Genomic DNA, 57,671 nt, shown 5'->3' on the forward strand with positions numbered 1-57,671 from the left:
CGCAAACGCCAACCCCAACGGTGCCCCCACGATCGCCCCATAATCCGGTTGCCCTACCGCTGCAAACACCCCCGACTTAAACTGCACCGCCGTCGCCGTCGTCGCCACCAACGAAGCCGGAATATCCAACCGCGCCGTTGGCCCGAACAAAATCCCCGCCGGATTCATCAAATAAAGATTAGAATTGCCCCCCGTCACCCGCAGCAAACCATTGATCACCGACGGGTCCCCCCCCGTCACCCGCGCCAAAATATTCTGAATCCCCGGCTGCGACAGAAAATTTGCAATCTGATGCGCATCCAACCCAAACTTCAAAAAACTATGGAACAAATTCAAGCGATCGGGCGATAACTGCCCCCCCTGGATATCGAAACGCTCCCCATTGGGCAAAACCATCGTCCCCGTCCCATCCGCCGCTGGCACGATCGGCTGCGCCACCCCCCTAGACGCCAGCCCCCACAGCAGCAACACCAACACAGACAGCGATCCAACCCTGCGGCTACGGCTATTCATAAATCCAACTACACTTCTCACACGTGCGCCACGATAGCACGCGCTCGTCACAATGTCGCTACATCACACCCGCGATCGCACCGTCCCCATCCAGGGCACAATAAATAGGCGAGTTGCATTGAACACGTGAAAATACAGGAGTTGGGCGTGAACTTCCAGTCGGTGATTGCCACCTTACACCAATTTTGGGCCGAACAGGGCTGCCTGATTGTGCAACCCTACGATACTGAAAAGGGCGCAGGCACCATGAGTCCCCATACTTTCCTGCGGGCGATCGGGCCGGAACCGTGGTCCGTGGCCTATGTGGAACCCTGCCGCCGTCCCACCGATGGCCGTTATGGCGAAAACCCCAACCGTTATCAGCACTATTACCAATACCAAGTCCTGATCAAACCCTCACCACCGCAGATTCAGGATATCTACCTCAACTCCCTGCGGGTTTTGGGTATCCAGCCGGAAGAACACGACGTGCGCTTTGTCGAAGATAACTGGGAGTCGCCCACCCTGGGTGCCTGGGGCGTCGGCTGGGAAGTCTGGCTTGATGGCATGGAGGTTACCCAATTTACCTACTTCCAGCAGTGTGGCGGGATTGATTGCCGGCCTGTGGCGATCGAAATTACCTATGGTCTGGAACGGTTAGCGATGTATTTGCAATCCGTGGATGCTTTCACCAAAATCCAATGGAACGATCGCATTACCTACGGTGATGTCCATTTACAAGGTGAAATCGAGCAATGCACCTATAACTTTGAAGCCGCCGATCCGGAGCTACTGTTCACCCTATTTGGCCTGTATGAACAGGAAGCCACCCAACTGATTCAGCGGCATTTGGTCCTACCCAGCTTGGACTATATTCTCAAATGTTCCCATAGCTTCAACCTGCTCGATGCGCGGGGCGTTATCTCGGTTACCGAGCGCACCCGCTATATTGGCCGTATCCGCCACCTAGCCCGCCAGGCAGCCCAACTCTACCTGGAGCAACGGGAATCCCTCGGTTTTCCCCTCTGTGCAACGGCTCCGACTGCCCCCACCCTGGCGAAGCGGTAACAGGCCGTCTAAGCAGCATGCTGGGGTTCGCGGTTGAGGGTAGGCTGGAGCAAGGCCTGAAATTCGGTCGTGGCCCGCACAGCGGCAAAGTCGGGATCGGCCTTGACCAGGCTTTGGTAGAAGGGATTGAGTTGGATCGCCCGTTGGAGGTTGGCGATCGCGGCGGGCATATCCCCCTGCACGGCATAGCAGTAGGCCCGGTTGTAGTAGCCATTGGCATAGTCCGGACGCAGGTCCAGGGCACGATCGAGACTGGCGATCGCCTCCTGGTGGGACCCGATCTTAGCCAAGGTATAACCGCGATTATCCCAGGCGTAGTAGTAATTGGCATTCAGTTGGATGGCATGATCATAGGCCGCGATCGCCTCCTCGTAGCGGTTCAGCCGCTCCAACACATTGCCGCGATTATTCCAAGCTTCCGGATAGTCCGGCTGACGCTCGATCGCCCAATCATAGGCCACCAGCGCTTCCTCATAGCGGCGCAGTTCAAACAGGGCATGGCCTTGCCGATACCAGGGATCGGGATCAGCCGGGTTGAGTTGGCACGCCTGTTCGTAGCAGGTGAGGGCAGCTTTGTACTGGTGAAGTTGCATCAGCACATGACCCCGGTTTAACCAGGCAGGCGCATGGCTGGGCTGGTGTTGCACCACTTCGGTATAGGCAGCCAGGGCCGCTTCGTACTGCTCCAATTGCACCAGCAAGTTGGCTAGGGTGAACCGGAGATCCGCATCCTGGGGCTTGAGGGCCACCGCCCGTTCCAGGCAACCGAGGGCGTCGGGATAGCGCCGCAGTTTGGCCAGCATACTGCCCCGATTCTGCCACGCATCCCCATAGTTCGGATTGATTTCCGTCGCCCGCTCGTAGGCCGTAATCGCCGCTTGATACCGTTGCAATTGCACCAGCGCATTCCCCCGATTATGCCAAGCTTCAGCATAATTGGGCCGATATTTGATCGCCTGATCGTAGCAACGCAGGGCCGCTTCATACTGCTGCTGACTCAACAGAACGCTGCCCCAGTTGAACCAGGCTTCCGCATAGTCTGGGGCCAGCGCGGTTGCCTGCTGGTAGGCCGCGATCGCCGCATCCCAGCGCTTGAGCTTCGCCAAACTGGTGCCGCGATTGTGCCACGCTTCGGCCTCGTTGGGTTGCAGTTGGGTGATCTGGTCATAGCAGGCCAAGGCTTCGGCATAGCGACCGGCTTGGAAATGGCTGTTCCCCTGGCTCATCAGGTAGAGGCATCGGGCCTGAACGCCTTCGCCAAAGGTATCTTCTGTGGCTTCCAGGCTATCTGCCGTGGCCGCTGCGACAAAACTGGCCGCCCCAGGGGAAGCCGCGATCGCCTCGAGGGTTTCCTGGGTATGGACTTGAATTTCAGGGGAACGGGCAGGGGACAGGATGGGGTCTGCCGTGAGGGTGGGGAGGACCTTGGCTAAATCCTGGCGAATTTGGTGGTTTTCCCGGCGAATCTCCTCGACCAGCTTTTGCAACTGGCCCTCGGCCCGCGTGCGCAATTGCTCAACCTTAAATTCTGCCATTTGGGTCTGCTTGCTGAGATTATCCAGCACCCCCTGGCCATCGGCGATCGCCAACTTCAGGGTCGAAACCGCGTCTTGGCTCAGGCTGGCGATTTCCTGCTGGGCCGTCGTTGTCTTTTCCCCCAACTTGCGCAGGAGCCGCCATGCACCCCAAGCTGCCGCCGAAGGGGCCAAGGCCAACAAGACTAGCAAAGCCGTTTGTACGGGCAAGGTATGACTAAAGGCGCGATCGACCTCCGCCTGGATGCGATCGCGGAGAAAGGCACTGGCGGCGATGCGATCGTCCACCAGATCGGAGAGTTGGCGTTCATCTAACCCCCGGCTCATGGGAGGTTGCATCGGTACGGGCAGGAGGACTGGACTGCGGTCATTGCGATCGGGGTTAGCTAGCGCGTCTCCCGGTAGCTCACGATTTGGCCCGCTGTTTGGCGCAAGGGTACTAGAACTGCCCTCACTGGGATTAACCGGATCGGGATTGGCGGCCACGGGGGAAGCCGTGACCAACAGAACCGCGATCGGTACCCAGAGCCAGCTTAAGTCAAGGGCCGTTTGCCCGGGTCTGGCGATGTGTGCCTCAGTTGGGGTGCTACGGCTGCCCGTTGGCCATCGCCCGAAACCCTGTCCGAGCAACCGATGCGTGGAACGCTTCATAGGTGTTGATGTGAGAAGGATGTGAGAGAGAAGATGGCATTCCGCTTAGGCAAGAGACCCTTGCTGCCGAATGCTTGAGGAGGGTATAACAGCGACCTCCCGGTTCGTCAAGGGTAGTCTGCCAAGGGAGTTGGCACCTGGGGGCCGAGCGGGGCGTGCTGATGGCGATCGCACCATCGGGCGGTCACGCGATCACCCTTGACGACACCATCGGCCCGCATGACTAGCTTCTAGCGCCTGAATCGCCCATGATTAATAACACCTGTTGAGGAGATGCCATGCCAATGAACCCCGATGGTCTGTTTATCCCGGTTATCCTGGCGGGGGGTAAGGGCGAACGCTTTTGGCCCTTGAGCCGCAGTCACCATCCCAAACAATTTCTCAGCCTAGATGGGAGTGGCCGCAGTTTGTTGCAGAACACGGCGGAGCGGCTGCTAACGGTTAGCCAGGATTGGGAGACCCTTTGGGTGGTCACGGCAGCCCCGATCGCGGCAGGCGTGCGATCGCAATTACCCGAACTACGCACCCCCCAGGTGCTAGCAGAACCCGAAGGTCGCGATACGGCCCCAGCCGTCGCCTGGACCACTTTGGAAATCGTGCGTCAGGTCGGCGAAACGGCGATCGTCGGGTGTTTTCCAGCAGACCATTGGATCGGGGATGTGGCGGCCTTTCAACGCACCCTAGCTGCGGCGATCACGCTGGCGCAGCAGGAAGCGGCGATCGTCACCCTGGGGATTCCCGCCGTTTACCCGGCAACTGGCTACGGCTATATTGAACAGGGGGAATTTCTGGGCACCTATCAATCCCTACCGGCCTATCGGGTGCAGCGCTTCACGGAAAAACCGGATCAGGCGACCGCAACGACCTTCCTGGCCAGTCGGCAACGCCAACCCGATGGTACCGAAACCTGCCCCTACACCTGGAATAGCGGGATGTTTATCTTCCAGGCGGGCGTTATGTTGGCCGAATTCCGTCGCCATGCGCCCGACCTGTTGGCGGCACTGGAACAGGCTGGCCTGGATGCCTACCCAAATTTACCGAAGATCAGCCTCGACTATGCGGTGATGGAAAAAACCGATCGCGCCTGCATCATCCCTGCCCAGTTTGACTGGGATGATCTGGGGGATTGGAATGCGATCGCCCGGCTACCGGCCAATCCCCGCGATCGGGCAGAGAATCTTACCCTCGCGAATCATCTTAGTCTCGATGCCCATCGCAATATTGTGTTTGCCCAGGATGCCCAAGAAGTCATCGCAACTTTGGGTGTGGATGATTTGGTCGTTGTACGGGTCGATAAGGTTACCCTAGTTGTCCATCGAGAGCGCACCCAGGACATTAAAGCCTTGCTCAAACAACTCCACGATCGGCCAGAATTCAAGGAGCTACTGTAGGGCATAGCAATGGCTCGGTGAACTAGGTTCTCAATCGTCTGGCTTAGGAATTGCCCCGCCTTTCCGTGCGGTGACGATATTGACTACAATCCCACCAATTCACGACTTTCTAAACCAGTCAATTGCTGGACAATGCGCAAGCGAGTTTCCAACTTAGCCACACTAAAACGGTTACGCAGTTGTTCCAAATACGCTAGGGCATTTGCTTTCTCAGTAGTCAACTGCAAAAAGCGTTCCTGGGTCGGTTCATAGGCCGGATTGGCTTGCAAGACTTCATGGCGGCGGGCCTTGCGCTGGAAGTCGTTTTTCAGGTCACTGTCAAAGGCAACCACCACATCGGCCTGGGCCTCCAGGTTGGCCAACTGTTGCTTCACTTCGGCAATTTGGTAGTCCAGTTCATTAGCGGCTTGGGCTGCCTGGGCGATCGCATCGGGGTATTGCTCAAGACGTAGTTTCATAAAAACCTCTGGCGGTTCAATGGGAGAAATACAGCCCTTCCATACTGGGTGAGGTACAGACCAGGGACTTAAGCCCCTGGTTCACAAGACTTGACAGGACTTCATTCCGTACTTCATTAGAGAGGGAAGGGCTGTAGCAGGAATGCTAATAATCCGTGGGGTGGGGCATACCCCAAACTGAACCCTACACCGCAGCTAACTGGTGATTGGGGGGCGGGCTGGGTACTTCCACCGGATGTGGGGCTTCAACGATGCGTTTTGGCGTCTCCCCATCCCGGAATCGGGCAGCGGTTAGCCGTTCGGCTGGACGCTCCACCGGGACGACGGGCCGTTCCTCCGGATGCGGGCGGCGGGCGGTTGGGCGCAAATCCTCGGCCAGAACAGGCGTTCGCTCTAACACGTCTACCTCTAATTTAATGGCTACGAGATAATTGCCACTGGCTTCGCCCACGGCGTCACGCACCAATTGGGCTAGATCGGGATGTGCTGCCGTCATGGGATCACGCAGGGTACAACGATCCCATTCATACTTAGCCGTGGGGTCGAGGGTGAGGATGTAATGTTTTTGCATGGGTCGCACCGGAATGAAGGACTAGAGAGGGGGTAGGCCAAAATAAGAGCGGGGGAGGCATTGGGCCAGGTGGGATTTTAGATTTTGGGATTTTAGATTTTAGATTTGCTGGCTCTTGTGGGGTAGGCATCCTGCCTGCCACACATACAGGCGCGACGGCTAGCTCGCGATCAATTGGGGGGGGCCGGATCGGGATGGACCTGCCCCAATGGGGACCTTGGCCCGATCGCCCATTCCCTGGTTAGCGTTAACCGCAGCCGATCGCGTTTGGCGCTCCCAACGGGCGAGTATGCGGGCTAGATGGCCGGGGTTGAAGACTTGCACTTCATAGGGATAGGGCAATTGCCGCCCCAAACCCATTTGAAAACGACAGTCGAGTAAAGCTAGACGTTGAGCAAATTGCTGCGCCAAGGACAGGCGATCGAAGCCCACATAACAAGTCTCCGTGGCCCCCTCCCCTGCCGCTGGTGATCGGAAGGGCGTACGAACCACTAACACCCGTGGGGAAAGATATTGCCCCACCCGACCCTGCTGAAGTGAAAAGAAACGACCAATCTGCATCATGGGTACCTGCATCCAAAATGGGTAAGCCGATCACGGGACTCATCACACCGAATTGGTTGCCTCAATTCCTGAATTTAGTACAAGTATACTGTATTTATTCACGAACTGGCAAGCACTAGTAGGGTGTCATGTCTAAGAGGATGGGGTGTTTGGCGTCGAGCCTGCGAGCCCCAACACATTGACTAGCCTGGTTGGGTCGCACTGGGCTTGACCCAACCTACCCCATTAACCTTGGCAGACGACTAGCTCCCATGATCGCCAGGGTCTGCAACTCAGCTATCGGCACAACCTGCCCCCGTCTGTCCCCAATCAGTCAGGGTGAATATGTCACAATGCTTGTGGGATAGGCATCTTGCCTGTCACACCCTTTTCCTACTCCCCCTAACGAGGATGATCGCATGACCGCTGTGAGTTTACTTCGTGCCGATTCCTATGACCTCCCGGCCCTGCGGGCTGCCATTGAAGCCTTGCTGGCTCCGTTGGGAGGGATGGGGGCCTTTGTGCAACCGGGCGATCGCGTGTTGCTTAAGCCCAACCTGCTCACTGGCTCCCGGCCCACGGCTGAATGTGTCACGCGGCCCGAAGTGGTGGCCTGTGTGGCGGCATTGGTGCGCGAGGCCGGGGGCGATCCCTTCCTGGGGGATGCTCCCGCCTTTGGATCAGCGCGGGGGGTTGCGATCGCCAATGGCTATCAACCCTGGTTAGAATCGCTCAATTTGCCCGTGGTGGAGTTCCGGGGACATCGCTACGAAACCGTTAGCGAGACGTTTAATCACTTGCGCCTGTCCAAGGAAGCCATGACTGCCGATCGCGTCATCAACCTGCCCAAGGTGAAATCCCACTGTCAACTCACCTTTACCCTGGGGGTGAAGAACCTGTTTGGCTGTGTTCCCGGCAAGATGAAGGCCTGGTGGCATTTGGAAGCCGGGAAGGATGCCGCCCGGTTTGGGGAAATGTTGGTGGAAACGGCGCGGGCGATCGGGCCAGATTTAACGATCGCTGATGGCATTATCGCCCACGAGGGGAACGGCCCCAGTGGCGGTGAGCCTCGATTCCTCGGCATTCTGGGCGCATCGGCCAATGTGTTTGCCCTCGATCGTGCCTGGGTTGAGATTCTCCAGGTAAACCCAGCCCAAGTCCCCACGGTGGCAGCCGCCCAACGGTTAGGGTTGTGTCCGGATTTAACGACGGTGGACTTCCCCCACCTGCATCCGTCGGCATTGGTGGTCACGGATTGGCGACTGCCCGATCGCCTAGTGCCCATTGACTTTGGGATGCCCCGTATCCTGCGATCGTCCCTGAAGCACCTATATATCCGATTTATCCAGGAACCCTTGCATCTCTATGCAAGCCGTTGAGACAACCCTGCCCAACCCCGGCGTCGCGTTGCGATCGTCTCCCAACCGTCTACCCAATTTTTCCGCAAGGTCAGGCAGCCCAAACCCCCACCGTCGCGCGATCTCCCATAGCACGGGTAGAACAAGAGCTACCGCCAGTCCCCGATAGGTGGGGCGTCATAAACTAGATAAGCCGCTCTGCGGGCCTGGTTAAGGGCCAAGCGTGAGGCTGGGTGAGCCGCCCTTAAACCTGAACGCTTGTCTCTATAATGCTGTTAGACTTGTTGCTGCACAGTTGGCAGCGCGGGAGTAAGCAGGCATGACCACAACCACCACCCGCACGGGGATAGGTATCCGGACAGTCCAGGTTCGCCCAGAACGCTTGGTGGGTCAGATCCATGTCTATGATGGGTTGGGCAAGGGGAAATCCCAGGCAGCGCTGGGGGTGGTGCTGCGATCGATTGGTCTGGGGATTCAATCCGCCCGCGAAAGTCGGGTGCTGCTGCTGCGCTTTCTGAAGGGACCGGGGCGCACCTATGACGAAGATGCGGCGATCGAGGCCCTGCGGCGCGGGTTTCCCCATCTGATTGACCAGGTGAGTACGGGGCGGGCGGAATTTTTTGGCCCTGATGAGATTGGCCGCTTCGATCGCCTGGAAGCCCAACGGGGTTGGGATGTGGCCAAGGGGGCGATCGCCTCTGGGCTGTATTCCGTGGTGGTGTTGGATGAACTCAACCCGGTGTTGGATCTGGGGTTATTGCCGGTGGATGAGGTGGTGCAAACCCTTAAAAATAAGCCGGAACATTTGGAAATTATTGCCACGGGCCGATCGGCCCCGGCTCCCCTGCGCGAGATTGCGGACCTACATTCGGAAATGCGCCCCGTGCAATCCGTGGATGAACAGACCTGCGCCCACAGCATTGAGGGTCTGGAAATCTATACCGGCGGTGGCAAAGGGAAATCCACCAGCGCCCTGGGTAAGGCATTGCAGGCGATCGGGCGGGGCATTAGCCAGGATAAATCCCACCGGGTTTTGATCATGCAGTGGCTCAAGGGCGGGGCGGGTTATACCGAAGATGCGGCGATCGCGGCCCTGCGGCAAAGCTATCCCGATCTGGTGGATCATCAGCGCTGTGGCCGGGATGCGATCGTCTGGCGGGGCCAACAGCAGGAACTGGATTACGTCGAAGCCGAACGGGGTTGGGAAATTGCCAGAGCCGCGATCGCCTCTGGGCTATACAAAACCATTATTTTGGATGAACTGAACCCCACCGTCGATTTGGAACTTTTGCCCCAAGAGCCGATCGTCCAGACCCTCCTACGCAAACCTCGCTTTACCGAAGTGATCATTACCGGACGTTGCCTGAATCCCCCCGCCTACTTTGAATTGGCCAGTGTCCACTCGGAGGTATTCTGTCATAAGCATTATGCTAACCAGGGGGTTGAGCTAAAGCGCGGGGTTGATTTCTAATCCGGATGCCCTAGCAGATGAGCTTTTCTGCCTCCCCTTGGGTGAGTTCAGCCTGCGGTAGCGACACATAACCGGCGTATAGGCATAGCTGCCACTGCTACCGTCCCCCTCATCCCCCAACCCCACCCGTCGCCAGGGATTAACCGTTCTCTAGGCTGAATATTTATATAAATGAATTTGAACGTGAAAATTCTCAATAAAAAGTTTGGCTTATAGCCTGAATTTGACAATTCGTTCAAAATTGGCTGTTCCGGGGGTAACATTCCTAGCGTTTTTGATATAGACTGAAGTCGATGATAGGTTAAATCTTGATAGACCTAAGTCAACTCCTGAGGCGGTCGTTGCGTTGGCTGGGGTTCCCCCAAGCCCCTTCGCCTGTGTCACTGCCGATCTCAGGTAGGAGCGACTGCTAAGTGCGACGCTGGGGCAGATTTCTGCCCCTTCCTCATTCCGTTTTGATGGCAACTTTCTGACTGGCAAGATAATTGACGGGCCAGAGGCCCAGCCTACTCTTGTTCGGGGATGTCTCACTCCATGACCACTCCTCCTAAACCCCATTCCCGTATGGCCCTCAATTTAAAAGCACCCCAAGCCCCCTTTTTGATCTGGGAAGATGCCTCCAAGGTCTACAGCACCTCCATACCCGGTGAGGTACAGACCAGGGGCTTAAGCCCCTGGTTCGCAAGGCTTAACAGGACTTCACTAGAGAGGGAACGGCTGTATCCCACCCAAAGGAGTTCCTATTCCACCATGACCGCAAACCCATCCCCGCTGCAAATCCGTTGTGCCCAACCAGCGGATGTCCCAGCCTTGGCCGACCTCTACTACCAGAGCGTCCTCGCCACTGCGCCCCAAGCCTACACCCCTGCCCAAACAGCAGCTTGGGCAGCCTTTGCTACCGATTTGCCCCAATTCCAACGGTTTATTCTAGGGGTGACGACCTATGTTGCTACGAAGGCTGGCGCGATCGCCGGTTTTGCGGGCATTGGGGCCACTGGCCATGTTGCATCCCTGTATGTTCACCCCCACTTTGCGCGTCAGGGTATTGGGTCCTCACTGGTGCAGACGATTGTGCAGCACGCCCAAGACCAGCGCTTACCACGCCTCTATGCGGAGGTCAGCGAGTTCAGCCTAGGGGTATTTCAGAAATTTGGCTTTATTCACTACCAAACGGAAACCGTCGATCGCCAGGGGGTACGGTTCACCCGCTACCTAGTGGAACGCTGGCTGGCAGCCCCCCCTGTCCCATCCCAACCCGATGAGTAAGGCCGCCCACCCATGCTCCCTAGGCGCGTGATTATTCCGCGTTGTTGATGCAACCGGTCCCTAGTCCTGTAGACATCAAGGTTCACAACATGAGTCGTAACGACTGGAGTCGCGGCCAGCTAACACCAGCACTGCAAACGCTGCCTACGGCAACGTTACAGCCTTGAGGATGGGCTGCACTAGGCAATGAGGGTGGCTAAGGCTTGTCCTAGGGCCGCGATCGCCGCCTCGACCTCCGCCTCGCTCACAATCAATGGGGGCACAAACCGCACCACCTGGGGGCCTGCCGGGACGATGAGCAAACCTGCCGCGATTGCCGCCTTCGTGATCGCCGCCGCTGTTAATGCAGTCCCCTCTTGGAGGACCAAGCCATTGAGCAAGCCTCGACCCCGCACCCCGGCAAGATGGTTGGGATAGCGTTGGGCCACTTGTTCGAGACCCGATCGCAATTGCTGTCCCCGTGCCGCCACATTGGCCAGCAGGTTTTCCCGCTCCAGGGTTTGGCATACCGCGAGGGCCACCCCACAAGCAAAGGGATTACCGCCGTAGGTGCTGGCGTGTTCCCCCGGCTCAAAAATATCGCAGGTGGATTTGCACAACATCGCCCCAATCGGAATCCCGCCGCCGAGGCCCTTGGCACTGGTGAAGATATCCGGTTCAATGCCCAAGTGCTCATAGCCCCACCACTTACCCGTGCGGCCCACCCCCGTTTGCACCTCATCCAGGATTAATAGCATCCCGGTTTCATCGCAAATCTGGCGCACTAGTTGAAAATAGTCGCGATCGCCCGGACGAACCCCCCCTTCCCCCTGCACGGGTTCCAGGAGGATGGCCGCTGTGCGTTGCTGGCCCTGGTTGAGTTCGACAACCGCCCGTTGTAGGGTATCTGCATCGTTGTAGGGAATGTAGTGGAAGCCGGGGACGAGGGGGGAGAAATGCTGGTGGTACTTGGGCTGGCCGGTGGCGGTGACGGTGGCGAGGGTGCGCCCGTGGAAACTGGCCTGGGCCGTGAGGATAATCGGGTGGTCGATATTCAGCACCGTGTGGGCATATTTGCGGGCCAGTTTGATCGCCGATTCATTGGCTTCGGCTCCGGAATTGCAGAAAAAGACGCGATCGGCACAGGAATGATCAACTAACCAACGGGCCAGGGCACCCTGTTCGGGAATGTAATAGAGGTTAGAAACATGGTGGAGCTTTTGCATCTGCCGCGTCACGGCTTCCACCATCACCGGATGGGCATGGCCCAAGGTACAGGTGGCAATCCCCGCCACGAAGTCGAGATAGTCCTTACCCGCCGCATCCCAAACCCGGCAACCCTGGCCACGGATCAGGGTTAATGGGAAACGGGCATAGGTCCCCATCACGGTTTGATCAAAGGCCGCCGTTTGCTCCAGGGAGGGGGGCTGGCTCTCAACGGTGGGGGGATGGGGTAGGGTCTCGGTACTCACGATCGTCTCCTCGGTAAATTGGGCAGGATTCAGCCACCACGAACAAGTTAGGAAAAACACCTATTAGGTCACGATATCAAATTCACGATCGCATCAGGTGCGAGAAAGGTTGGCGTTTCATTACGATCCCCCCGGCGACCACAGCCGCTTAGCAGGGGTTGGAAAAGTCTAGAAACCAGCCGTTTGGGCGACTGAAGTCGCCACTACAAACGCGAAGCAACCCTTAGGACAGCCCAACGTCGAGGTTCGTAGTCGCGGTTTTAACCGCGATCTTCTTAAAACAGCCGCTTAGGAGTTGGTGCCCTCGCGGTACCGGGCCTCAGCCTCGATTTTTTCTTGCTGCTCGGCCTCCTGTTCGATGAGATCGCGATCGGTGGTGTAAATAATATCGCGATCGCGAATCACGACTTCGGTCGCAAATTGCTGGGCATACAGTTGTTTCCGTTCAAGATCTGGGCTAGGCGCTTGGAGTGGGATAGTGCGCTGCGATCGCATCCGGTTGCGGGCTTCTACCCGTTGGTTGCGCAGTTGTAGCCAAACATAGCGCACGATCGGGACCACCACAACGCCAACCCCATAACCCAAGAGAAGCCAATACATCGATCGTACCAGCCCAATAAACCCTTCCAGTTCTGCGGGATTCACTTGCAGTAACCCCCCCAGGATCAGGGCACCCCCCAGATTGACCGCCGCGAGAATGATCACCCCCGTGGCCTGACCCGGCGTGGCTTGGGTGAAGGGCCAGCGGTGTTCCCGTAGATAGTCTGGTACGCGTTGGGATTGGCTCTGCTCTGCCGTTACTTGCAGGGCGGGGAAATGATAGACCAAGCCGCCCTCTGGACTGACCTGGGGACGCCCATCAAACCGAGCCAACACGGGCAGCATATAGGTTTCGTATTCCTGATCCGATTGCGATCCCAGATCATCCAGATAAGGGGCAATCTGTTCAGCGACAACCACACCTTGATGGTTCCTAATCGTGGTGGCGATCATCTGCCAGCGGCGATCTTCCAGGTCAGCATTGGGGTTGCCATCCCCAAAGAGGAAGGAATACACGGCTTCCAGGAAATTGAGTTTGTTACCTTCGGCCTGGGGTTTAGGGCGGCGCTTGGCTAGGCGGCGATCATCATCAAAGGGTTCAAAAAATAAGGACCACTGGGAGAGCAGGTAGCTATAGCGTTGCAGTTGCCAGAGGAAAAAGAGATCCCCGCCATCCGATCGCCGCTCCCGCTCTTCTCCCTCCTGACTTTGTTGGGCAAATACGAGGATGATAATGGCCGTGAAGATAATGATGATCGAGATGACGAGGGCAATGCCAAAGGAGATGCGAATGAGGTAAAAAATGATCTGCCAGAGTTTTTGCAATCTGGCTTGCATCTGCGATCGCCGGGAGCGGTCCCGCAAGATGCTCTGGAAATTCCTCGGAAACTCGTAAACGATTTCCCCCGATTCGGCCACTTGCAGGTGTCCCCCCGCCGCCGCCGCCAAAGAGGTCAACTCCTGCCGCACGGTAGCGAGTTCCAAACCCGATTTTGCCGCCACGTCCCCGATCGTCACCCGATAGTTCAGGGCGGTGACTGCCTCCATCACTGCTGTCTGCGTTGCCATTTCCCCCTTCCCGCCGTGATCGTGCGCGTGTCATCGATGCTCAAAGAACTATTCTGATCCTAGCGAGTCAGACCGCGATCGGGGGTGGACGGGGCTGGAGTGTTGAAAGCCATCCCCCCCTTGTTGCTGATTTGTTGCTGATTTGTTGCTGATTATTGATAGCTCTTTACAATTAACTAAGCGATGTGTAGCAATATGTGGCAACAGGTCTAATTTTGTGAACGGGTGGACGTTTTTCGATGGCATCACCGAAGATTAATCATAGTTCCCCGTTTGGAGGGTCGGAATTATGATGCTGACGTCACCGAAAGTGATTTATCACAACCTCAATTTACTGGAGCGGGTTGATGCTGCGACCAGTGCGGTCTACCGGGAATTGGCGCAGGAAGCCATTACCGATCCCGACATTAGCCTCAACTGGCGGCAAGCCATCTCCGATCGCCTCAACCGTGCCAATGTGCTGCTGGGTATTCAAGCCACGGACGGCACCGACAGTTACTAAGGCTGCCCAGCTAGGGGACGGGACGCCGCGTTCGGCGTTGGGTGGTTTACGTTACCATTGAGTAACTCTGCTTTCGTTGCTCAAGCACCCGTGATGAAACAACCGATTCAGGCTGCTCAGTCCCCCTACTATGGCGATGCCTACTATCGCACACCGCCCCCGGATTTGCCGTCCCTATTGCTCAAGGAACGGATTGTTTACCTAGGCCTGCCCCTAGTCTCGTCGGATGACTTTAAGCGGCAGTTGGGGGTCGATGTCACCAAGCTGATCATTGCGCAGCTCCTCTATTTGCAATTTGACGATCCCGATAAGCCGATCTATTTCTACATCAACTCGACCGGTACCTCCTGGTATACGGGGGACGCGATCGGCCAGGACACGGAAGCCTTTGCTATCTGCGACACGATTAACTATGTAAAGCCGCCCGTCCATACGATTTGCATCGGTCAGGCAATGGGGACAGCGGCCATGATCCTGTCGGCAGGGACCCCTGGGTACCGGGCCAGCTTACCCCACGCCACGATCGTCCTCAACCAACCCCGTGTGGGGATGGGGCGCAGTCAGGCCAGTGATATTCAGATTCGGGCGCGGGAAGTGCTGGCCAATAAGACGGCCATGCTGGATATCCTGTCGAAGAATACGGGGCAACCAGCGGAAAAAATTGCCAAGGATACCGATCGCATGTTTTACCTAACGCCCCAACAGGCGAAGGAATATGGCTTAATCGATCGCGTCCTAGAAAGCAGCAAAGACCTGCCCAAGCCGATCCCGGCAGGTATCTCCTAGCGATCGTTGCCATTATTGCTGTCTCTGGTTTTCCCTCTGCACCACGCCATCACGCTAAACGACCTATGCCTGTCGATGAAATCCTGCGCGTTCCCTACAACATCCCCGGTAGTCCCTACTGGCAGTGGATTAGTATTTATACCCGACTGAGCCAGGAACGGATTATTTTCCTGAACCAACCCCTAACCACGGGGCTGGCCAATTCCCTCGTCTCGGCCATGCTCTATCTGGACTCCCAGGACCAAACCAAGCCGATCTACCTGTATATCAACTCCTTTGGTGATCCGGTAGCGGCGGGCCTGGCCAATGAGTCGGCGGGGATGATCTCGGTGACGGCGGGGTTGGCGATTTACGACACGATGCAGTATGTCAAGTCGGAATTGGTGACTGTGTGTCTGGGGCAGGCGATCGGGATGGCGGCGGTGTTGCTGGCAGCGGGGACGAAGGGAAAGCGGGCCAGTTTACCCCACGCCATGATCGCCCTCGCCCACCCCCAGGTGGGGACCCAGGGGCAAGCCACCGATATTCAAATCAATGCCCAGGAGGTGTTGGCCAAAAGGGCCACCGTGCTGGAAATCCTCTCCCGCACAACAGGACAACCGACCGACAAGCTGATCAAAGACATGGATCGTTTCTTCTACCTGACGCCAACCCAAGCGTTAGAGTATGGGCTGATCGATCGGGTCCTGGAACCGACTGCGACCCCTGCGGCCAGCACAGCCTAAGTCTCAGCCACCGCTTGTGGGGTAGGCAGCCTGCCTGTCAGATGGGATTTTAGATTTTGGGATTTTAGATTTTAGATTGGCAGGATATTGTGGGGTAGGCATCCTGCCTGCCCTCGAACATCGATCTCCGGCTCGATCAGCCATCAATCTCCGGCTCGATAATTAATCAATCTCCTAGGAGTATTCCCATGCCTATTGGTGTTCCCAGCGTTCCCTACCGCCTTCCCGGTAGTGCCTACGAACAATGGATTAATATTTACGAGCGTCTCTTTCGGGAGCGCATTATTTTCCTCTCGGAGGAAGTCGATGACGGCATTGCCAACGCGATCGTGGCCTATCTGCTCTATCTCGACTCGGACGATCAAAGCAAGCCGATCTACCTGTATATCAACTCCCCCGGTGGGTCAGTCACGGCGGGGATGGCAATCTACGACACCATGCGCCACATTAAGTCGGAAGTGGTGACCATTTGCGTTGGACTGGCAGCTTCAATGGGGTCCTTCCTGTTAGCGGGGGGGACCAAGGGTAAGCGCTTGGCCCTGCCCCACTCGCGGATTATGATTCACCAGCCGTCGGGCGGCACGCGGGGACAGGCGACAGATATCGAAATTGAGGCCAGGGAAATCCTGCGCATTCGCCACCAGTTGAACCAAATTTATGCCGAAAATACGGGACAGCCATTGGAAAAGATCGAGCGGGATATGGATCGGGATTTCTTCATGTCGGCGGAGGAAGCCAGGGACTACGGGCTGATCGATCGCGTCATTGAAGATCGGGCAATGGCGAATTAGGGGGTATGGGCCTCCTCATGGGGCAATGGAGCTACCCTTGGCTATGCCGAGCAACCCCTCGAACGCCCCTTGGGGGATTGACGCTTCGGCATTTTGCCCCCATAGTTGAGAGCATCGCCCAGGGTGTCAAAACACACGGGAAGGGTGTTGGGCCAGTGCTACGCTGAACTGGCAGTCGCCCTTCAACACTGGGCAAATGACGGACTTTTGCCTGAATTTCCGTACATTGCCCCCGATGGATGGTCATGAATCTTGCTGATTGCTATCGCTTATTAGGGTTACGATCGGACGCGTCGGCGGCTGACGTGAAGGCATCCTATCGGCGGCTAGCGCGGCAATACCATCCCGATATCAACCCGGACGATTGTCAAGCCCATGATACGTTTCTCCGGATTACAGAAGCCTACAAGGCTTTGATAACGGCACTTCCGGCAACCAAGGGTGAGGCAACGCCCCGACAGTATCGCGTGACTCCACCCGCGACGGCCCCCGTGGGAACGGCCAGACCGCTGAGTGAGATCGAGCAGCAACTTAAGCAATCTGCCTATCAACAACTTCAGGAGTTGCTCAAACAACAGCGTTTTCCCCGGGCGATCGCGCTGGTGGAGGGGTTGGCGCAGCGGTTGTCCCAGGATCTGGAAGTCCGCCAATGGCAGGCGATCGTCTATCAACGCTGGGGGCATTATTTAATTAAGGAGCACCAGTTCAGTAAGGCCAGGGTCTATCTGCAAAAAGCACTCCGGGTTGATCCCCATAACCGCTCGTTGGCGATCGCAGTGCAGCGGGATCTGCATAAGCTGGAGCAGGTCTTTCACTAGGGTTGAGGGTGGGGGCGCGATCGGCGTTATGGTGAACCCCGAAGCCACGAAGGGCAGGAAGGGGCAGGAAGTTCTTGGTATCTTGGTTTCTTGGTGTTATTTTCTCGATTTCCCGTGGCTAAGTCTTTTTTCCAAGATAAAGTGATTGCGATTACGGGGGCATCGGGCACCCTGGGGCAAGCATTGATCAGGGCGTTATCCCAGGCTGGGGCAACCGTGATTGCCCTGACGACCCATGCGGAGGCGACGTTTCCCCCTGGGACGAGGGTGATGCCGTGGCAGGTGGGTCAAGAGCAGGAACTACGATCGCAGCTACACGGGGTCGATATTTTAGTGATTAATCATGGTGTGAATGTCTACGGCGATCGTACCCCCACCGCCATTCACCAATCCTATGAGGTCAACACGTTTTCTGTGCTGCGATTAGCGACTTTATTTTTAGAATTGGTGACAGAGGATGCTGAGGCCGCCGATCGTGCGTCCAAGGAACTGTGGATCAATACTTCGGAGGCGGAAGTCAGTCCGGCATTTAGTCCCCTTTATGAACTGTCAAAACGGGCCATTGGGGATTTAATCACGTTGCAACGTCTCGATTCACCCTGTGTGATTCGTAAACTGGTGCTGGGTCCCTTTAAGAGTCAACTCAATCCCTATGGGGTGATGTCGGCAGATTGGGTCGCACGGACAATTGTCACCTTAGCCCAATGGCAAGTGCGTAACATTATTGTGACGATTAACCCCTTTACCTATTTGGCTTTTCCCCTCAAAGAACTGAGCCAATCGCTTTATTTTAGGTGCTTTTCTCGGCGATCGATCTCCTGAAAATAACCCCCTGCAAGGCACCTTGATTAATCTGGGATCGGGCAGTTCAACTGCCCCAACACTACAAACGCCAAGCAACCCTTAGGATAGTCAAACGTCGAGATTCGTAGTTGCGGTTTTAACCGCGATCCCCTTTTTAAAACAGCCTCTAAGGGGTAATTAAGATCTTGTAGGTATCAGGGGTTGGATTACAGGCGCGTTCGACGGCTTGGGCAAGGTCCCGCAGGGGATAGCGATCGCTAATGAGGGCGTTGATATCCAGCCGTTGGTTAAAAACCAGATCGGCGGCAAGGGCCTGAAGGCGATAGGAGGAACTGTAACTACCCATGAGATCAATTTCGCGCCGGTAAAGAATATTCGGATTCAGGGGAATTTCGACCTCATCCGGGAATTCAGCAAAGAACAAAATTTTGCCCCCCTTACGGGTACAGTCGAGGGCTTGGAAAAAGGCCCGATCGCTGGGAACAGCTAGGAGGGTGGTATCTACCCCTAGGTCATCAGTAAGGGCTTGGATTTTCTGGGGTAGTTGGGGATCACGGGCATCAAAGGCGGCCTCTGCCCCAACTTGCAGGGCCTTATCGATACGGCTGGGTAGCAAATCCGTGGCGATCGCCCGCGCTCCGAAGTAGCGCACGAGCATGATAAACATCAGGCCGATCGGGCCAGCACCAGTTACCAAGATAGTTTGGCCAGGAGCCACCTGGGCTTTTTTCACGGCTTTCAGGCAGCAGTTGGTCGGTTCCACAAAACTCGCCTGCTCAAAACTCACCGTATCCGGAATCCGGATCAGGCCACCGTGGCGCACAATATGCCCCGGTACTTTGACATATTCCGCAAAGCCGCCACCACTGGGAATAAAGCCTGCCGTTGTGGTGATCGTTTTATACACCTCACACATGGAAAAGTTATCGTTGAGGCAATAGCGACAGTGCATACAGGGAATGTGGTGTAGCACCACCACGCGATCGCCCACCTGCCAATCGGTGACGGCTTTTCCCACCGCCGCGATCGTCCCAGCAGTTTCGTGCCCAAAAATCCGGGGCGGTTCGTAGAGGGGATAGCAAATTTTTTTAATATCGGACTGGCATAACCCCACGACCCGTACTTGCACCAATACCTCGTCGGTATCAATATCTGGCATGGGGACATCCTCATAGCTGAGTTGATTCACGCCCCGAAAAACCTGCGCTTTCATAAACTGATGCCACCCTACCAATAGGAATCGCAAACGAAAGTAGTCCACTCCTCAGGTTACCTGAGTGCAGGCTTATTTTAACGACAACTAATGGGGAAGTGGGTCCGGGGGCGCTCTGTGAGCGGGACAGCCGAGACAGCTATCCCACAAGATCTCGTCAGCTTGGTGCTTTGCGAGCGGGACAGCCGAGACGGCTATCCCACAAGGTTGGAGAGTGTGAAGAGTGACGCTGGCTAAGCGGGTGCCTCCCCAGAACTGTCCGCTGCTTTGAACAAGACCGGTGCCCGTTGCAATCGCTGGTAGGTACGGTATTGGTAGTAGAGATCTCGGTTTGAGAAAAAGAACAGGGAAACCGCTTCCCAGAGAAACACCCACCCCCCAATAAACAAGCCCTCATCCAATACGGCGGTCAGAAGATGTTGCTCGGCGGGTTCTGATAACAGTCTGGCCACTACTAGGGTCACCAGCCCCGCCAGGACATAGCGGAGAGTGCGCGTATTAATCACCTTAAGTTCTCGGCGCAGTAGGTAAAGCTTAAAGTTAATCCCATTCTGGAGACCCGTGCGCACGGATGGCTCCATTGCCTCATTGCGCCGCTCCGGCGGTAGGGTAAAACAGATCTCGATCGGGTACTTAAAGGGAATTTCCGCCGAGCTTTCCTCCAGGTAAAGTTTTAAATCAGCGTCCAAGTCTCGACGCTTAAAGGGGGCAGGGTCCCATTCACTGAAGATATCGGTATATTGATCCAATGCAACTTCAATCATATACGCTTGATTGGCTGGATCAATGGAATACATTTCCTTAAAGGCTCGTTTTTTCCGTTTCATAAAACTACTTTATTGACTATTTTTTGACTATTTACAGTTTTTTATCTGGAAAAGAAACAGACAATTACTTAATTCTATTGTTTATTGAATGCTAGTTTGGTAAATATCAAGATTCTCAATGTTAATAGTAACGACTTTAGTCGTTTCAGACTCAAGTTCGCACTAGAAACATTGCCTAAGTATAGGGCACCTCGGATAACCATCCCGCGTGGCCAAGTGACATTATCCTGTTGGTTGGGGCAGTTGAACTACCCCCATCCCAGATTTATCGAAGTACCCTTCAGCAATCGAGGTTCCCTTAAGCTTAAGCTGGTCAGCATTGATGTAGGGTCTGCGCCGGGAAATTACCCGTTAGGCAAAGACTTCCTCACAAAGCTTTAGAGATTAAAAGATTTTGCCCGATCGTTGAGCGGCATTTTTATACTGGGGCTAGGCTGACTGGGGCTGGGCTGCCATGATTTACCCACCATGCGCCTTTCTCGGAGGGCGGGTAACCCGTTAGGACCCTGGCACGTTAGCCCCTACCTGTACTGTCTGTGCTTGGGAAATTGTTCCGTCATGGTGACCACCACTGCTCCCTACAAATTTGATCCTGCCTACGATATCCTGCGGGCCGAACACCAACCCCTAGATGCCATCTTTCGTCCGCGATCGGTCGCGGTGATTGGGGCCACGGAACGCGCGGGCAGTGTGGGCCGCACTCTCCTGTGGAACCTGGTGAGCAATCCCTTCGGGGGGACTGTTTTTCCCGTTAACCCCCAGCGGCGCAGCGTCCTGGGCATCAAAGCCTATCCCAGCATTGCCGCCGTCCCCGAAACCGTGGATTTGGCCGTCATTGTCACCCCGGCGTCCACGGTTCCCGGTGTGATCCAGGAATGCCTGGAGGTCGGGGTCAGGGGTGCGATCATTATCTCAGCGGGGTTCAAGGAAATTGGGGTGGCGGGGATTGAACTGGAACACCAGATCCTCGACCTTGCGAAGGGCAAAATGCGAATCATTGGCCCCAACTGTTTGGGGGTGATGAATCCCCTGACGGGACTGAACGCGACCTTTGCCAGTGCGATGGCGAACCCCGGTAGTGTCGGGTTTATTAGCCAGAGTGGGGCGCTGTGTACGTCGGTGTTGGACTGGAGTTTCCGGGAAAATGTGGGCTTTAGTGCCTTTGTCTCGATCGGCTCCATGCTCGACGTAGACTGGAGCGACCTGATCTACTACCTGGGGGACGATCCCCACACAAGTAGCATTGTGATTTATATGGAGTCGATCGGCAATGCCCGTTCTTTCCTCTCCGCCGCCCGTGAAGTTGCCCTCACCAAGCCGATTATCGTCATCAAGGCAGGACGAACCGCTGCTGCTGCTGCGGCGGCGGCTTCCCACACCGGCGCGCTGACCGGCAGTGATGAGGTGTTGGATGCGGCCTTCCGGCGCTGTGGGGTCCTGCGGGTGAACACGATTAATGACCTGTTCAATATGGCCGAAGTGCTGGCGAAACAACCTCGCCCTCAGGGGAAGCGCCTGACGATTCTCACCAATGCGGGCGGCCCCGGCGTCCTGGCGACGGATCACCTGATTAGCGGGGGGGGAGAACTCGCGCCCTTGTCTGAATCGCTAGTGGAACAATTGAATGCCTTTCTGCCGCCCCACTGGAGCCACCAAAACCCGATCGATATTTTGGGGGATGCCGATGCCGATCGCTATGCCCAAGCGATCGCCGTCGCCTTGGCCAATCCGGAGAGCGATGCCCTGTTGGCGATCCTCACGCCCCAGGCCATGACCGACCCCACCCAAACCGCCCAACGGCTAGTCGAAAGTTTGCAAGCCTCAACACTGCCCGTTAAACCGATTCTGGCCAGTTGGATGGGGGGGGATGATGTGGCGGCAGGGGAGGCCATCCTCAACCGGGCCAATATTTTCACCTTCCCCTATCCCGATACGGCGGCCCAGGTGTTTAACTACATGTGGCAATATGCCTACAGCCTGCGCAGTTTGTATGAGACGCCCGTCCTACCCCAAATTGCTGACCCCGAAGCCACCGAGACCGCCCAACAAGTGGTGCAGGCCATTCTGGAGCGGGTGCGGGCCAGTGGGCGGATTTTGCTGACAGAACTGGAGTCGAAGCAGGTCCTCAGTGCCTATGGCATTCCCACCGTGCCCACCTATTTAGCCACCAGTGCCGAGGCTGCGGTGGAACGGGCGGAGCAGTTGGGCTATCCGGTGGTGTTGAAGCTGAATTCCGAGGTGGTCACCCACAAGACCGATGTCGGCGGGGTGCAACTTAACCTGACCAGTGCCGAGGCGGTGCGCCAAGCCTACACCACGATCGCCCAAAATTTGGAACGAATGGGAGCGGCTGAGGCTTTCCAAGGGGTGACGGTGCAACCTATGGTTAGCCTGACGGGCTATGAACTGATCGTGGGCAGTAGCCTTGATCCCCAGTTTGGCCCCGTGCTGTTGTTTGGGACTGGTGGACAGTTAGTAGAGGTGTTCCGCGATCGTGCCTTGGCCCTACCGCCCCTCACCACAACCTTGGCACGACGAATGATGGAGCAAACCCTGATCTATCGCGCTTTGCAGGGGGTGCGGGGACGTAATGCGGTAGACTTGGCGGGTCTGGAGCAATTATTGGTGTGCTTTAGCCACTTGGTGAGTGAACAACCGTGGATTAAGGAGATTGACATTAACCCGCTGCTGGCGGCTCCGTTGCCGGATGAGAACCAGCCTGGGGAACGCCAAGACACGGAAGCACATGGGCATACGGGGTCAGGATCGTCGGAGCAGCGTCCGGCGGGGTTGTTGGCATTAGATGCGCGGATTGTGATCCATGCCCCAGATACAGCGGCACACCAGTTACCGAAACCCGCGATTCGGCCCTATCCCAGTCAATATATTGGCCACTGGCAGTTGAAACAAGGACTTGCGGTGACGATTCGTCCCATTCGCCCGGAAGATGAGCCACTCATGGTTAATTTCCACAAGACACTCTCCGAAGAAAGTGTCTATTTGCGCTATGCCCACCTGATCAAACTGAGTCAACGCGTCTCCCACGATCGCCTGACCCGGATTTGTTTTATTGACTACGATCGGGCGATTGTTCTGGTGGCTGACCATAAAGATCCGGAATCCGGCGAGCATAAAATTCTAGCCGTGGGTCGGTTGAGTAAGCTGATCGGGACCCGTGACGCCGAGTTCGCCATGCTGGTGAGTGATCCCTATCAGCGCCAGGGGTTAGGGACAGAACTCTTGCGACGGCTGTTGCAAATTGCTAAAGATGAAAACCGCAGTGCCGTATTGGCAGACATTTTGCCGGATAACTATGCCATGCAACGGGTCTGTACGAAGCTAGGCTTTAAGCTCCATCGTCGTCTGGATGAACCCATGTTGCGGGCAGAACGAATTATGGAGTAGGCGTCTGGTCGTTATGCCAAGATCAGGGTTTGGGCTTGAGGTAAACCAGCGCCTGTCGCCAGATAATAACCTCTTGACCATACTGATCCTTGAGGCACAGACATTGGGCGTCCTGCCAAAAAACATGACCAACGAGCAGATCATCAGTGACCAGCTTAACCTCGACCTCTTTCTTCTCTTTCACAAACGCTTGCAATTGGCGAATGCTCGGCAAGTTCGTATCAAATTCAGTCATAATGCCTTTTAGGAATATGATGACAACCGTATACGTTCAGCTTACAGGGAACTTGTGCTTGAATTTAGCAAATACCACGGACTTGGCAACGACTTTATCCTAATTGATAATCGCGCCACCCCTGACCCCTGCCTCACCCCAGAGCAGGCTTCCTTTCTGTGCGATCGCCATTTTGGGGTAGGTGCCGATGGCGTGATCTTTGCCCTGCCCGGTCAGGATGGCACCGACTATAGTATGCGCATCTTTAATGCCGATGGCTCGGAGCCAGAGATGTGCGGCAATGGTATCCGCTGTTTGGCTAAGTTTATTGCCACCCTGGAGGGGACGACCTCGCCCCGCGCCTACCGGATTCATACCCTGGCGGGGGTGATGACGCCCAAACTGGAGGCGGATGGTCAGGTGACGGTGGATATGGGGGAGCCGCGCCTGTTGGCGGGGGAAATTCCCACGACGCTGGTGGCGCCCGATCAACGGGTGATGAATCAATCGCTGAGCGTGGCCGATCGCGCTTGGGAAGTCACCTGCGTGAGTATGGGCAACCCCCACTGCATTACCTTTGTGCCTGATGTGGCGGCGATCGCTCTGGACAGCATCGGCCCGCAATTTGAGCACCACCCGGTTTTCCCCCAACGGATTAATACGGAGTTTATTGAAGTGGTCCGGCCCGATTACCTGAAAATGCGGGTCTGGGAGCGGGGGGCTGGGATCACGTTAGCCTGTGGAACCGGAGCCTGTGCCGCGTTGGTGGCGGGGGTGATCACCGATCGCTGCGATCGGCGGGCCACGGTGGAGCTACCGGGGGGACCGTTGTTGATTGAATGGTCCAGTGCCGATCAACGGGTGTATATGACGGGACCGGCAGAGGCGGTTTTCACGGGGCAGCTATGACCACGCCAACGGAGACTACCCCACGCCCCGATCGCTACCGTGCCCTAATCGCCCAGATTGTAACGCTCACCCTCAAGGGCCAGATCCGCTCGAAGGAGCAGGTCTACCAGATGCTCAATGAAGGGGTGGCGATCGGGACGGGGGAACTCTTTGAACGCTGCCTGGAAGCTGAGGTGAGCCAAACCCAGCAGCTTGCCGAGATGGAAACCGACGAACTGAAGCAGGCCAAGGCCACCCGCCAACTTCGCGCCTTGAAAACCATCCAGGGCGAGTGGGAGCGCTGGCAGGCCCAGAATCGGGTGCAGGCCGTGCTGATCAGCGCAATGGCGAGCATCCAATCCGCCCCAGGAGACGATCGCCCCCGAACGTTGCTCCAGGTGATCGACCCCAACGAGGCCCAACCCCTGACGACGGAGCAAGTGCGCCAGTTAGCAAAGCAGTTGCAAACAGTCCCGGAGGGGGAGGTGCAGGCCCTAGGCACGGCGATCGCGCAGGGATTGGCGGACTGGGAAACCTTGGAACCCCATCTGGTCAGTTGGCTGTACGAACAAAGTCGCAATCCATTAGGATTCGGCGGCGTTTCAGAACAGCGGGGACCCTGGGCACTGTGGGCTAAACATACCCAACAACCCTTACTGCGATCGCTGTTGACAACGCTGGCGAACGATCGCCCCTTAGCGGATTTCCTGGCGGCGGCAGCGGATCTCACCGCAGCGGATTGGCTGGCCCTGACGATTACCTTGCAATGGTTGCAACGGGGGTTAGTGCGTTGGTTTGATCGTCAACCCTACGATCCCAAGCTGGGAAAGCAGTTCTCGATCGCAACCTTTTTAACCTTTGCCGTCCTGTGGGGGCAGTTGGCCAATACAGTGGAACAGGCGGCGATTGTGTCAGCCGAGTTGCAGCAAACCCTGGCGAATAGCTGTTTCCAGGTTATGCTCCAGACCCTACGGGCCTTTGCCCAACAGCCCTATTTCCCCCTTTATGGCGGCATCTTTGCCCTCTTCTCCACCGCCCGCTTGCGGGATACCCTTGATTACCTGGATGTTCCCCTGCGGCAGGCAGCCGGTACCCAGGAGAAGGCGCGGATTTTGACCTTGCTAGGGGATTCGCAACGGGTGTTGGGTAACACCGAAGTGGCCCTAGCCTTTCACGAAGAAGCCCTGAAGATTGCCCGCTCGGCGGACGATCGCGCCTGTGAGATTGCCAATCTCAATCACTTAAGTCGCACCTATGCCGCACAGTCGGACTATGGGGCCGCGATCGACCAGAGTCAGCGGGCGTTGCTCTTGGCCCGTCAGGTGGGCGATCGCCCAGGGGAGGCGAATGCGCTGGCTAATCTGGGCTACAGCCAGGTGTTGGCGGCTCAGCAGGAAAATGCCGACCCAGAAACCTACGAAACCGCCGTGCGTTACCTGGAGCAAGGGGTACAGTTAGCAGCACGGCAGGGCGATATGCCCAGTTTGGCCCTGTGCCACCATAGCCTGGGGATTGCCTACCTGGTGTTGCAAAAGCCTGAAGCCGCGATCGCCCAATTGGAACAGGGGTTGCAAACTGCCCGTTATGCCGGGGATCTCCATCTGCAAGCCTTGAATTTTGCCTACTTGGCAGAGGCGCACTATAGTTTGCAACAGTTGGAGCAGGCAATCGCCCTAGGATGTTTGGGCCTTTACCTCCTAGAGCAGATGGCAGCGGTGACATGGCGACGGGTAGCGGGATTACTCACCATTATTCAAGGCCAAGTGGGGGTAGAGGCATTCTGGCAACAGGTGGCCCAGGTGCGATCGGCGATCGTGCCCGTGATTGGCGTGGATGGCTATGACTATTTGCCCCAAGTGTTGACCGAGTATCAGCGATCGCTGTAATAACTTAGAATCCTAAGGAATTTAAAGGGTGGGTTATATTGTGATACCGGCACTCCCCCTTTCTGTCACCCTAGTTTCTGTCGTCCTAGGTATTGACGTATGGATAATTCCCCCAAACCCTCTGCGGATGATGTCCCCCTAGCGGATATGCCCAAACGCGCTGAAACTGAGCCGCTGTGGGCAAGCATTAAAACCCGTTCGCTAGTGCGATTTCTATTATTTTTTGCCGCAGGCTGGGCGGGGGTCACGCTTCTGCAATATTTCCAAACCATTATTTTTACCTTTACGATCGCCGCCATCTTGGCCTTTCTCCTGAACTATCCCGTGCAATACCTCAAGCAGTTTATTGGGCGGGGGTTTGCCCTGGGAGTTGTGATTATAACCAGTTTGTTGGTGATTCTCAGTCTGGCATCGGCTTTGCTCATCACGGTTGTCAACCAGGTGCAGCGGTTGATCGAAAGTATCCAATTCGCCGTCAGTGCGGATCAGAACCTCCTGGGTACAGTGGAAGGGTGGCTAGGGCGGCTTAATATCCAGATTGATCTGCAAACGATTGGCCGAATTGTGGAGAATGCCCTCAATTTTTCGATTAACTTTGTCTCTGGCTCATTGGCCGCCCTGCCCAATACCTTTTTCACGGTCATTATCATTCTGGTCGTAACCTTCTTTATGCTCATTGATGGGGAAAGCCTGTGGCATTTTGGCCTGCGCCTCGTTCCTGATGACAACCGCGATCGCTTTGCCCTAGCCATGAAGACCAGCTTCCTGGGATTTTTCCAAGGCCAATTATTATTGTGTCTATTCCTGAGCCTATCTACCCTCGTCCTATTTTCGATCTTAAAAATTCCCTTTGCCCTGCCCTTAGCCATTATTGTCGGAATTCTCGATACCATTCCTGGCATTGGGGCAACGTTAGGGGTTATCGTGATCAGCCTGATTTCCCTGGTTCAGGGGGGCTGGTTGAACGCGCTCACAGTCGTCGCAGTGAGTGTAGCGCTCCAGCAAATTCAGGATAACCTCATCGCACCACGGGTCATGCAGCATACCGTGAACCTCAACCCCGTCGTGGTTTTCTTTGCCCTGATGGTGGGCGCTCGCATTGCCGGTCTGCTCGGTATTTTCCTGTCGGTTCCGATCGCGGGCACGATCGTCAGCTTATTGGCGATCGAAGCGATGCAGGCTCGCAAAGATTAATCCTTGGCCCCACCCTACGGTGGCAGCCGCTTGCCAAAGTTTTTCCAATCAACAAGGGGTAGATCTATGCCATCCTGTTTCCACGGAAACCACAGCCTGGATAAATCTACCCCAACGGGTGTTAAGAATACCTTTTCCCGAAAAAAGCCAGATAGCTAATTTCCCTAGGCAGAGCGGGAAACTTGCGTGTACGGCATCAGGCACGTTAGGAAGGGTGCCGAATGCCTAATCCTCTTCTTCCCAACTTTCAACCGACAGCAGATCGCTGACGGGATCTTGCATGGTGAAGTCAAACTCCTCCAATTCTTTCTTCCAAAACGACCAGTCATTGCCATAGAGGAAGGCAATCTTCCAGATGCTGTCACTGGGTTTGAGGACCTGCGAGTCTACCAGAGATTTAACTTTCCGTTGCAGCTTGACCATCGGGTGAGCAACCAGGTGGGTCATACCTTTCTTATCCATCCAATAAATTGTACAAATTTCAACAGATTGGCTTCGCGTCGGACGCGATATCGCGACTTGGAAGTGCCGATACCACCGAGAAGCTGATTTCCGTCGGTAAGTATAGCACCTTTTTTCTAAATCACCGCTACTGATGAAATTTTAGAATGTTTTCCCAGAGCGGGAAGTTCGGATAACCGAAACTGTGTGGTCTGGCCTTCACACTTAACCAACCGACACACTCGCTTAAGCATATCACTAACATTTTAAGAACGGGCAGCGGGAAACTACGGGTTTTGTCTAGTCAGGCTTGGGGGACGATCGCGTCGATTCCCCTACCCCCCCCGTAGCGGGTTGAGTTCCTTCCCCACCGTGACATTGAGATACGCCCCAATCAGGAGGGTCAGGGAACTGAGGTTGAGCCACAGGAGCAGGACAATCCCTGCCCCCAGCGCCCCGTAGGTGACGCTGAAGTTGCCAAAGGTAGACACATACAGACGAAAAAAATGGGAGATAATCGCCCACAGGAGGGCCGCAATCAGCGCCCCAGGCAGGATTGGGTTGCCCCGCAGCCAGCGACTTGGCCCAAAGCGATAGATCAGGCTGAAGGCAAAGGCAAGGATCGCCAAGGAGGAAACCCAGCGTACCCAATGCCACAGGCGGAGGATTCCCATGCCCGGTATTTCCAGGTAACTGAGGACAAGACGGAGGATAAAATCGCTAACAAACATGAGGAAGGAGGCTAGGAGGACTAGGCCCAAGGTGGCGATCGTCAGTCCCAGGGCAATGAGCTTGGCTTTCCAGAAGGGGCGTCGCTGCGCTAGGGGGGTTTCACAGATTTGATCCATTGCATTCATGGCCACATTTAATGCTCCCGATGCCACCCATATCCCCGCAAAAATACTGAGGGCCACCACAGTGCGTCCCTGAGGCACCTGGATCTGGTTAATAAAGGTTTCAAAGAGGCTGGCCACTTCCTCCGGGGCCAGGTGGAGGAACTGACGGGCCAGGGAGTCAACCTGGGCCTGGGGAATGTCGAGCATCCCGATCGTCGCAAGGATAGCAACTAACATGGGGAACAGGGCCAGCAGGTTGTTGTAGGCCATTTCTGCCGAGAGGCCCATTAACCGCCGTTGACCAATGCCTCGGATAACCCGTTGGAGGGTTTTGAGATTTAAATGCTGGAAAAAGCGGAAAAAACGAGTGGAAAACATGGCCTTGAGGTGACTGGGAGGGATCGACGATCGTGCAAGCGTGAGGGCACGTTTCTGGCGATCATACCCTGGGGCTGTTGGGCCAGATTCTAGGGGCAAGCGGGGGGGTGGGGTAACGTACTAAAGGCTACAAATTCCGAGTTTTGGGCTTGGTACTGTATAGCTAACAACAATCTCTTCCCGTGTGTGAGGACCCCATTTCTATGTTTAGTTCTATGTTGAGTGCGTCCGTGCCCTGGCGCATTGGGTTAGCGCTGCCGGTAACCCTGCTGGGGGTGTGTCTGGTCAGTGGCCGCTCGAGCGCCACGCCAGTGGCAACGGTTGAAGGTGTTGCCCCACTGACGGCCCCGGCTGATCTAGCCCCAGTGGTAACCCGTGACGCGGCGGCATTGCCCCCCGTCCCTGCGGCTTCCTCAGAATCGGGTCAGACATTGCAAGCGATCGAGTCCGTTGCCAACCTGGAAACGGCGGCGACGAGCCTGAGCGAACAACTCATGCCCCCCGGTATGAGCCAGGTCACTTCGGTCACGCAGCTATCGGACGTACAGCCCACGGATTGGGCCTTCCAAGCCCTCCAATCCCTGGTGGAAAAGTATGGCTGTATTGTGGGCTATCCGGACAGCACCTTCCGGGGCCAACGGGCCATGACCCGCTACGAGTTTGCGGCGGGGTTGAATGCCTGTCTCGATCGCGTCAATGAATTGATCGCAGCAGCCACGGCAGACATGGCGACGAAGGAAGATGTGGCGACCCTGCAACGCTTGATGGAGGAATTTGCGGCGGAACTGGCCATGATTCGGGGCCGGGTGGAAAACCTGGAGGGCCGAGTCGCCGTGTTGGAAGGCACTCAATTCTCCACGACGACCAAGCTCCAGGGCTTAACCTTTTTCAACGTCACCGGAGCCACAGCGGGGGATGATGTCCGGGTGGAAGCGGGAAGTTTGGCAGGTCCCCGCGAAATTCGTCCAGCGGCCCGCTATAGCGACACGAATCGTCCAGTTGTCCTGCGGGTGACGGATGATCCGGAAATCACCTTCAGCAATTTAACTTGGCTCTCCTTCGTGACTTCGTTCACGGGCAAGGATCTGTTGGTTACCCAGTTGGCGGCAGGAAATGGCGACTCGCCGGCGAACTATTTCACCTCGGCGGGGCTGTATAACACCTACGGGGTTCCGTTTACCGACCAGACAGCGGGGCCGGAGATCTTTGGTAGCCGCAATGACGTGATCCTACGGGAGTTTTTCTATGAGTTCCCGGTGAGTGATAACTTCCGTTTGGTGGTGGGGCCACGGGTCAACTGGTATCGCTACTTTGATGGCAATGCCTTCACCTTCTTCCTCAATGGCGGCAGTTTTAACTCGATCGGCAGCACCTTGACCAATACCCTCGATCGCGGGTCCGGGGTGGTCGGCCTCTGGAAAATGAGCGATCAATTCGCCTTCCACTTTGGTTATCTGGGTGAGAATACGGAATTCCTGCCTTCAGCGTTTGGCTTCAACACCTCATCCAATCCCCGCACCGGGTTGTTCAGCGGCACTAACACACTGACGGCGGAACTGACCTATTCACCGAGCAAGAATGCCAATATTCGGTTGTTATATAACCGTTCGACCAGTGATCCCAATGTGCCGATCCAGGATGAGAATGGCAATATCACGGGGTTTGGGATTGGCGGCGCGACGGGCGAACCGATCTATGGGGTTGCCGATGATGGCTTTGGCGGGTCGATTAAACCAGCCTATGGGAATACCTTTGGGATTAGTGCCGACTGGTTGATTACGCCGCGCTTTGGGGTCTTTGGCCGCTATGGCTATGGTAATGTGCAAATCCGCCCGAAGGATGACGATCGCGATGGTGGCGACATCAATTCCCAAGCCTTCCAGGTAGGACTGGCCTTCCCGGATCTGGGCAAGCAGGGTGCCCTGGCAACGCTTTCGTTTGCCATGCCCTTTGATGTCTTGGAGGGACGGAAATTCCTGGCGGCAGGTGGGGGCAATGGCGGTACCCAGTATGATCTGGAGGCGGCTTACTATTTACCGCTCAGCGGCAATATTGCGATCGTGCCTTCCCTTTATTGGATTTTTAATCCCAACAACTTTGACAACAACCCCACCATTTTTGTGGGGAATTTGCGCACCCAATTTAGCTTCTAGGGCCTTATCAAGGGCACCTCAAACCATACCTCCTGCCCGGCGCTCCCAGCCAGGTTATCCCGCTGGTTGAGGCAGGTCAACTGCCCCTATCCCAGATTCATTGAAGTGCCCTTAAAAGACTGTGGGGTGTCAGTATCTGGCCTGCTCTTGAAACAGCCGGGGCAGTCATCCCAAACATCAATACGCTGTGGCGATCGTCTGTGCGTTCATGCAATCGGGCGATCGCCTTCACGTTAATATGAAGTCCTATAGTGTTTAACATCTCAGTCTATATATCTAGCTCTATATGATGCTCAATATACAGATCAGCATGGGTACTCCTGGGCGAATGTGGTTCGTGTTGTCCGCAACGGTATTGGCAATGTTAGGGGCTAGCGATCGCGCGATCGCAGTTCCCGTGGCAACTCCCCTTGAGACGGTCACACCCCTGACAGCCCCAACTAAGCCAACACTAACCCCACCAGCGCCTCTGCTGGGTCCGACCGCTTTGCCCCCATCCGAGTCTGGGCTGGTGCTGCCGGCGAACGCATCAGTGGCGAACTTAGAACCAGCCGCTACCCGTTTGGATGAGGTGATTGTGCCGAGTATGAACCAGGTGACCTCGGTGACCCAGCTATCGGATGTACAGCCCAGGGATTGGGCCTTCCAAGCCCTCCAATCCCTGGTCGAAAAGTATGGCTGTGTGGTGGGCTATCCCGATGGGACTTTCCGGGGCCAACGGGCGATGACCCGCTATGAGTTGGCGGCGGGGTTGAAGGCCTGTCTCGATCAAGTTAATGAAGCGATCGCGGCAGCCACCGCCGACATGGCGACGCAGGAAGATGTGGCAACCCTGCAACGCTTGATGGAGGAATTCGCGGCGGAACTGGCAATGGTCCGGGGCCGAATAGACAACCTGGAGGGCCGGGTTGCCCAACTCGCCGGTCGTCAATTCTCTGCTACGACGAAACTGCAAGGACTGGCCTTTTTCAACGTAACGGGAGCAACCGCCGGGGCGGATGTTCGGGTGGAAGCCCAGAGCCTAGCCACCCCCCTCAATCTGCGCCGTGCCGCCCGCAACAGCGAGACCCAGCGTCCAGTGGTGCTGAAGGTGACAGATAATCCTGAAATTACCTTGAGTAATGTGACTTGGCTATCTTGGGTGACCTCGTTTTCCGGTAAAGATTTGCTGGTTACCCAGCTAGTTGCGGGGAATGGAAATTCACCGGCCAATTACTTTACGTCGGCAGGGCTTTACAACACCTTTGGCGTCCCGTTTACGGATCAGACTTCTAGCCCAGAAATTGGGAGTAATAATATTATCCTGCGGGAGTTTTTCTATGAGTTCCCGGTGAGCGACAACGTTCGCCTCGTCGTGGGTCCTAGGGTGAACTGGTATCGCTACTTTGATAACAATGTGTTTACGGTTTTCCTAACCGGGGCGGGGACGTTTAACTCGCTGGGCAGTACCCTCACCAATACTCTCGATCGCGGTTCTGGTGTGATCGGTCTTTGGCGTATGAATGACCACTTGGCCTTCCGCTTTGGTTATTTGGGCGAGAACACGGAGTTTTTGCCCGCCGAATTTGGCTTCAACACGTCCGCAAATCCTCGCAAGGGCTGGTTGAGTGGCACCAATACGTTAACTGCCGAACTGACCTACTCTCCCAGTAAAAATGCCAATATTCGCCTGTTATATAACCGCTCGACCAGTGATCCCAATACTCCCATCTTGGATGAAAACGGTAATCTCACTGGGATTGGGATTGGCGGCGCGACGGGTGAACCCATCTATGGGGTGGCTGATGACGGTTTTGGCGGCTCGATCAAACCCGCCTATGGGAATACCTTTGGCGTTAGCGTTGACTGGCGGATCACCCCGCGATTTGGGGGCTTTGGCCGCTACGGCTACGGCAATGTGCAAATCCGCCCGCAGGATCGCGATCGCGATGGGGGTGAGATCAATTCCCAAGCCTTCCAGATTGGCCTTGCGTTTCCCGATTTGGGTAAGCGGGGTGCTTTAGGGACGCTTTCGTTGGTCATGCCCTTTGATGTGTTGGAAGGTCGCCAGTTCTTGGCCGCTGGTGGCGGGAATGGGGGGACACAGTACGATCTCGAAATGACCTATTATCTGCCGCTGAACGCGAATATTGCGATCGTGCCCGCCCTTTATTGGATCTTCAATCCCAATAACTTTGACAATAACCCAACTATTTTTGTGGGTAACCTGAGAACTCAATTTAATTTCTAGGAGCCAAAATGCAACGCTATTGGCAGGTATTGCAGCTATTTTGGGGTACGGCGATCGCAGCGGAAATGGAATATCGCCTGAACTTTATCATCTCGGCCCTGAGTAGTATGGGAAATTTAGCAGGTAGTCTGTTTGGGTTGTTTCTGTTTTACCGCACGGGCTATACCTTCCGCACTTGGTCTTGGGAGGAAGCCCTCTTAGTTTTGGGCGTTTTCACGCTATTACAGGGACTTTCTAGCACGTTCCTGGTGCCAAATTTAAACCGGATTGTGACCCAGGTACAGGAGGGTACCCTGGATTTTGTACTGCTGAAACCGATCAGTAGTCAATTTTGGTTATCCACCCGCGCTATTTCCCCGTGGGGCTTACCGGATGTGTTGGCAGGGATTGCCGTCATTGCCTATGCGGGTAACCATCTGGGGATTGGGCTGCGGGCCTATCTTTTCAGTCTTTTCCCCCTCCTGTGCGGGGTGCTGAGCCTTTATAGTCTCTGGTTTATGTTGGGGGCGACCAGTATTTGGTTTGTCAAGATTTATAACGTAACAGAGGTCCTACGGGGATTGCTCGATGCGGGCCGATTCCCGATCGTGGCCTATCCGGCAGCCTACCGGTTCTTTTTTACGTTCGTGATTCCGGTGGTCTTTTTGACCACAATCCCAGCCGAGGCCATGCTCGATCGCGTTTCTGGAGGCTGGTTACTGGCAACGGCTGGATTAGCGATCGCCCTCTTGTATTTCTCCCATCAGTTTTGGCAATTTGCATTGCGATTTTATACCAGTGCCTCTAGCTAATAAAATCTTCCAGCACCGTTGTCAGGACTATTTAACGCCTAGCCCAGCGGTCAGGCTGCTATTGGTACAAACAAGTTACTTTATCGATGCTTCCCAGGATGTCTATATGGACATTGGGGACATTGAGGACTGTCGCGATCGCACCACTAGCAAAAGGGGTCATCACTAAAGGGATAGGGACGATCGGGCCATTGCCCTGGCCAACGGAGTAAAACCACCTCTTCCCTGACCTGTTCCTTGGTTACAGTCGCAGCACGGGTACGGAAAAGGTCAATGCCCAGCACCTCATAGCCGAGTCCTTCTGCTAGTTCTGCGAGGAGTTGACCCGTCCGAATCATGACCCGTAAATAGGAGCGTTGATCACCGACCACATAGGCCAGTTGGGCACCGGCCCGTAAGACAGGGCGCAAATCGGCTAAATGTTTCGCCATCCCCCCAAAGTATAGTTTTACCGCCCGGTGGTAGGAGCGCTCAAACCCACTTGTTTTACCCAATTCAATCCGTCGAGCTTCAATTTCCTGGGCGATTGTTTGGATACCGGGATGCCGACTGACCCAGCGATCGTCGGTGTCTAATTTATACACATTGCGGCTATTAGAGCGAATCAAACGTTCCTTGAAGGTGCGCAAATCCGCCTTGGTTTTAATAAAGCCTAATAAGACCGATTCGAGGCGGGTTGTGCGGGTGTAATCCTTCTCGTTCGGATACGGGGGAGAAGTAATGACGGCATCGATCGCTTGGGGCGGGAGGATCGCTTGGATTTGGCGGGCATCTGCCGCATGAATCTGGCTGGGAACCGCCTTTAGCCCTTGCAATTGTCTTAAGTCCTGGGCGATCGTGCTGACTTCCTGGAGCCAAGCTTCAATCACGGGCGCATCTTCTTTTAATTTCCCTACCCCCACCTCTGGCCCAAAGCGCAGATTACTGATCGTGGTGACCAGCGCTTTTGCCAGGGCGAGCTTGAGATGGCGGGTATTTCCCGGAGGCGGATGCTGTGCGATCGCATCTAGAAGGATCAGGGTTTTATGAAGGGGCAGGGGGCTGATTGAATTCTTCAGGAGCAGTTCTTCGCAGGCAGGGGATAAGCAGCGTAGGGTGGCAGATTCTGCCATGAGAGCGGTGGCGGTGAGCGCAGTGTCTTGGGCGATCGCCAGCAAGGCATCGGGTTCCGGTGTCCAATCCAGTTTCACAGATCCGGCAAAGCAGGCCATTGGATTGGCCTCAATGCCCACGCTGGGAATCCCCAGTTTTTGGCACTCAACCACCGTTGTTCCCGTACCACAAAAGGGGTCAAGAACTTGTTGATTGGCACGAATGGCAAATCTGTTCAAATAGGTTTGCACCAGATGGGGAGGGAACGACAGCACAAACCGATACCAATCATGCACCATCCGGTCTTCTAAGCGCAGTTGATTAATCTCAGGCCGACCATAGTCCCCAGTTTGCGTTGAATCGAGTTCGAGTCTGTCAAGTGCATTAGACGGCACGATCGTGATTCCCTTGTTCCTAAACCAATCATCCTAAACCGATCACTAGTCGTGATTATGTCAGGATCGCCGTTATATATCCCCATCCTCCGATCACATTCCACCCCCCTGTTGCCCAAGAATTCTGTAGGGGCGGGTCGCACCAGCCTCTTATTGGCCAACCCATTGACCTCATTGACTCACATTCCACCCCCCTGTTGCCCAAGGATTCTGTAGGGGCGGGTCGCACCCACCTCTTATTGGCCAACCCATTGTCTGTATCGACCCGCCTCCATCGGGAGCAAGCCATCAACCGCATCGGCCCGCCCGCATCGGGAGCAAGCCATCATCTTCATCGACCCGCCCGCGTAACCCCATCCAGCCTGCGGCTATAATAGTACAAAGAAGCTATTCCGCCAACCCGATCGCGGTCCGCTCAAAAATGACCGACAGATTATTCGCTGGCATCGGGACCGTTTGGCGCAGGGAAAACTGGTGGGTCGCGGCCATCGCCGTCACCGCGTCAAGATCGCGGACCCCCCAATCCCGGTTTCTGGCGCGGAGATTGGCATCAAACTCGGCATTACTAGGGGCCGTGTGGCGTCCCCCCTGCATGAAAGGACCGTACAGGTAAAGAATGCCACCTACCGGCAGGATGCGTGCTGCGCCGGCAAGTAGACCCAAACAGGCGGACCACGGGGCAATGTGAATCATGTTGATATTCACGATCGCCCGAATGGGCTGCTGTTGTAGATCCAACCCTTGTAACGCATCAGGTAGCGGCGACTGCTCTACTGGCCAGCACGCCGCCTCGGCATCCAGGGCGATCGGGGGATACAAATTGGCCGCTGGGTAATGCTCTCGCCAGGCGGCAATACTGGCACGAGCCAAAGGACTGGGATCAGAAGGGAGCCACCCACGCGGGGCTAGACGGGGTGCAAAAAACATGGCATGTTCCCCCGTCCCACTCGACACCTCTAACACCGTACCGCTGGGAGGTAGAACGTCCTGGGGAACCGCTAGAATGGGGTCCCGGTTGCGTTGGGTGGCGGGTGCATGTTGGCGCAGATTGGCTACGTCAGATACGTTGGTCATGGGTGTTTGGCGTCAAACTATCTCATGCAAAGATCTATGAATCGACCGGTTCTCCGAGGGAGATGCTACGCGAACGCAGGGTTGTGGCACGATCGACCGCGACCCAGTGCCCCCTAGCCTGGTCCAGTGAGGTCCAGTTCAGTCCAGTTAAATTGATCATAGTGGGTGCTAGCCTTGTGACTGCTTCGATTGCTGCCAATTCTCTCCTGCCCTCTCTTCTCACGCCGAACGTGATTGCCACGAATGAGGCTGTTCTCTATGATGCCCAGGCTCAACATTGGCTCTATTTCTCACGCCCTGTGGCGGTTTTGGTCGCAACCCATTTGGCTGAGGTGAGCTCCGTTTTAGAAGCGGTCCAACAGGCCGTCGATCGCCAGGGCTACTATGCGGTTGGGTGGCTCAGTTATGAAGCAGCCCCCGCCTTTGATCCCAGTTTTGTTGTACAGCCGGACGTGGATTTTCCCCGCGCCTGGTTTGGCGTTTACTCAGCTCCTCAAACGATTCACTTACCCGCGATGCCCACCGCTCCGGTGATGCCTCCAGCCTGGTCAGCTACGATCACCCCGGCGGCTTACCAGCACGCCTTTGCCCGAATTAAGCACCATATTGCCCAGGGCGATACCTATCAGGTTAACTTTTCCCTGCGGCTGCGATCGCGCTTTACTGCCGATCCTTGGGCCTATTTCCAGCAGTTAATCCAGGCCCAGAACTGTCGCTATGGTGCCTTTCTCAATCTGGATGATTGGGCAATTTGTTGTGCTTCACCCGAACTCTTTTTTCAGCTTCACGATCGCACCCTTACCTGCCGTCCTATGAAAGGCACGGCTGGCCGGGGATTAAGTGATCACGACGATCACCAGGCGGCGGCAGCCCTCCGGGCCTCGGTCAAAAACCAGGCCGAAAATGTCATGATTGTCGATATGATTCGCAACGATCTGGGGCGGATTGCGCGACTGGGCACGGTCCACGTGACAGACCTGTTCGCGATCGAGCAATATCCCACCCTTTGGCAAATGACCTCAACGGTCCAGGCGTTAACCGATGCTAGTTGGGTGGAGGTTGTGCGATCGCTGTTTCCCTGTGCCTCCATTACCGGTGCGCCCAAAATCCGAACAATGCAGATTATTGCCGACTTAGAAGCCTCACCCCGCCGGATTTATACCGGCACGATCGGGATGGTCGCCCCCCAGCACTTTGCCCAGTTTAATGTGGCGATCCGGACAGTCTTAATCAATAAGGAGCAGCAACAGGCTGAGTACGGTACAGGTGGGGGTATTGTGTGGGATTCTGAGGTCACCAGCGAGTGGCAAGAATGTAGTACTAAAACGCAAGTATTGCAGCCCCCTTATCCACCGTTCGAGCTGTTAGAATCTTTGCGTTGGGACCCGGCAACTGGCTATTTCCTGCTGGATTTGCACCTGCAACGGCTCCAGCAATCAGCCCGTTATTTTGATTTTCCCCTCAATCTAGATCAAGTGCGCGCGTCGCTCAATGCCTTAACGCGATCGCTGCCCCCAACTCCCCACAAGATTCGCCTGCGGGTGGCGCGATCGGGCGTGATATCGGAAGAAGCAACGGTTTTATCTACACCAGCCAGCGATCGTCCTCTACAGGTCGGCTTTGCCCCGATGCCGATCGACCCCCAGAACGTTTTTTTGTATCACAAAACCACCCAGCGCACGGTTTATGAAAGCGCCCAACGGGCCTGCCCCCAGTGGGATGATGTCCTCCTGTGGAATCAGCGGGGAGAAGTCACGGAATCCTGCCGAGCGAACCTGGTGGTTGGATTAGGGGACCAGTGGTATACTCCTCCCGTCCAGTCGGGACTGCTGCCCGGAACCTTGCGGACCTGGTTGTTGCAGCAGGGCAAGGTACGGGAACGCACCCTATCCCGCGATGACCTAGCCCACTGTAGCCAGATTTACCTGGTGAATTCTGTGCGGGGGATGCAACTGGCCCAACTGATGCCGATCGCCGCACCGATCGCCCCCCCCAACGATCGCGCCTAGCCCCTGGGTGAAGCAGGCGTTAGCGGGCTACCACTAAACCGCGATCGGGCTGAGTAATTGGATATTGCTGAAGGCAAAGGTGATTGAGGTGGGGTCTTGCCCCGGCTCTTGGGTATGGACCACCTGGCGGGTCATGAGATAGTAGCCATCGACGGGTTCGTAGGTATCTTCAAAGCTAGCCAAACGCAAGACTTTTTGGGTTTCAGGATGGCTAAAGACAGCGTCATAGCGGGTGGCCGCATACCCCTGGGGGGTTTGCAGGCTTGCGTGATGGTTGATCGTAAAGGCCATCTGGCCCATCACCCGGTGAACCAAAACAATTTGGCGATCACGCACCCGATAGTGGGACCCCATTGCCTCACCCTGGACGAGAATTTCAACGGTGCCGTCGGCCTCGGTTTGCCCAAAGCTGAAGGTATTTTTGCCGTGGGCTTGCTCAAAGGACGATCGCCGCCGATGGGTGACCAAATCCCGTAGGCGGGCCTCCAGGTTAGCCTTAATATCCTCAGCGGTAATACCACTGACTGCGATCGTGAAATCAGGATTGACCTGGACTTGTCCGTGATGGGTCGTATCCCCCTGGGTGAGGGTCACATCCGCCCGGAAGCCAGGAAAGTCCGTGTCCCAGGTATATCGATTTTCGTAGGCGGCCCGGAATACTTCCCGCGCAGTCTGGGGAGTCGTCATACTGTCTCCTTACAATCCATCTACCTCCTAGTCTAGTCGCTGAGCGGTTAGGGCAGAGCAAGTTTTGAGGATGGATTTCTTTGCAAGACGATTAATATAGGGGCGGTTTCGCGGAGTTCAGTGATGGATACTTTGACGATTGAGAGGCTGTTTTAAAAGGGGGATCGCGGTTAAAACCGCGACTACGAACCTCGACGTTTGGCTGTCCTAAGTGTTACTTTGCGTTTATTTTGGCGACTGAAGTCGCCAAAACGACTGGTTTCTGGACCTTTTAAACACCCTCTAAGAGTATCACTACACACCGAGCCACTGGCAAGAATTAATTTTTCAAATACTACGCAGATAGTCGATTCTAATGATCGATGCAGTAGCTGTATATCTTAGTTAATTAAAAGGGTTGTTTGCTGATATTTGCAAGCTTTCTAGTCTAGCCCAATCGCGGTTGGTTCACCCAGAGCGACTACAATGCAGATATGCCTAAAGTTAAGTTGCGTGTTCGGTTATTCCTGTCCCACATGGCGGTCATGGTTGTGGGGTTAAGTACCCTACTCATGATTGGTAAGCTCTATACGCCCAAACTACTGATTTGGGAATTAGTGCGGTTGGAAGGGTTGGGATTTAACTTCAGCGTCGTTCGGCCCCGGTTGGTTGAGATTTTTCAAACGGCCTGGAGTCGCGGAGCCTTGTGGTCAGTCATTGTCGGCGGCGGGACGGCTGGCCTCATGAGCTACCTCGCGGCCCGCTGGATTGGCAAGCCCCTGCAACAGATGGAGGAAATTACCCGCAAGGTTGCCAAGGGCGAACTGGCAGCACGGGTACCCGCCTACCAAATTCCGGAACTAAACCGCTTAGCCGTTAGCTTTAACCGTATGGCCACCACCCTGGAAGGGGTAGAGCAGCGCCGCCGGGATTTGGTGAGCGATCTCACCCATGAACTGCGTACCCCACTCACGGTCCTGGAGGGGTATTTGGAAGGATTAGCGGATGGCACGATCACGCCCAGTCCTGAAATCTACCTCCGGCTGGCCAATGAGACTACCCGTCTGCGACGGCTCGTCAACGATTTGCAAGAACTCTCTAAGGCTGAAGCGGGTTACCTACCGATCCACACCCAGCCTTTTTCGCTTGCCCACCTGTTGACCAAGGTGACGGCTAAGTTCGCCGATCAGATCCCGGATGGGGGTCCCAGCTTGCAACTGAAGTGTTTTCCCGACCTGCCCCTCATTCTGGCCGATCCGGAACGGGTTGAGCAGATCCTCATTAACCTGCTGGGCAATGCCCTACGCTATACCGCCACGGGCAGCATTACCGTCCAAGCCTGGGTGGAGATGGGGCCGACGCGTCTGGCCTGGATTGCGGTGACTGATACGGGGCAGGGGATTGCCCCTGAGGATCTGCCCCATGTGTTTGAGCGCTTCTGGCGGGCCGATCGTTCCCGGAATCGGGACTCCGGCGGCACGGGCATTGGGTTAGCCATTTCCAAACGCCTGGTGGAATTACAGGGGGGGACGATCGTCGTCGAAAGCCAATTGGGGCAGGGCAGCACCTTTCGGTTTTCCTTGCCCCTCGCCTAGCACCGAGGCTGGCCAAAACCCGCTAGACTCAAGACAGTCTAGAGATCAGCATCCCTGACTGGCTACGGTCCTGGGGAACTTAGCCCCCGCAGTGGGGTTCCACCCGCCCCGCCCTAGCCAGGGTCGTTATCCGCCTCTAGACACGCTGATTACGAATGATTGTGGAGGTATTTCATGCCAGCGGTACTTGATCGGATTCCTGATGTTGTCTTTAAAACCCGCGTCCGCGACGAATCCGTTGAAGGTCCCAATCCCTTTCGGTGGCAGGACCGTACCACCCAGGAAATTTTTGGTGGTAAGCGCATTGTTCTCTTTGCCCTGCCCGGTGCCTTCACCCCCACCTGTTCTTCCACCCATCTGCCCGGTTACGATCGCAAATATGATGAAATCAAAGCCCTTGGGATTGATGAGGTCATTTGCCTGTCAGTAAATGACGCCTTTGTCATGTTCCAATGGGCCAAAAATTTAGACATCAAGAATGTCTTTATGCTGCCCGATGGGAATGGCGAATTCACCCGCAAGTTAGGGATGCTAGTGGACAAGGAGAACCTAGGCTTTGGTCCCCGCTCTTGGCGCTATTCAATGGTTGTTAACGATTGCCAGATCGAGAAGGTTTTCATGGAACCGGGCTTTAGTGATAACTGTCCCGAAGATCCCTTTGAAGTCTCCGACGTGGATACCATGTTGAACTACCTGAAGTCAGTTAAATCCTAGCCCTTTGTTCCCAGGTTGTCAGGATTTTCTCTGGACCCTCCGTGTCTCCGTGGTTTCCTGTTCGCCACAGAGGCACGGCGGATACGGAGGTGATCGCCAGCTAATAAAGGTGAGGGCCGCCCAAGATATACCTTTAGAGATACCCTACCCTCGATCCCGATTGCAAAGCGATTTCAGTCAAGCTACCTACCGTTAACCATCCCCCTCGCCATGCTCAGTTTTCAAGAGTTTTTTGCTGCCTGTACCGGTACCTGGAAAACCGAACGAATTTATCACTTTACTCAACAAGGGGGAAGTGAACGGTCCTATACGGAGTTTCGCGTGACGGCCCTCAATTTAGCTGCAAAACAAACCCTCTTGGCGGTGAACGACCCCATTCAATCCCGGTTGACGGCGAGTATGGAACAGATAGCAACCCATTGCCCTGGGTTCGCGATCGCCTTTGAGACCACATCGGAAACCGGGGAAGAAGTCTCTATGAGTCTCCAAGCCCTGTTTATCCCGGCGATCTATGTTCAGCCCCAGCCCCTAGAGGCGGCTTTACCGCCATTACCCCTCACTGCCCAGATTCCCAAGATGGGGGGGGATGAATGGCTACAAGGGTTTTATCTACGCGATCAGGGCTATTCTGAAACGGGTGCCATTACGGGACGCTTCACCTACCAACCCACACGCCAGACCTTGGAGATGACGACCTACTACCGGCGATCGGTGGCGGTGGATCAAATGCGCTTCATCGATAGCCAGACCCGCCTCCGGACGATCGTCACCTACGAGCGACCCAGCGAGCCAGAGCGGCCACCCACGCTCATCACTTTGGTGGGGTTTGGCCTCGAAAATCGCCAGGTGAGTGCCTAGGATCATGCGACGACGGGACTTCCTTCTCGCCGCGACGGGGGTGATGTTGCAACAGGGCCTCAGTGGCTGTCAGGGCGGTGCCAATACCCCATTGACCGTCCAGGCATTGAAAGGGTCACTGCCAGCCCAATTGCCCGATCGCTTTCAGCGCTATGCGGCGCAACTGGTGGAGCAACGTCCCCATTTGCAATTGACGCCGGTCTCCCAATTGGCTACCTTGTTTAACCAACTCCAGCAATGGCAACGTCAGGCCCAATCCCAGACCTCCCAGCCGCCCCCTTCACCCGCTTGGCTGCGATTCGGACCCCGACGGCCTACCGGCCATCCCGCCGATCTGGTTACTCTAGGAGATTACTGGCTTACGCCCGCGATTCGGCAAGGGTTAATCCAACCCCTCCAACCCCAGCATTGGTCCCACTGGTCCCAGGTGCCTGAACCGTGGCAAGCCCTGGTGCGCCGCGATCGTCAGGGGATGCTCACGCCCAACGGCGAAGTCTGGGCTGCCCCCTACCGTTGGGGTACCACCCTGATCGCTTACCGCGAGGCCGCCTTTCAACGCCTAGGCTGGGAGCCAACGGACTGGGCAGACCTTTGGCGATCGGAACTCCGGCAGCGAATTTCGCTCCTGGATCAACCCCGCGAAGTCATTGGTCTGGCGCTGAAGCACCTGGGCTATTCCTACAATGAGGGGGATTTGGAGCGCATCCCCGACCTGCGATCGACCCTGCGCACTTTGAACCAGCAGGTCAAATTCTATAGCTCGGACACCTACCTCCAACCCTTGTTGTTGGGGGATACCTGGCTGGCGGTGGGTTGGTCCAACGAAATTTTGCCCCTATTGGACTACAATCGGGGCATTCGGGTGGTGATACCCCGATCGGGCACAGCGATTTGGAACGATCTCTGGGTCCGTCCGTCCCGACCCCCAGGGCAGGCTGTAGACTCCGCCCTCACCGATGCCTGGATCAATTTCTGCTGGGAAGCCGATATTGCTGCCCAACTGGCCCTGATTACCCGTGCCGCCTCCCCGATCGTTGCTACCCCCGATCGCAGCCATCTGCCCAATAAGTTACAACAGCGATCGTTGCAATTGCCCCCCCCGGACCTGCTCCAACGCTGTGAATTCCTCCACCCCCTAGGGGCCACTGCGATTGACCAATATCGCCAACACTGGTTAGATATGCGCCAAGGCACGATTAGCTAGGCAAGCGGCTGGCCCGTCCCCCCAGGTTAGGAGTGGGTCAGTCCTAAAGTTTAGGGGTGCGGAGAGGCGCTAACATCCTCCCGCAAGCGCCGGATGACCGGGGAAATCATCCGTTTCTCCTTGGGGGACACGGCGCGAACGGGCTGAGCTAGCCGCAGCCCTAATCTTCAGCTTGACAGACCACACGGCGTCTTACTGGCTACGCTATTGGGGCCTAGAGACGGGGTACTGTAATTGCCAGCAATATCGGGAAAGTCTGAAGCTAGGAAGACCCATGGCGCAAATACTGGACGGATTACGAATCAACGCCGAGCGGCTGGCCCAGTCGGTAGAACAGTTAGCCGCGATCGGGCAATTGCCCGGAGGGGGCGTGCGCCGGATCGCCTATACCCCCGAAGACTTGCAGGCCCGTGCCCAGGTGCAAGCCTGGATGGCAGCAGCCGGGATGGACGTGCGCACCGATGCCGCAGGCAACTTGATCGGCACCTATCCCGGCACCAACCCTGACTTACCCCTACTGATGACCGGCTCCCATATCGATACGGTCCCCACCGGAGGGCGCTACGATGGGGCCTTTGGGGTTCTGGCGGCCCTGGAGGCCGTCCGCACTTTGGCCGAACAGCCGCTCCGCCTACGGCATTCCCTGGCCGTGGTTGTCTTCACCGATGAAGAGGGCAGCATGATTGGCAGTAAGGCGATCGCGGGTAGTGTGGTTCCCGACCCCGCGTATTATCGGCGATCGGATGGCGAAGATATTCGCACCTGTCTCCAGCGGATCGGTGGCAACTGGGACGAGATCGCACAAGCCTATTTGCCCCCCGGTCGGATAGCCGCGTTTGTCGAACTGCACGTGGAGCAGGGACCCGTCCTGGAAAGTCAAGGTCAGCAGATTGGCATTGTTGAGGGGATTGTGGGCCAACGGCGCTATCAAATCCAGATCACGGGGCGAGCTAACCATGCGGGGACCACCCCAATGGATTTACGGCAGGATGCCCTGGTTGCTGCCGCCCAGGTCGTGCTGGCGGTCCAGGCGATCGGCCAGACGCCGGGGCAACAGGTGGCTACGGTGGGGATGCTCCATGTTTTTCCGAATGCCGCCAATGTCATTCCCGGACAGGTGGACCTGAGTGTGGATCTGCGGGATCTGGCCAATGCCCACCTGGATCAGTTAGTGGCCCAACTGGAGCAACAGTTAACAACGATCGCAGTCCAAACCCAAACCCAGATCCACCTCACCCCTTGTCTGAAAAACGATCCGGCCCTGGCTCACCCAGCGATTCAGCGGGCGATCGCCCAAAGCTGCGAGGCATTAACCCTCAGCTATACCTATTTACCCAGCCGTGCCAGCCATGATGCCCAGGAAATTGCCCGGATTGCCCCGATGGGGATGATTTTTGTACCCAGTGTGGCAGGGCTGAGCCATGCAGAGGCCGAATACACCACCCCAGAGCAATGTACAGCGGGGGCCAATGTCCTCCTCCAAACCTTGCTGCGGCTCGATCAGCTAACAATCAACGATCGTGAAGTTTGTCGTAACGACTTCAGTCGTCCGACGGTTCGGTAAGGGATAGGCAATTGGCTCAAGCGTCTGGTGTAAGGGAGATGACTATCCCTCAAAAGCTGGAAAAACATTGTCTGCCCAGCAGTCTGAGTCCGGCTATACAACACCTGCAAGTGTTTATTTGCATACTGTATACTTAGGATTTACTGAAATAAATGGTACTTCCATGAATTGGCGGTTGCGGCAGTTTAACTACCCCCAACCGAGGAGACTACGTTCTTTGTGAGGGCAAAATTTGTATGTTTCGCGGTGCCCTAACGCTAACTTGTTAAATTCAGTACAGCCCTTCCATGCTTGGTGAGGTACAGGCAAGGGGCTTAAGCCCCTTGTTCACAAGGCTTGACAGTACTTCATTAGGGAGGGAAGGGCTGTATGCTAATACCCCCTGTCAAGATCGATGATCAAGGTACTACCCATATTGATAGCAGCCAACATTCAACTGCAAGCGCTAGTAAACACGGCAAAAATTATCAAAAATAAAATATGTACAACTTAAAAGTTGTCATTATTGGTGCGGGCATTGGTGGGCTGACAACTGGCATTGCCCTCCGGCGGCTGGGCTATCAGGTCGATGTCTACGATAAGGCCAGCGCACTCCGGCCAGCAGGGGCTGGCATTTCCCTGTGGTCAAATGGGGTGAAAGTCCTGAATTACCTTGGCTTAGGTGAGGCGATCGCCCGGATAGGGGGGCAGATGGAGCGGATGGAATACCGTTCCCATCAGGATGAATGTTTGAGCGCGATCGACCTGGCTCCCCTATTTCTCCAGGTTGGCCAACGTCCCTATCCCGTATCGCGCACGGAACTCCAGCACCTCCTCCTAGAGGCTTTTGGCGTTGAGGCGGTGCATCTGCAATCGCAATGCATTGCTGTTGAGCAAGATGAGGCGGGGGTAACAGCGATCTTGGCCGGGGGCGATCGGGTGACTGCCGATGTGCTCATTGCCGCTGATGGGATTCATTCGGTTTTACGCGACTATGTGGTGGGCAAGCCAGTTACCCCGCGTTATGCCGGTTATGTGAATTGGAATGGGTTGGTTGCTGGTAGCCCTGCGCTGGGAGATGCCCATACCTGGGTCTTGTACGTGGGCGAGGGCAAACGCGCCGCCATGATGCCCGTGGGCGGCGATCGCTTCTACTACTTTTTTGGCGCACCGATGCCGCAGGGCACGACCCGAGAGCCGTCCCAACGGCAAGCCGAACTCGCCCAGGTGTTCGCCGGGTGGCCTGATCCGGTCCACAAGCTGATCGAGCGTCTTGATCCCTGGCAAACCAATCGCCTAGAGATTCACGATCTTGATCCCCTACCCCAGTGGGTGCGAGGTCGGGTGGCCCTGTTAGGGGATGCGGCCCACGCCTCTACACCAACCTTAGGCCAGGGCGGTTGTCAGGCAATGGAAGATGCGATAATCCTGTCTCATTACCTAGTCACCACCAACCTGGGGGTGGCGGATGCCCTCCAGCGCTATCAAGCAGACCGCCAGGAACGCACGGCAGCCCTGGTCCTCAAGGCCCGCAAACGGGCTGATGTTATCTATGGCAAAGATCCGGCAGTTACCCGCCAATGGTACGACGCCCTACGGCAAGAACCGGCCAGCGAAGTCATCCAGGCCCTGGCCCGTGTTATTCTTGCAGGTCCCTTTCACTAACCCCCCGTCCCTTGTCTGCATCTCTCGCTCAACAACCGTTAGCAACAGGTATTTAAAATCGGCCTATGTTAGTTACCAAACAACCTGTATTCCGTCGCTTTTGGTATCCCGTGATTCCGGTTGCGGCGCTGCAAGGGGGACCACAATCATTTGTCCTACTCGGACAGCCACTGGTGATATGGTTGGATGCGGCAGGGCATCCCTGTGCGGTTGAGGATCGCTGTTGCCACCGTTCCGCCAAACTCTCCCTGGGAAAGGTGGATGGGGGAAAGATTACCTGTCCCTATCATGGTTGGCAGTTTAACGGTCAGGGAACCTGTGTGAAGGTCCCCCAGAAGGGGTGTACGATCGCGCCCAGTTATCGCGTGCGGGCCTATGCTTGTACCGAACGCTATGGCTATGCCTGGGTTTGTTTAGCAGATGAGCCATTGGTGGGGATTCCTGACATTGAAGAGACGCAAGACCCAGCCTATCGCAGCATCCATGAGTTTTATGAAACCTGGCAGTGCGCTGGCCTGCGGGTAATGGAAAATGAGTTTGATTTGGCCCATCCGGCCTTTGTTCACCAGGGAACCTTTGGGACTGAAGAACACACAACCCCCGATTGTCTGACGTTTACGGAAACCGAATGGGGGTTACATGTACATGGGGTTTTAGGCGTCGTTAATCCCGCACTCCAACAGCAGAATTTGCAAATGGATACGGGGGAAACGGTACGTACTTTGGATATGACCTGGTTCATGCCATTTACGGTCAAACTGCGAATTGCCTACCCCAATGGTCGGGTACATATTGTGGTGAATACGATGACCCCGATCGCGGATGATATGTCCCAAATGGTGCAGTTTTGTGTTCGCAACGATACGGAAGCCGATACCCCCGCCGCCGATGTCATCGCCTTCGATCGCGCTGTTACCCTGGAGGACAAGCGAATTCTGGAAAGTACGGATTTCGATGTCCCCCTGAGTCCTAACCGGGAGCAACATATTTTCACCGATAAACCAGGCTTGTTGATGCGTAAGAAATTTGCGACCCTGCTCAAAGCCCACGGGGAAGTGGAACAAACCCGGGAAAGGGAATGCCCGGGTTCCGATCGCCCTCAGCCAGCGGATTGGTCCGTCAAACAAGCCAGTTAATCCATGCTTCCTATGACAGCCCTATGACAGCAATCACTTCTACCCCAACATCTGGCCCTCAGGCATATCGAGCATCCTTATTAGATTTTATTGACGATCCTTTCTACACACCTGAAGCGGATTGTGTGCGTTTTTTCCCAGATGGATTGTTGGTTACTGATCAGGGGCGGGTTCTGGCCATCGGTCCCTATGAGGAACTGGGCGATCGCTATTCGGCGATCCCGGTGACGGCCTATCCAGGGATGTTAATCCTGCCGGGGTTTATTGATATTCATATCCATTACCCCCAAACGGAGATGATCGCCGCTTTTGGTGCACAATTGCTGGAGTGGCTAGCCACCTATACCTTCCCCACGGAACGCCAGTTCAAAGATCGGGCTTATGCCGAAAAAGTCGCTGATTTTTTCCTTGATGAATTGCTTCGCAATGGGACCACTACTGCCCTGGTTTTTGCTACGGTTCATCCAGAGTCGGTGGATGCCTTCTTTGCGGCGGCTGAGCGGCGGCGGCTATGTATGATCGCTGGGAAGGTGATGATGGATCGCAATGCCCCTGATTTTTTGTTAGATACGCCGGAATCGTCCTATCAAGAAACCAAGGCCCTCATTGAAAAATGGCATAAAAAAGGCCGGTTGCGCTACGCCGTGACCCCTCGGTTTGCGGGAACTTCCAGCGAGGCCCAGTTGCAGATGGCGGGGCGACTCTTGCAGGAATATCCTGATGTTCACCTGCATACCCATCTTTCGGAAAATCGGGATGAGGTGGACTGGATAAAAACCCTTTTCCCCAAGTGTTGTTGCTATTTAGATGCCTACGATCGGGCCGGTTTAGTGGGGCCGCGATCGGTCTTTGCGCATGGGATTCATTTGACCCAGGCTGAATTCCAACGGCTATCGGCAGCCCAAGCCGCGATCGCCTTTTGCCCAACCTCGAACCTGTTCCTGGGGAGTGGTCTGTTTCCCCTGGAGCAAGCCAAATCAACGGCAACCCCGATCAAGGTGGGCTTTGGGACTGATATCGGGGCGGGCACCAGTTTTTCGATGTTTCAAACTGCCAATGAAGCCTATAAGGTAGCCCAACTGCGCGGTCAGAAACTCACCCCGTTCCAGGCTCTCTATTTAGCAACCTTGGGCGGTGCCCACGCCCTAGGCCTCCAGACCCAGCTTGGCAACTTCGAGGTGGGGAAGGCGGCTGACTTTATTGTGGTGGATATGCGGGCTACTCCCCTCATGGCCTTCCGGAATTCCGCCCCGACCCCCACGACGATCGCGGCCTTGGCAGAGGCTACCTTTGCCCTGATTATGCTGGGGGACGATCGGGCGATTCACGCCACGTATGTCCTGGGTGAACTGGCCTATGCAAAGTCGTCACTGGCTCAGCAGGCATTGAGGTGATCGCAAAATACCAGAAAAGTGGGATGCACCCGCAGCCATCGTGCTACGAACAAACCACTCGGAACCCAACAAAATTACCCCGGAAGGTTTCCACATTGCGATGACGGCTGATCGATCGACACTGGCGGGGATAGGCATTCCAGGCTCCCCCCCGCAGCACCCGGTAGTGGGGAACCGACGTGGCAGGCTCCCCCCCAGGCGTTGTCCAGGCTTCGCCCTGGGTCGGCGCATTCCCATAATTGGGATGCCAATGATCCAGGCACCACTCCCTGACATTGCCGTGCATATCGTAGAGGCCGAAGGCATTGGGCGGGTAACTCCCGACGGGGGTGGTTTGGGTGCAGCATTGGCCCCGTAGTCCTGGATCGTAGCTAAAGGCTCCGCAACAGTTGGCCAGCTTGGTAGTTATCTGCTCCCCGAAGTGGAAGGGGGTGACGGTCCCGGCCCGACAGGCATATTCCCATTCGGCCTCGCTGGGTAATCGGTATAAGCGTCCCGTTTTGGCCGCGAGCTGCTGACAAAAGGCGACGGCTTCTAGCCAGGATACGGTTTCGATCGGGTGATCGGGATGGCGGAACCAGGCCGGATTCTGGGGCATGAGGGCTTTCCACTGGGCCTGGGTAATGGCGAAGCGCCCCATGAAAAAGGCCGGGAGGGTCACCCAGTGGGCGGGCTGGGCCTCGGCGTCACTACTCGTGGCCGTGGTTGCCCCCATAAGAAAGCGGCCCCCAGGGATCTCGACCATCTCCAACTCAACCCCAGGTGCTAATGCCTCCCGAAAGAACCGAGCCTGGCGTAATTGCCGTGCGCGAACCTGCCCCTGGGCATCCACGGTAATGACTTCAAATTCCGATTGCTGTAGCCATTGGTAAGTCCCGGCTAGAGCGGAGGTTGGCTTTGGCGGGGCCAGGGTGGCGATTGGTGGGGGCACGATCACGGGGGTACCGACTGTGGCCATTGGGGTGGGTTGCGATCGGCCACTGACCTGCTTCAGGCTCAGGGCCACGGCTGGTTGTACCAAGTCCTGTAACACAGCTTCCGCCGTGGCATAACGGTGCTTAATGGGTTTAGCAATCAAACGATCGAGCACTTGAGCCAGCGCCTCACTCACGGGATTACCCTGGAGGGCATCCCGCCAAACCCAGGTGGCATCCCCATAGGAATAGAGATCGAGGGGATTGCAACACCCCGTCAGGAGGGTAATGCTGGTAACCCCCAGGCTGTAAAGATCGCTGGCGAAACAGGCTTTGCCGCTTTCCTGTTCCGGGGCACTGTAGCCCAGGCTATAGATCTTAGTGCCGGTGGCACGCGGTCGCCCCTGGGCCATCCCCGCTGCCCCAAAGTCCACCAGCACCCAGTCCGTGGGCCGCGATTGGGAGCTGGGGGGGATGGCCCCGCCGCGCCAGATCAGGTTATCGGGCTTGATATCGCGGTGGATTACTTGGTGGGCATGGACAAACTGAAGGACCGGCAACAGGCTTTGTAAGAGCGATCGCACCTGGGCTTCCGTAAACACGCCCTGCTGCCGTAGGTGTTGGGTGAGGGTTTGCCCAGCCATGAATTCCTGTACCAAATAGGAATGGCCCTCCTGGGTAAAGTAGGCCAACAGGGCCGGAATTTGGGGATGGGTGCCCAAGAGTTCCAATCGCTGGGCTTCCTGGTGAAACAGTTGCACCGCTTTGGGAAAGTTCCCCTGGGTTGGATGGGCTAAGTAAAGTTGCTTAATGACACAGGGGGGGCGAGAGGGCTTATGTTCGTCGATTGCTCGGAAAGTACGACCAAACCCGCCCTGTCCGATCGCCGCTACTGCCCGATAGCGATCGGACAGTAGTAAACGCGCACCGCAGTGCATACAAAAGCGGGCATTCCCATCCGGAAGGTGGGGGTGATGGCAGTCAGGATTGAGACAGTAGCCCATAGAGCGGTAATCCCTAACCGCTTTAGTGGGCATTCTAGAACGTCAGGCCGCTCTTTAAGCTTAATAAAATTGGGAATTCTGAGTTTTGGGAGGGGGCAACCCCAACCGGGCTGAGGAAAGATTGGCTCAGGCCAACACCTCTCGCCCGGTCCCAGCGTAGTTAACCGCAGGGCGACGGGCTGTCAAGTCCCGTTGGATCGCGCGGTGTAACCAGGGGGGTGGGGTGCCCTGGAGGACCATGCAGAGACGATCGAGGGCATCCGTCATTTTTTCCAAATCAGAAATTGCTTGAATGGGGGTGATTTGGTTTTGGGGTAAGCGTCCAATCGCCCGATCGCGGATATCTGCCACATAGACCAGCGCACAATCGGCGATCGCGGCAATTTTAGTCGCCAGGGGATCGGAGTAACCCGGAGTCATTGGATAACTGGGAAACTCACAGGTCTCTAGCCAGCGATAGCCCCGTGCCGATACCTCATAGATCACCAGCCGACTGGCCCAACCCAAGTGGGCGTTGATGTGCACGAGATCTTGTGTGGCAAAGGCAACTTTCACAGCTTAACCCCTTCACTCGGCTAGGATGGGCGGCCACCAGGCGAATCCAGAGACGGATCGTAACGCTGAGGGTAGATAGCTCAAGTTATATCTGACGATCGCAGGCTAAGACTGCATCGAAACACACACTTCCTGGCCAGTTGGGATGAGGGGGGCGTTGGCTTCAGGTACGGGTGTAGCGGAGGAGGGTTTCCAGGCGATCGATCACCGAGGTATCCCGCTCCGGTAGGGGGCTAGCGAGCAGGGCTTGACACAGTTGGGGCAGGGTGCAGGTGGCTTCAATTTGCCCCTTGAGGTTACCCTCCGGTGAAATGTGTTCGATAAAGACTTGGAAGCACTGAGCGGTGAGGCTGGGGTCAGACAGTACCCCGCTCAAAATGCACCACAGGAGTTCGTAGTGAATCATGAAGATAGGTTCGTCGTCGCCAGGGGTTTCTTCGCTGGCCACGTAGAGCATCCGGATAATGGCCTGTTGGTAGGGTTCGGCCAAGGCGGCCTCTGCTAGGGCATTGGTTAATACGGTTTGATCAAACACCAGAAGGCCGGGCGTTGGGATGTCAGCATCCATGTCTAGGTCATCTTCACACTCATCCAGATCAGGATTGCCCGGTGTATAGCCCATCGGCTGGTAGCGGAGGAGTTCGGCTAGGGCAGCGTCACGATCGGTGGGGAGAAACTCCCAGAGGGAAATGGCCGCATCCAGCATCTCGGTAATATCGGCTTTGGGACAACCATTGGCATCTAGGAAGCGGTTGTCAAACGCCGTTGTCCAGGTTTGCCAAAATACCTGTTCATCGGGAGATTGGCCGATCGCTTGGAGATTAGCGAGGGCATCTTGGCCACTGAGGGCACAGATCACCTGATGCAACTTCAGGCGCAGGCGGGTCTCACGGCGGTTGAGGGGGAGGTGGGTTTGGGTGACAGCCAACTGTTGCAGGCTGTCGTAGAAACTGAGAGTCATGGGAGTCGCTCATGGGTAGGGGTGATTATGCGTTTCTATTACTAGAATGCCCTAGACTAGGGCTTCAGCATACGCGATCGTGTCTAAGTTGGCATCAAACTCAAAAAAACCTTTAGACTTGAGCCAATGGTTCCGGAAATTCCGATACAAAGAGAGACACGAACTCGAAATCCTGACTATTAAAAAGACCTCGATCGCTGAGTTTGAGTTCCGGAATCACCCATAACGCCATAAAGGAAAGGGTTATGAACGGGGCACTGAGGGCAGATCCCAATTGTTTCGCCCCTGCATCCAGGTGGGCATAGCGAGCCGCCACGGTTTCGCCATCTGGATCACGCATGACACTCAGCCCCCACTCACTGGCGGAATCAGCACAACCTCATCCCCTGGTTGCAACACCGTGTCTGGTTCGACAAATTGCAAATTAATGCCAAAGCGGGTCACACTGCGCCATTGTTCCAGTTCCGGATGTTCCGCAAGCAAGCGATCGCGCACAGCGGCTACCGGCGTCCCTGGAGGAAAGGTGAGGGATAATTCCGGCACGCCATAGGCTTCCTGGTAGGCAGCAAACAGTTTGACGGTGATGGTGAGAGTATCAGACATAAGATTTAGCAAAGATTGAGCAGGTTAGTAAACACCAAGACACCAAGGCACCAAGCGAGCACGGAGAGGAAGGATAGCGCTAAAATTCAAGATTCAAAATTCAAAATCTAGGTTTCTCCCACGAACGGAGTGGCCCACAGTTCCCAGTTTTCCTTGTTGAAGGGCGATCGCCATTTTTCGATGAGGGCCAGTTCCAGTTTTTGGCGGGCGCGGCGATCGCGGGGGGCATGGGGCCAAAAGCGAATATTGACGGTGACGGGTAAATCGTGGGGACGGTGGGCGGCGAGGTAATTGTGGAGATAGCGTTTACAGTCGTGTTCGCCTTTCCAGCGTTGATTGGATTTGATCGTTTCTCCCACATAGAGCAAGAGGGGTAACTCATCATCGATGACAAAATACAGGGCCGCTACCCCCGTACTGTCGAATTTGCCCCGCCAAAATTCTGTGTTTTGAGGGGGCAGTTGAAACGGGTCGATCGTCCAAGGCTTGGGGGTACTTTCGGTGGGAATTTCCTGCCTGGTGAACAGGGTGCCTTGGGTGAGGACAGGGGTTTGGCGGACCTGCTGTTGGAATTGAAAAACGCGCTGTTTCCAGGCTTGCAGCGCCGCCGCACCCATGCGGAGAGGTTCCGTCGGACACTGGTAGGTGCTGAGGGCTTGTTCACGGACTGAAAAGAGTGACAATTGCTCCGACATGGGGTTACCCGTGGCGACTTTTTTGTTGCTGATACAGGTCTTTGAACCGTTGCTGTTGCTGGCGATGATCCACGATCGGCATCACGTAGCCACAGCGATCGCACTCCCCTGGAGCAATCTTCCCGGTTACCAAGGCTTCCGTTTCAACACCGCGCAATTCCGGTAACCACTGGCGAATATAGTCGGCTTCCGGATCAAATTTGCTGGCCTGACTGGCGGGATTAAAAATACGCAAGGGTTTCGGGTCCATGCCACAGGAAGCACTCCACTGCCAGCCGCCATTATTGGACGCTAAATCGCCATCAATCAGGTGTTGCATAAAGTATTTTTCTCCCCATTGCCAATCGATCAGCAAATCTTTGGTTAAAAAGCTGGCCACAATCATGCGACAACGGTTATGCATCCACCCCGTCTCATGCAATTGGCGCATGGCAGCATCAACGATCGGGTATCCCGTCCGACCTTCACACCAAGCTTGAAAATAATCCTCGTTATTCTCCCAAGGAAAATCGGCAAAGGTGCGATTGTAGGGGCCTTGGGTGAGTTCGGGGAAATGGTACAGGGCGTGGTGATAAAACTCCCGCCATGCCAGTTCTTTTTGCCAGGTTTCGATACTGGTCCGGGCTTCATCGCTGCGGGCCTGGGCAGCCACATCACTCGCCGCCTGCCACAGGGTCCGAATCCCGATCGCGCCCAATTTCAACGCCGCACTCAGTTGCGAGGTTCCGGCCACACCGGGAAAATTCCGTTGTTCAGCATAGGTCGTTAGGGCACGATCGCAAAAATCATCCAGTAGTCTCTGGGCCGCAGCTTCCCCTGGCTCAATCAGTAAGTCACCTTCCCAAGGGAATCCCAACGCCTTAGCTGTGGGCAATTGGGTCAAGCAACTGGCTTGCTCCGCCTGGGTCTGTTCCGCTGCGGTTAGCCCCTGGAGGGATGACGGGCGATCGCAGGGAGGGGCTTTGGGATGGCTGGACCAATTTTTCCAGAAGGGGGTATAGACGGTGTAGGGTGTCCCGGTGGCGGTGGTAATGGTGTCAGGAGCGTGCATTAAATGATCCCAGGTTTGGCGCGTGGCAATGCCCTGGGCCTGGAGGGCGGCGGCAACTTGAGCATCCCGCGATCGGGCGTAGGGTTCCCCGTCCAAATTCCAGGCAACATGGGTAGCCCGGAGGGCCGTGGCGATCGCGGGAATGGCCTGCACGGGATCGGCTTGCAGGAACAGCAGTTGACTGCCTAGGGCCTGATAGCTAGTTTGGAGGGATTGCAGACAACCGAGGAGATAGGCAATCCGCACGGGGGCAATATCATCCTGCTCCAATAGGTTGGGATCAAAGCAGAACACCCCCACAACCTTGGGACTGCGTTGACAGGCGTGGGTGAGTCCCCAGTTATCCGTCAGGCGCAGATCGCGACGATGCCAAAAAAGAATGAGGTCAGGCATAGTAAAGCAGGAGCGATATTAGAATTGTCGCCGAGCAAAGATCAAACTTGCCAGGAGCAATAACAACAGGGTATAGAGCACAGCATAGCCCGCACTGGAGGCCAACATCAGGGGATCGGGTATGGCACCGTAGACAGCTTCGTTCCTTAAGTTGAGGCGACTCAGATCCGGCAAAACTAGATAAAATCTTTGAATGATTTCTTGTAGTCTAGGGTTTTTACTCAGGGCAGCTAGGGCAACAATATCACGGCTGAGGTGTCCCATCAGGTATACAGCAAAAGTCATTAGGGTTGCGAGTAAGGGGCTGGTAAATACCCCGAATAAAATGGCGACAGCAGTGATAAGGGAAAGTTCAAGAAAGAGATAGAAAACAGCGACTAAAAGACTAACTATCGGATAGCTAATATTATTCAAAGTTAGGATTAGAAAGTAGATGGCTGTGGTAGCCAGGACCAGCACCGCGACGACGGCTGACAGACCAATGTGCTTACCAAAAATGAACTCCGAGCGACTGATTGGCTTAGACAACATGACTAGAACAGTACGTTTGTCGATTTCCTTATTAACCAAACCTGTACCAACGAAGACGGTCACGAGTAACCCCAGTAAACCGATCGCGGCCATGCCCAGATTCAGCAAGATCCGATCTTCTTCGCCTGCTGATACCCAGGGTAGGAGTTGATTAGCCGCCGACAGAAAAATGGCAAAGAGTGCAATCAAGTACAGGACGCGATCGCGGATCACTTCCTGGAACACATTGGCCGATAGAACAAAGATTCTACCCAGATTCACCGTTATCTTCTCCTTCGCACCGGGATGGTTAGCAATCTAAACGAGTATCCAAACTAGAAAGCTTAGCTATTTTAGCGATCCGATAAACTTAGGGCAACCCATTTTTCCACAATAAAATAAAATCGTAACCAACAACTGAGGAGTAAATTTCCTAGGAACAACAGCATGATATCACGACGATTATCAATAATTTTTTGGCGGCTTTTGGGATCTGAGTCAGATTCCGAAAATCGCACCCCTGGGTCATGGAGTTTGGGCCAAAGGGCGATCGCGACAGAAATAAGAGGCCAACTGGCTGCCGTATAGATCAGCACGAGATTAGGATGATCGAGGAGCCAACCTTTGAACAAAACGAAACAGACAAAAATCCCTGTAAGCCAAGGGCCAATGAAAAACTGTTGCGCGATCGATACTTTTTTGGGATTTTGAAAAGTCCACCAATGAAGACTAATAATAGCAAAAATCCAGCCTAAGGTTTCCAGGATGAACTTAAGAAATCGAGCATTAGCTAAGTAAGAAAGCAAAAAAGAAAATATACTGACTAGGGCAAAAGTTTGCCAAGAAGAGGTTTGTGGTGGGATAAGAATATCTACTTTTTTCTTGAGAAAATCAT

50 protein-coding genes and 1 pseudogene (1 of these 51 running past the window's edge) are annotated in these 57,671 nt (G+C 55.6%); 27 read left to right on the top strand and 24 right to left on the bottom strand.

Annotated elements, in window-relative coordinates:
* Nucleotides 1-513 (bottom strand): two-partner secretion domain-containing protein (locus tag ACWIUF_RS00825; RefSeq protein WP_448570274.1); only part of this gene is annotated, 513 nt, incomplete at its 3' end.
* Between the two features lie 147 nt (nt 514-660).
* On the opposite strand from ACWIUF_RS00825, the gene glyQ reads away from it, so the two are divergent.
* Nucleotides 661-1,560: a glycine--tRNA ligase subunit alpha gene (gene glyQ, locus ACWIUF_RS00830; protein ID WP_448570275.1), complete on the top strand. Its 900-nt coding sequence runs from the start codon at nt 661-663 to the stop codon at nt 1,558-1,560.
* Nucleotides 1,561-1,568: 8 nt separating this feature from the next.
* Here glyQ and ACWIUF_RS00835 read toward each other — a convergent pair whose 3' ends face one another.
* The gene (locus ACWIUF_RS00835; protein WP_448570276.1) at nt 1,569-3,746 is read right to left on the bottom strand and encodes a tetratricopeptide repeat protein; all 2,178 of its coding nucleotides are present in this window, start codon (nt 3,744-3,746) and stop codon (nt 1,569-1,571) included.
* A 278-nt stretch (nt 3,747-4,024) separates the two neighbouring features.
* Here ACWIUF_RS00835 and ACWIUF_RS00840 point away from each other — a divergent pair, with 278 nt between their 5' ends.
* Nucleotides 4,025-5,137 (top strand): mannose-1-phosphate guanylyltransferase, encoded by a 1,113-nt coding sequence (locus tag ACWIUF_RS00840; RefSeq protein ID WP_448570277.1) that lies wholly within the window; start codon nt 4,025-4,027, stop codon nt 5,135-5,137.
* Nucleotides 5,138-5,220: 83 nt separating this feature from the next.
* Here the strand turns inward: ACWIUF_RS00840 and ACWIUF_RS00845 are convergent, their stop codons facing one another.
* The 3 genes from ACWIUF_RS00845 to ACWIUF_RS00855 form a co-directional block, all read right to left on the bottom strand.
* Nucleotides 5,221-5,595 (bottom strand): hypothetical protein, encoded by a 375-nt coding sequence (locus tag ACWIUF_RS00845; protein WP_448570278.1) that lies wholly within the window; start codon nt 5,593-5,595, stop codon nt 5,221-5,223.
* A 184-nt stretch (nt 5,596-5,779) separates the two neighbouring features.
* Entirely contained in the window at nt 5,780-6,166 is a 387-nt protein-coding gene (locus tag ACWIUF_RS00850; RefSeq protein ID WP_448570279.1) for a hypothetical protein, read from the bottom strand.
* A gap of 159 nt (nt 6,167-6,325) precedes the next feature.
* Nucleotides 6,326-6,730, bottom strand: coding sequence for a hypothetical protein (locus tag ACWIUF_RS00855; RefSeq protein WP_448570280.1), 405 nt, complete (start codon nt 6,728-6,730; stop codon nt 6,326-6,328).
* A 398-nt stretch (nt 6,731-7,128) separates the two neighbouring features.
* Between ACWIUF_RS00855 and ACWIUF_RS00860 the strand changes: the two genes are divergently transcribed.
* From ACWIUF_RS00860 to ACWIUF_RS00870, 3 genes are all read left to right on the top strand, one after another.
* Complete coding sequence (locus ACWIUF_RS00860) at nt 7,129-8,088, top strand: DUF362 domain-containing protein (protein ID WP_448570281.1); 960 nt, start codon at nt 7,129-7,131, stop codon at nt 8,086-8,088.
* A 298-nt stretch (nt 8,089-8,386) separates the two neighbouring features.
* Nucleotides 8,387-9,538, top strand: coding sequence for a cob(I)yrinic acid a,c-diamide adenosyltransferase (locus ACWIUF_RS00865; RefSeq protein ID WP_448570282.1), 1,152 nt, complete (start codon nt 8,387-8,389; stop codon nt 9,536-9,538).
* Nucleotides 9,539-10,288: 750 nt separating this feature from the next.
* The gene (locus ACWIUF_RS00870) at nt 10,289-10,804 is read left to right on the top strand and encodes a GNAT family N-acetyltransferase (RefSeq protein WP_448570283.1); all 516 of its coding nucleotides are present in this window, start codon (nt 10,289-10,291) and stop codon (nt 10,802-10,804) included.
* A gap of 179 nt (nt 10,805-10,983) precedes the next feature.
* Here the strand turns inward: ACWIUF_RS00870 and ACWIUF_RS00875 are convergent, their stop codons facing one another.
* The gene (locus ACWIUF_RS00875) at nt 10,984-12,255 is read right to left on the bottom strand and encodes an acetylornithine transaminase (RefSeq protein WP_448570284.1); all 1,272 of its coding nucleotides are present in this window, start codon (nt 12,253-12,255) and stop codon (nt 10,984-10,986) included.
* A gap of 288 nt (nt 12,256-12,543) precedes the next feature.
* Nucleotides 12,544-13,863 carry a hypothetical protein gene (locus ACWIUF_RS00880; RefSeq protein WP_448570285.1) on the bottom strand — a complete coding sequence of 440 codons (1,320 nt, stop codon included), beginning with the start codon at nt 13,861-13,863 and terminating at the stop codon, nt 12,544-12,546.
* Between the two features lie 289 nt (nt 13,864-14,152).
* Between ACWIUF_RS00880 and ACWIUF_RS00885 the strand changes: the two genes are divergently transcribed.
* From ACWIUF_RS00885 to ACWIUF_RS00910, 6 genes and pseudogenes are all read left to right on the top strand, one after another.
* The gene (locus ACWIUF_RS00885; RefSeq protein WP_448570286.1) at nt 14,153-14,365 is read left to right on the top strand and encodes a hypothetical protein; all 213 of its coding nucleotides are present in this window, start codon (nt 14,153-14,155) and stop codon (nt 14,363-14,365) included.
* Between the two features lie 93 nt (nt 14,366-14,458).
* On the top strand, nt 14,459-15,151 hold the full coding sequence (locus ACWIUF_RS00890) for an ATP-dependent Clp protease proteolytic subunit (protein WP_448570287.1): 693 nt from the start codon (nt 14,459-14,461) through the stop codon (nt 15,149-15,151).
* Nucleotides 15,152-15,216: 65 nt separating this feature from the next.
* A complete protein-coding gene (locus tag ACWIUF_RS00895) occupies nt 15,217-15,876 on the top strand; it encodes an ATP-dependent Clp protease proteolytic subunit (RefSeq protein ID WP_448570288.1) in 660 nt (219 codons plus the stop codon).
* Nucleotides 15,877-16,064: 188 nt separating this feature from the next.
* Complete coding sequence (locus tag ACWIUF_RS00900; RefSeq protein WP_448570289.1) at nt 16,065-16,667, top strand: ATP-dependent Clp protease proteolytic subunit; 603 nt, start codon at nt 16,065-16,067, stop codon at nt 16,665-16,667.
* 245 nt (nt 16,668-16,912) lie between these two features.
* Nucleotides 16,913-17,485, top strand: coding sequence for a DnaJ domain-containing protein (locus ACWIUF_RS00905; protein ID WP_448570290.1), 573 nt, complete (start codon nt 16,913-16,915; stop codon nt 17,483-17,485).
* A gap of 84 nt (nt 17,486-17,569) precedes the next feature.
* Nucleotides 17,570-18,307: pseudogene (locus ACWIUF_RS00910) on the top strand (bifunctional sterol desaturase/short chain dehydrogenase); the annotation flags it as partial.
* Nucleotides 18,308-18,455: 148 nt separating this feature from the next.
* Here the strand turns inward: ACWIUF_RS00910 and ACWIUF_RS00915 are convergent.
* Both ACWIUF_RS00915 and ACWIUF_RS00920 read right to left on the bottom strand, forming a co-directional pair.
* A complete protein-coding gene (locus tag ACWIUF_RS00915) occupies nt 18,456-19,502 on the bottom strand; it encodes a zinc-dependent dehydrogenase (RefSeq protein ID WP_448570291.1) in 1,047 nt (348 codons plus the stop codon).
* A 233-nt stretch (nt 19,503-19,735) separates the two neighbouring features.
* Entirely contained in the window at nt 19,736-20,329 is a 594-nt protein-coding gene (locus ACWIUF_RS00920; RefSeq protein WP_448570292.1) for a hypothetical protein, read from the bottom strand.
* Between the two features lie 558 nt (nt 20,330-20,887).
* Between ACWIUF_RS00920 and ACWIUF_RS00925 the strand changes: the two genes are divergently transcribed.
* Nucleotides 20,888-23,734 (top strand): bifunctional acetate--CoA ligase family protein/GNAT family N-acetyltransferase, encoded by a 2,847-nt coding sequence (locus ACWIUF_RS00925; RefSeq protein WP_448570293.1) that lies wholly within the window; start codon nt 20,888-20,890, stop codon nt 23,732-23,734.
* 22 nt (nt 23,735-23,756) lie between these two features.
* Here the strand turns inward: ACWIUF_RS00925 and ACWIUF_RS00930 are convergent, their stop codons facing one another.
* Complete coding sequence (locus tag ACWIUF_RS00930; RefSeq protein WP_448570294.1) at nt 23,757-23,969, bottom strand: Hfq-related RNA-binding protein; 213 nt, start codon at nt 23,967-23,969, stop codon at nt 23,757-23,759.
* Between the two features lie 54 nt (nt 23,970-24,023).
* Between ACWIUF_RS00930 and dapF the strand changes: the two genes are divergently transcribed.
* The 3 genes from dapF (at nt 24,024) to ACWIUF_RS00945 (ending at nt 27,916) form a co-directional block, all read left to right on the top strand.
* Nucleotides 24,024-24,857, top strand: a complete 834-nt coding sequence (gene dapF, locus ACWIUF_RS00935) for a diaminopimelate epimerase (RefSeq protein WP_448570295.1) — start codon at nt 24,024-24,026, stop codon at nt 24,855-24,857.
* Nucleotides 24,854-26,722, top strand: a complete 1,869-nt coding sequence (locus ACWIUF_RS00940; RefSeq protein WP_448570296.1) for a tetratricopeptide repeat protein — start codon at nt 24,854-24,856, stop codon at nt 26,720-26,722. The genes dapF and ACWIUF_RS00940 overlap by 4 nt, the downstream gene beginning before the upstream one ends.
* Before the next feature lie 99 nt (nt 26,723-26,821).
* A complete protein-coding gene (locus tag ACWIUF_RS00945; RefSeq protein ID WP_448570297.1) occupies nt 26,822-27,916 on the top strand; it encodes an AI-2E family transporter in 1,095 nt (364 codons plus the stop codon).
* 225 nt (nt 27,917-28,141) lie between these two features.
* Here ACWIUF_RS00945 and ACWIUF_RS00950 read toward each other — a convergent pair whose 3' ends face one another.
* Nucleotides 28,142-28,363, bottom strand: a complete 222-nt coding sequence (locus ACWIUF_RS00950) for a DUF4327 family protein (protein WP_448570298.1) — start codon at nt 28,361-28,363, stop codon at nt 28,142-28,144.
* Between the two features lie 329 nt (nt 28,364-28,692).
* Nucleotides 28,693-29,571 (bottom strand): YihY/virulence factor BrkB family protein, encoded by an 879-nt coding sequence (locus ACWIUF_RS00955; RefSeq protein WP_448570299.1) that lies wholly within the window; start codon nt 29,569-29,571, stop codon nt 28,693-28,695.
* 203 nt (nt 29,572-29,774) lie between these two features.
* Here ACWIUF_RS00955 and ACWIUF_RS00960 point away from each other — a divergent pair, with 203 nt between their 5' ends.
* The 3 genes from ACWIUF_RS00960 (at nt 29,775) to ACWIUF_RS00970 (ending at nt 34,745) form a co-directional block, all read left to right on the top strand.
* A complete protein-coding gene (locus ACWIUF_RS00960) occupies nt 29,775-31,724 on the top strand; it encodes an iron uptake porin (protein WP_448570300.1) in 1,950 nt (649 codons plus the stop codon).
* Between the two features lie 337 nt (nt 31,725-32,061).
* Nucleotides 32,062-33,954: an iron uptake porin gene (locus ACWIUF_RS00965; RefSeq protein ID WP_448570301.1), complete on the top strand. Its 1,893-nt coding sequence runs from the start codon at nt 32,062-32,064 to the stop codon at nt 33,952-33,954.
* 8 nt (nt 33,955-33,962) lie between these two features.
* Nucleotides 33,963-34,745, top strand: coding sequence for an ABC transporter permease (locus ACWIUF_RS00970; protein ID WP_448570302.1), 783 nt, complete (start codon nt 33,963-33,965; stop codon nt 34,743-34,745).
* A gap of 146 nt (nt 34,746-34,891) precedes the next feature.
* Here the strand turns inward: ACWIUF_RS00970 and ACWIUF_RS00975 are convergent, their stop codons facing one another.
* Nucleotides 34,892-36,232 (bottom strand): DNA methyltransferase, encoded by a 1,341-nt coding sequence (locus ACWIUF_RS00975; RefSeq protein WP_448570303.1) that lies wholly within the window; start codon nt 36,230-36,232, stop codon nt 34,892-34,894.
* A 387-nt stretch (nt 36,233-36,619) separates the two neighbouring features.
* Nucleotides 36,620-37,306 (bottom strand): DUF938 domain-containing protein, encoded by a 687-nt coding sequence (locus ACWIUF_RS00980; protein WP_448570304.1) that lies wholly within the window; start codon nt 37,304-37,306, stop codon nt 36,620-36,622.
* Between the two features lie 176 nt (nt 37,307-37,482).
* On the opposite strand from ACWIUF_RS00980, the gene pabB reads away from it, so the two are divergent.
* Nucleotides 37,483-39,315: an aminodeoxychorismate synthase component I gene (gene pabB / locus ACWIUF_RS00985; protein ID WP_448570305.1), complete on the top strand. Its 1,833-nt coding sequence runs from the start codon at nt 37,483-37,485 to the stop codon at nt 39,313-39,315.
* A 33-nt stretch (nt 39,316-39,348) separates the two neighbouring features.
* On the opposite strand, the gene ACWIUF_RS00990 is transcribed toward pabB, so the two are convergent.
* Complete coding sequence (locus ACWIUF_RS00990; protein WP_448570306.1) at nt 39,349-40,002, bottom strand: DUF3386 domain-containing protein; 654 nt, start codon at nt 40,000-40,002, stop codon at nt 39,349-39,351.
* A 473-nt stretch (nt 40,003-40,475) separates the two neighbouring features.
* Here ACWIUF_RS00990 and ACWIUF_RS00995 point away from each other — a divergent pair, with 473 nt between their 5' ends.
* From ACWIUF_RS00995 to guaD, 8 genes are all read left to right on the top strand, one after another.
* Nucleotides 40,476-41,576 (top strand): sensor histidine kinase, encoded by a 1,101-nt coding sequence (locus ACWIUF_RS00995; RefSeq protein WP_448570307.1) that lies wholly within the window; start codon nt 40,476-40,478, stop codon nt 41,574-41,576.
* A 174-nt stretch (nt 41,577-41,750) separates the two neighbouring features.
* On the top strand, nt 41,751-42,290 hold the full coding sequence (locus tag ACWIUF_RS01000; protein ID WP_448570308.1) for a redoxin family protein: 540 nt from the start codon (nt 41,751-41,753) through the stop codon (nt 42,288-42,290).
* A gap of 210 nt (nt 42,291-42,500) precedes the next feature.
* On the top strand, nt 42,501-43,148 hold the full coding sequence (locus ACWIUF_RS01005; protein WP_448570309.1) for a phycobiliprotein lyase: 648 nt from the start codon (nt 42,501-42,503) through the stop codon (nt 43,146-43,148).
* Between the two features lie 4 nt (nt 43,149-43,152).
* Complete coding sequence (locus ACWIUF_RS01010) at nt 43,153-44,352, top strand: extracellular solute-binding protein (RefSeq protein WP_448570310.1); 1,200 nt, start codon at nt 43,153-43,155, stop codon at nt 44,350-44,352.
* Nucleotides 44,353-44,626: 274 nt separating this feature from the next.
* Nucleotides 44,627-45,916: an allantoate amidohydrolase gene (locus ACWIUF_RS01015; protein WP_448570311.1), complete on the top strand. Its 1,290-nt coding sequence runs from the start codon at nt 44,627-44,629 to the stop codon at nt 45,914-45,916.
* A 480-nt stretch (nt 45,917-46,396) separates the two neighbouring features.
* A complete protein-coding gene (gene hpxO / locus ACWIUF_RS01020) occupies nt 46,397-47,560 on the top strand; it encodes an FAD-dependent urate hydroxylase HpxO (protein WP_448570312.1) in 1,164 nt (387 codons plus the stop codon).
* A gap of 65 nt (nt 47,561-47,625) precedes the next feature.
* A complete protein-coding gene (locus ACWIUF_RS01025) occupies nt 47,626-48,696 on the top strand; it encodes an aromatic ring-hydroxylating dioxygenase subunit alpha (protein ID WP_448570313.1) in 1,071 nt (356 codons plus the stop codon).
* A 23-nt stretch (nt 48,697-48,719) separates the two neighbouring features.
* Complete coding sequence (gene guaD / locus ACWIUF_RS01030; RefSeq protein WP_448570314.1) at nt 48,720-50,090, top strand: guanine deaminase; 1,371 nt, start codon at nt 48,720-48,722, stop codon at nt 50,088-50,090.
* A 43-nt stretch (nt 50,091-50,133) separates the two neighbouring features.
* Here the strand turns inward: guaD and ACWIUF_RS01035 are convergent, their stop codons facing one another.
* The 9 genes from ACWIUF_RS01035 to ACWIUF_RS01075 form a co-directional block, all read right to left on the bottom strand.
* Entirely contained in the window at nt 50,134-52,008 is a 1,875-nt protein-coding gene (locus ACWIUF_RS01035) for an SUMF1/EgtB/PvdO family nonheme iron enzyme (protein ID WP_448570315.1), read from the bottom strand.
* Between the two features lie 126 nt (nt 52,009-52,134).
* Nucleotides 52,135-52,563, bottom strand: a complete 429-nt coding sequence (locus ACWIUF_RS01040; protein ID WP_448570316.1) for a NifB/NifX family molybdenum-iron cluster-binding protein — start codon at nt 52,561-52,563, stop codon at nt 52,135-52,137.
* Between the two features lie 163 nt (nt 52,564-52,726).
* Complete coding sequence (locus ACWIUF_RS01045; protein ID WP_448570317.1) at nt 52,727-53,524, bottom strand: hypothetical protein; 798 nt, start codon at nt 53,522-53,524, stop codon at nt 52,727-52,729.
* A gap of 112 nt (nt 53,525-53,636) precedes the next feature.
* Nucleotides 53,637-53,864, bottom strand: a complete 228-nt coding sequence (locus tag ACWIUF_RS01050; RefSeq protein WP_448570318.1) for an adenine deaminase C-terminal domain-containing protein — start codon at nt 53,862-53,864, stop codon at nt 53,637-53,639.
* A gap of 5 nt (nt 53,865-53,869) precedes the next feature.
* Nucleotides 53,870-54,127, bottom strand: coding sequence for a MoaD/ThiS family protein (locus ACWIUF_RS01055; RefSeq protein WP_448570319.1), 258 nt, complete (start codon nt 54,125-54,127; stop codon nt 53,870-53,872).
* 107 nt (nt 54,128-54,234) lie between these two features.
* A complete protein-coding gene (locus tag ACWIUF_RS01060; protein ID WP_448570320.1) occupies nt 54,235-54,822 on the bottom strand; it encodes a GIY-YIG nuclease family protein in 588 nt (195 codons plus the stop codon).
* A gap of 4 nt (nt 54,823-54,826) precedes the next feature.
* Complete coding sequence (locus ACWIUF_RS01065; RefSeq protein WP_448570321.1) at nt 54,827-56,266, bottom strand: FAD-binding domain-containing protein; 1,440 nt, start codon at nt 56,264-56,266, stop codon at nt 54,827-54,829.
* An 18-nt stretch (nt 56,267-56,284) separates the two neighbouring features.
* Nucleotides 56,285-57,058 carry an ABC transporter permease gene (locus tag ACWIUF_RS01070; protein ID WP_448570322.1) on the bottom strand — a complete coding sequence of 258 codons (774 nt, stop codon included), beginning with the start codon at nt 57,056-57,058 and terminating at the stop codon, nt 56,285-56,287.
* Between the two features lie 71 nt (nt 57,059-57,129).
* A protein-coding gene (locus tag ACWIUF_RS01075; protein WP_448570323.1) for a DUF5357 family protein crosses the window boundary here: on the bottom strand, nt 57,130-57,671 show its 3' portion. The gene runs 34 nt beyond the window's last position; 542 of the gene's 576 nt are visible here — the last part of the coding sequence; its start codon lies off the right edge, out of view; its stop codon occupies nt 57,130-57,132.

The organism is Trichothermofontia sp., from assembly GCF_053493415.1.

Coding starts and splice junctions, on each gene's coding strand:
- ACWIUF_RS00835 (WP_448570276.1), bottom strand. CDS start 3,746: ATGAAGCGTTCCACGCATCGGTTGCTCGGACAGGGTTTCGGGCGATGG.
- ACWIUF_RS00840 (WP_448570277.1), top strand. CDS start 4,025: ATGCCAATGAACCCCGATGGTCTGTTTATCCCGGTTATCCTGGCGGGG.
- ACWIUF_RS00845 (WP_448570278.1), bottom strand. CDS start 5,595: ATGAAACTACGTCTTGAGCAATACCCCGATGCGATCGCCCAGGCAGCC.
- ACWIUF_RS00850 (WP_448570279.1), bottom strand. CDS start 6,166: ATGCAAAAACATTACATCCTCACCCTCGACCCCACGGCTAAGTATGAA.
- ACWIUF_RS00855 (WP_448570280.1), bottom strand. CDS start 6,730: ATGATGCAGATTGGTCGTTTCTTTTCACTTCAGCAGGGTCGGGTGGGG.
- ACWIUF_RS00860 (WP_448570281.1), top strand. CDS start 7,129: ATGACCGCTGTGAGTTTACTTCGTGCCGATTCCTATGACCTCCCGGCC.
- ACWIUF_RS00865 (WP_448570282.1), top strand. CDS start 8,387: ATGACCACAACCACCACCCGCACGGGGATAGGTATCCGGACAGTCCAG.
- ACWIUF_RS00870 (WP_448570283.1), top strand. CDS start 10,289: ATGACCGCAAACCCATCCCCGCTGCAAATCCGTTGTGCCCAACCAGCG.
- ACWIUF_RS00880 (WP_448570285.1), bottom strand. CDS start 13,863: ATGGCAACGCAGACAGCAGTGATGGAGGCAGTCACCGCCCTGAACTAT.
- ACWIUF_RS00885 (WP_448570286.1), top strand. CDS start 14,153: ATGATGCTGACGTCACCGAAAGTGATTTATCACAACCTCAATTTACTG.
- ACWIUF_RS00890 (WP_448570287.1), top strand. CDS start 14,459: ATGAAACAACCGATTCAGGCTGCTCAGTCCCCCTACTATGGCGATGCC.
- ACWIUF_RS00895 (WP_448570288.1), top strand. CDS start 15,217: ATGCCTGTCGATGAAATCCTGCGCGTTCCCTACAACATCCCCGGTAGT.
- ACWIUF_RS00900 (WP_448570289.1), top strand. CDS start 16,065: ATGCCTATTGGTGTTCCCAGCGTTCCCTACCGCCTTCCCGGTAGTGCC.
- ACWIUF_RS00905 (WP_448570290.1), top strand. CDS start 16,913: ATGAATCTTGCTGATTGCTATCGCTTATTAGGGTTACGATCGGACGCG.
- ACWIUF_RS00915 (WP_448570291.1), bottom strand. CDS start 19,502: ATGAAAGCGCAGGTTTTTCGGGGCGTGAATCAACTCAGCTATGAGGAT.
- ACWIUF_RS00920 (WP_448570292.1), bottom strand. CDS start 20,329: ATGAAACGGAAAAAACGAGCCTTTAAGGAAATGTATTCCATTGATCCA.
- ACWIUF_RS00925 (WP_448570293.1), top strand. CDS start 20,888: ATGGTGACCACCACTGCTCCCTACAAATTTGATCCTGCCTACGATATC.
- ACWIUF_RS00930 (WP_448570294.1), bottom strand. CDS start 23,969: ATGACTGAATTTGATACGAACTTGCCGAGCATTCGCCAATTGCAAGCG.
- ACWIUF_RS00940 (WP_448570296.1), top strand. CDS start 24,854: ATGACCACGCCAACGGAGACTACCCCACGCCCCGATCGCTACCGTGCC.
- ACWIUF_RS00945 (WP_448570297.1), top strand. CDS start 26,822: ATGGATAATTCCCCCAAACCCTCTGCGGATGATGTCCCCCTAGCGGAT.
- ACWIUF_RS00950 (WP_448570298.1), bottom strand. CDS start 28,363: ATGACCCACCTGGTTGCTCACCCGATGGTCAAGCTGCAACGGAAAGTT.
- ACWIUF_RS00955 (WP_448570299.1), bottom strand. CDS start 29,571: ATGTTTTCCACTCGTTTTTTCCGCTTTTTCCAGCATTTAAATCTCAAA.
- ACWIUF_RS00960 (WP_448570300.1), top strand. CDS start 29,775: ATGTTTAGTTCTATGTTGAGTGCGTCCGTGCCCTGGCGCATTGGGTTA.
- ACWIUF_RS00970 (WP_448570302.1), top strand. CDS start 33,963: ATGCAACGCTATTGGCAGGTATTGCAGCTATTTTGGGGTACGGCGATC.
- ACWIUF_RS00980 (WP_448570304.1), bottom strand. CDS start 37,306: ATGACCAACGTATCTGACGTAGCCAATCTGCGCCAACATGCACCCGCC.
- ACWIUF_RS00990 (WP_448570306.1), bottom strand. CDS start 40,002: ATGACGACTCCCCAGACTGCGCGGGAAGTATTCCGGGCCGCCTACGAA.
- ACWIUF_RS00995 (WP_448570307.1), top strand. CDS start 40,476: ATGCCTAAAGTTAAGTTGCGTGTTCGGTTATTCCTGTCCCACATGGCG.
- ACWIUF_RS01000 (WP_448570308.1), top strand. CDS start 41,751: ATGCCAGCGGTACTTGATCGGATTCCTGATGTTGTCTTTAAAACCCGC.
- ACWIUF_RS01005 (WP_448570309.1), top strand. CDS start 42,501: ATGCTCAGTTTTCAAGAGTTTTTTGCTGCCTGTACCGGTACCTGGAAA.
- ACWIUF_RS01010 (WP_448570310.1), top strand. CDS start 43,153: ATGCGACGACGGGACTTCCTTCTCGCCGCGACGGGGGTGATGTTGCAA.
- ACWIUF_RS01015 (WP_448570311.1), top strand. CDS start 44,627: ATGGCGCAAATACTGGACGGATTACGAATCAACGCCGAGCGGCTGGCC.
- hpxO (WP_448570312.1), top strand. CDS start 46,397: ATGTACAACTTAAAAGTTGTCATTATTGGTGCGGGCATTGGTGGGCTG.
- ACWIUF_RS01025 (WP_448570313.1), top strand. CDS start 47,626: ATGTTAGTTACCAAACAACCTGTATTCCGTCGCTTTTGGTATCCCGTG.
- guaD (WP_448570314.1), top strand. CDS start 48,720: ATGACAGCAATCACTTCTACCCCAACATCTGGCCCTCAGGCATATCGA.
- ACWIUF_RS01035 (WP_448570315.1), bottom strand. CDS start 52,008: ATGGGCTACTGTCTCAATCCTGACTGCCATCACCCCCACCTTCCGGAT.
- ACWIUF_RS01045 (WP_448570317.1), bottom strand. CDS start 53,524: ATGACTCTCAGTTTCTACGACAGCCTGCAACAGTTGGCTGTCACCCAA.
- ACWIUF_RS01050 (WP_448570318.1), bottom strand. CDS start 53,864: ATGCGTGATCCAGATGGCGAAACCGTGGCGGCTCGCTATGCCCACCTG.
- ACWIUF_RS01055 (WP_448570319.1), bottom strand. CDS start 54,127: ATGTCTGATACTCTCACCATCACCGTCAAACTGTTTGCTGCCTACCAG.
- ACWIUF_RS01060 (WP_448570320.1), bottom strand. CDS start 54,822: ATGTCGGAGCAATTGTCACTCTTTTCAGTCCGTGAACAAGCCCTCAGC.
- ACWIUF_RS01065 (WP_448570321.1), bottom strand. CDS start 56,266: ATGCCTGACCTCATTCTTTTTTGGCATCGTCGCGATCTGCGCCTGACG.